The organism is Caecibacteroides pullorum (assembly GCF_019239235.1).
Lineage (GTDB): Bacteria > Bacteroidota > Bacteroidia > Bacteroidales > Bacteroidaceae > Bacteroides > Bacteroides pullorum.
Genome location: NZ_JAAZTS010000015.1, coordinates 1 through 57,671 on the forward strand (window position 1 = coordinate 1; position 57,671 = coordinate 57,671).

Sequence of the window (57,671 nt, forward strand, 5' to 3'; positions counted from 1 at the left end):
ATCTTTAGGCTTAAAGATACAAAATCTTTAGGTAATAACAAAGCCCCAGCTTGTGAAAGTCGGGGCTTTGTGCTAAACAAAGAAGGTGTGCTTTTTGACACACCTTCATCCAACCAATACCTATTGACCTATCTTTTTACCCCTTCTCAGTTTCTCCACTTTTTTACAGACTTCAGGTCATCGCCCGTTGCCTCCATCAGGCTGAGAGCGAAACCACCACTGCGAGCTTCTTTGACAGAAATCTTAGTTTTAGAAGTCACAATACCTTTCTTTATCTGATAAGCAGTAGGATTGTCCTTGTAGTCGGCGTCTTTTCCATCAGCATAGAGAGTAGCGACATATTTCTTGTCTGCATCAAGAAAATCAAGTTTGAATTCAGCCGTACGTGCATTTTCATCGGTGATACCACCAACAAACCAATTACCACTGTTTTTTGCCTTACGGGCTATAGTGATGTAATCACCTGGCTCGGCTTCGATATACTTGCTTTCATCCCAATCGACAGCTACGTCCTTGATAAACTGGAAAGCATCCATATGTTTCTCGTAGTTGTCCACCAAATCAGCAGCCATCTGCAAGGGGCTATAAAGAGTAACGTAGAGAGCAAGCTGTTTGCAAAGGGTCGTCTGTACTTGTCCGTGCGGCAGGTCACCCATAAAATCAAGTTTAGTATCAAAAATACCCGGCGTATAATCCATTGGGCCTCCAATAAGACGATTGAACGGTAAAAGCGTCGTATGGAAAGGCTTGCTTCCGCCAAAGGCTTCGTACTCTGTACCACGAGCTGATTCATTGCCAATCAGATTGGGATACGTACGACACAGACCTGTAGGGCGAACAGCCTCATGGCCATTGACCATAATTTTGTATTCAGCAGCTTTCTTTACTGCATACAAATAGTGATTATTCATCCATTGACCATAATGATGCTCGCCTCGAGGAATAATATTGCCTACATATCCACTTTTCACTGCGTTATATCCATGGTCTACCATAAACAGATAGGCCTTATCCAAATGGCGTTCGTAGTTACGTACCGAAGCAGAAGTTTCGTGATGCATCATCAATTTCACTCCCTTGCTATGAGCATAGTCGTTCAGCATCTTCACATCAAAATCAGGATATGGAGTCACAAAATCAAAGACATAATCCTTAGATTTGCCGAACCAGTCTTCCCAACCTTCATTCCAACCTTCGACAAGTACCTGATCAAGTCCATGCTCAGCTGCGAAATCAATGTATTTCTTCACATTCTCATTGGTAGCACCATGACGTCCGTTAGGCTTCAGCGTCGAATAGTCTGTCTGACCCAGCTTCACAGAAGGCAGATCGTCTGTATAAGCCCAGGTACTCTTACCTGCAATCATCTCCCACCAAACGCCCACATATTTAACAGGTTTAATCCACGATACATCTTCATAAGCACAAGGCTCGTTCAGGTTCAGCGTGATACGTGAGGCTAAAATATCACGTGCATCGTCACTCACGATAACCGTACGCCAAGGTGAAGTACAAGGAGCCTGTAAGTATCCTTTATTGCCTTGCGCATCAGGAGTCAGCCAAGATTCGAACACAAGATTCTTATCATCCAGATTGAGATGCATGCACGAATAATCCACAAGAGCAGCTTCATGCAGATTGATGTAAAGGCCGTCTGCCGTTTTCATCTGCAAAGCCGTCTGCACACCTGTGGGTGAAAATGGAGTCTGCGAAGAATTGGGCGTAATGGCGCCTTCCATCAGGCCACGTATCTCTGTCAGTTTTGATTCAGTATAATCATATTCTTGCGTATCATAGTCGCCAGGAATCCAGAAAGCCGTATGGTCACCAGCCATAGCAAACTGAGTATGCTCCTCTTTGATAACGAAATAATTGAGATTCTTCTGCAAAGGGAATTCATAACGGAAGCCCAAACCGTCATCGAAGAGGCGGAAACGGATAACTATGTTACGCTCTTGCGCTTTCTGGTTCAACGTTACCGCCATTTCATTATAATGGTTACGTATTTCTTTTTCCTCACCCCACACAGGCTGCCAGGTTTCATCAAACGTAGAATTTTTCACCTCACCTAAAGTAAATCCAGCCATCAGGCCTGGATCATCCTTCAGTTCCAATCCTAACTTGGAAGGTTTAATAACCACCTTTTCTTTATAATACAATTCATAGACAGGCTCTCCCTGCCCGTTTACTGTAAATACCAGTCTAAGTAACCCATTAGGAGAAGTAAGTTCCTCGGCAACAGCCATACCAGCTATGCAAAGGAATGATAACAAAAATAAGATTCTAGAAGTGAATGTTTTCATGTTTCTCATGTGTAATATTATTCTTTGCAGACAAAGATAAGCAAAAGTACAATAAGCGGTTATCCAATTCTGACACAAAGAAGAATAAAGGGACAGCAAACGTTTGCATGCCATTAAACTTTACTTAACACTACCAACAGTAAATAAACCAAATCAGCCAGTATATTCTTCCTGCTTTTTTATATACAAGTACTGTTTTTTAGAGTATTTAAGACAAATACCTCCAATGAGTAGTGCATATTTAACAGAAAGTCGCTACTTTTGTAACTGGAAAATAAAATCCAATGAAAACAATTAAGAAACAATAATCTAACCCCTAAATCCTATGCTGACTCAACTCATCAATGCCCGCATCCTTACTCCACAAGGGTGGTTGAAAGATGGTTCCGTTCTGATAAGAGACGGAAAAATATTGGAAGTAACCAACTGTGACTTGGCCGTTATCGGTGCTACACTCATCGATGTCAAAGGCATGTATGTACTGCCCGGTGGTATCGAAATTCATGCCCACGGTGGTGGTGGACGTGATTTTATGGAATGTACCGAAGACGCTTTCCGCCAAGCAGTACAGACGCATATGAAATATGGTACAACCAGCATATTCCCGACAATGTCATCGTCTACAGTTCCCATGATAGAACAGGCAGCCGAAACCTGTACGAAACTGATGGCAGAACCCGACAGCCCTATTTTAGGTCTCCATCTTGAAGGACATTACTTCAATATGGCAATGGCTGGCGGACAAATACCCGAGAATATCAAAAACCCAGATCCCAACGAATATATTCCTCTGGTAGAACGCTGGTCATGTATCAAACGTTGGGATGCAGCTCCTGAACTTCCAGGTGCTATCCAATTCGGCAAATACATCTCCGGCAAAGGTATTTTGGCAGCCGTAGGCCATACACAAGCTGAATTCGAAGATATTCAAGCTGCACATGAGGCAGGATATACCCATGCAACACACTTCTATAATGCCATGCCTGGCTTCCATAAACGCCGCGAATATAAATATGAAGGTACTGTAGAAAGCATCTATCTGCTGGACGACATGACAGTAGAAGTCGTTGCCGATGGTATTCATGTACCGCCAACAATCTTGCGATTGGTATATAGAATAAAAGGTGTAGAACGTACTTGCCTGATCACAGACGCCTTGGCTTGTGCCGCCAGTGACAGCAAAGAAGCTTTCGATCCACGCGTCATCATCGAAGACGGTGTCTGCAAGTTAGCCGACCGTTCAGCTTTGGCAGGAAGTATAGCCACAATGGACCGACTGATCAGAACCGTCGTACAGAAAGCCGATATTCCATTGGCCGATGCTGTCCGTATGGTATCTGAAACTCCTGCAAAAATCATGGGTGTATACGATCGCAAGGGATCATTGCAACGAGGAAAAGACGCAGACATTATCGTCATGGATGACAACCTGAACGTACGCGCCGTATGGGCAATGGGAAAACTTGTACCGGATACATATACCATATAATATCCCCACTGCAATCCAATTACTTTAATACAATCAATTTATGAAGACAAATCTTAGCTCGCAAATCACCTTGAACAGAGTATCGACGAGGTACTACCGTCCGGAAAATGCCTTTGAACGCTCTGTTCTGACTCGGTTGGAAAAGATTCCTACTGACATCTACGAAACAGTGGATGAAGGCGTCGACCAAATAGCCCGCGACATCGCCCAAGTGATACGTGATAAGCAAAAAGCTGGACGTTTCTGTGTACTGGCTTTAGCTGGAGGTAACTCTCCACGCAATGTATACGCAGCTTTAGTGCGTATGCACAAAGAAGAAGGGCTGAGTTTCCGCAACGTTATTGTATTCAACCTCTACGAATACTATCCACTTGCACCCGATGCAATCAACAGCAATCTCAATGCATTAAAAGAAATGCTGCTCGATCATGTAGATATTGACAAACAGAACATTTTCAGCCCTGATGGTTCAATAGCCAAAGATACTATTTTCGAATACTGCCGCCTTTACGAGCAACGTATCGAAAGTTTCGGAGGCTTGGATATTGCCTTACTGGGTATTGGACGTGTAGGTAACATTGGATTCAACGAACCAGGCTCCCGCCTGAACTCTACCACACGATTAATTCTGCTTGACAATGCATCACGTAACGATGCAGCCAAGATGTTTGGCAATATAGACAGTACTCCTGTAAGTTCTATTACAATGGGGGTATCTACTATATTAGCAGCCAAGAAAGTCTACCTCATTGCCTGGGGTGAAGAAAAGGCCAAGATGGTGAAAGAATGCGTAGAAGGCCCTATTACGGATACAATTCCGGCCTCTTACCTGCAAACTCACAACAATGCCCATATTGTAACAGACTTATCAGCTGCTTCGAACCTGACACGTATCCAACGTCCTTGGCTGGTAACCTCCTGCGAATGGAACGACAAGCTCATCCGCAGTGCCATCGTATGGTTGTGCCAGCTGACAGGTAAACCTATCCTGAAACTGACAAACAAGGACTACAATGAAAATGGCTTAAGCGAATTGTTGGCCCTTTATGGTTCAGCCTATAATGTGAATATAAAAATATTCAATGACCTGCAACATACCATCACAGGATGGCCAGGCGGAAAGCCGAACGCAGACGATACCTATCGCCCCGAACGTGCCCTTCCCTACCCCAAGCGTGTCATTATCTTCTCACCCCATCCTGACGACGATGTTATCTCTATGGGTGGCACGTTGCGCCGTCTGGTAGAACAAGGACACGACGTTCATGTAGCCTACGAAACAAGCGGTAATATTGCTGTTGGTGACGAAGAAGTGATCCGTTTCTTGCATTTTATCAATGGTTTCAATCAACTATTTAATGACAGTGCAGATCAGGTCATCAATGAAAAATATGCAGAAATTCGCAAATTCCTTCGCGAAAAGAAAGATGGTGACATGGATACACGCGATATTCTCACCATTAAAGGACTTATCCGCCGCGGCGAAGCACGTACAGCTTGTACGTACAACAATATTCCGTTGGATCACTGTCATTTCCTTGACCTGCCTTTCTATGAAACAGGCAAGATTCAAAAAAATCCAATTAGCGAAGCTGATATTGAAATAGTCCGCAATCTGTTGCGCGAAGTAAAACCTCACCAGGTCTTTGTGGCTGGCGATTTAGCAGACCCCCATGGCACACATCGTGTTTGCACAGACGCTGTATTCGCTGCTATCGACTTGGAAAAGGAAGAAGGTGCTGAATGGTTAAAAGATTGCCGCATATGGATGTATCGTGGTGCTTGGGCAGAATGGGAAATTGAAAACATCGAAATGGCTGTTCCTATCAGTCCAGAAGAACTACGTGCCAAACGCAATTCTATCCTGAAACACCAAAGCCAGATGGAAAGCGCTCCATTCCTCGGCAATGACGAACGCCTCTTCTGGCAACGAAGCGAGGATCGCAATCGCGGTACCGCTAATTTGTATAACAGTCTGGGACTTGCCAGCTATGAAGCTATGGAAGCTTTCGTAGAATACATTCCACTATAAAAACAAGTAGAATAAAAATAAAAACAGGAGAATGAGAAAAGAGATTTATACTCTTGCTTTCATTCTCCTGTTTGCTATTGTCAACCAATATTTCTATACTTATTATCCCTTTTTTGACCTCCTGTATTCTTTGGGAGACATACCCATAATTTTACTGAAAAGACGCGAAAAATAAAACATATCCCCAATGCCAACCTTATAGCAAATCTGATTAATCTTCATATCTGTCGTATCCAACAAAGAACAAGCATACTGTATTTTCAACAGATTGGAATAGGCCGACGGACTATGTCCTGTCTTCTGCCTGAACATAGCTGAAAAATACGAAGGTGAATAACCTGTAAGCGCAGCAAGATCTTGTAAAGACACATGCTTTTCCATATTCTCTTTCATATAATGAATAGCACGCTCTACCGTATCCGATTCAGTTGTTCGATTACTGGCATTCCGATATTGCTGAACACAACGCAACGAACCCAGGAAATAATGGAAAAGAGAAGAAACATATAACAGGTTTTCACTGCTATATCCCGATTTTAATATCATAAACATTTCCTCAAACAATCCGATACGATCACTGATACGCGAGCTGTCACTCGGACAAAGATCCATAGGATAGACAATATCCTTGGCATAATAAGGAGCCATCTCACCTTTAAAATGTATCCAATAAATTGTCCATGGAGTTGTTTCACTGGTTCCGTATGCATGTGGAACTCCAGCAGGAAGAATGAAATATTGATTAGCCGTAACTGTATAAGTATGTTCTCCCACACGGTACCAACCATCACCATCTATACAATATATAAATACAAATTGATTAATAGGAACCTTTCGCTCCCTGCGATGATGCAAAGCCTTCGGAAAATAGCCGATATCCGTTATATGCAACCTAGACAACAAAGGGTCTGCCTCCATCGCATCTACTATCAATTTGGGAAGTACCAATATCTGCTCCCCCTGAAATCCATCTTTCAGCTCTATCATATACCATCTGTTCAAAATCCCAGCAACAAACATACACAATGAAAATGGGAAATTCAAGCAAAAAAGTAAGATTGTCCATATAAAGTATAAAACTTTCTATTTTTCAGTCTGCTGATAGTTACTAATTTTGCAAACGAAAAACATATTTTCCATCTGATCACATGAAAACGTACAACAAAGGATTCATCTACTTTATCTGCCTTGTATCAGCTATGGGCGGATTGCTATTTGGTTACGACTGGGTTGTAATCGGAGGCGCTAAGATTTTTTACGAACAATTCTTCAACATAGTCGACAATCCATCAATGCAGGGACTTGCGATGAGTATAGCCTTGGCAGGATGCCTCATTGGCGCATTAACTTCAGGAATGTTGGCTGACAAACTTGGCCGAAAGCCTCTGTTACTGCTTTCTGCTCTTATTTTTGTATTAACAGCATATGGAACAGGAGCATTCAGCAATTTCCACTATTTTCTGTTGGCACGTTTCTGTGGAGGTATCGCTATCGGTATTGCTTCAGGGCTCTCCCCTATGTATATCGCCGAGGTAGCGCCTACCCACATCCGTGGCAAACTGGTTTCACTCAACCAACTCACCATTGTCATCGGCATCCTGGCAGCACAAATTGTCAACTGGCTACTGGTCAGTGACGACATAGCTTGGAATATTGAAATGGCTTGGCGCTGGATGTTTTGGTCAGCAGCATTCCCTGCACTAGCCTTTTTAGTACTTGCCGCATTCATACCTGAAAGTCCACGCTGGCTAGCCATAACAGGGCAACGGGAACGAGCCGTAGCCACACTGACCCGTATTGGAGGTGCGAACTATGCGCAAAGCGAACTAACAGCCTTACAAACAGATATGCAACATAAGCAAAATCAAGGCGGCCTGTCTCTGCTTTTCAGCAAACCATATCGCCGGGTTCTTTTGTTAGGCATTATCGTAGCCATGTTCCAGCAATGGTGTGGAACCAATGTCATATTCAACTACGCACAAGAAGTTTTCCAGTCGGCTGGCTACGACGTAGACAATACATTTATCAACATCGTTGTTACGGGTATTGCCAACCTGATATTTACCTTTGTAGCCATCTATACCGTTGACCGTCTGGGACGCCGTGCATTGATGTTGCTTGGCGCAGGTGGTTTGGCAGGAATTTACCTCATACTCGGCACTTGCTACTATTTCGAAGTAAGCGGCATTTTCATGGTCATCCTGGTTGTAGCTGCCATTGCCTGCTATGCCATGTCCTTAGGACCTGTCACTTGGGTATTATTATCGGAGATTTTCCCCAATAAAGTAAGAGGAATAGCTGTAGCTACAGGAACGTTCGCCTTGTGGATTGCCAGCTTTATACTGACCTACACATTCCCTTTCTTGAACAAAGCATTGGGAACAGCCGGCACTTTCTGGATATATACAGCCATCTGCGCTGCAGGATTTATATTTTTCTCTTTCCGCTTGCCTGAAACAAAAGGTAAATCGCTGGAGCAACTGGAAAAAGAAATGGTCGGCTAATATACTAAAAACAACATAACGGTCTTTACTAGACCCTATAACAATACAAACTATAACACACTCAAACCACCATGAAAACACACTTTTTTTTATTACAATTACTATGTTTGTCATTCTACTTGTCAGCGCATGCTCAAGTAATGGATCTCTCTGGAACCTGGCGTTTTGCTGTCGATCGTAACAATGAAGGCATCTCTGCCCAATGGTATCTTCAGACACTAAACGACCAGGTTCAACTTCCAGGTTCAATGATCACCAATGGTAAAGGTGATCCTGTCAACCTGGCTACCCCCTGGGTAGGTAGTTTCAATGACCAAACTTTTTTCAAACAGGACCGTTATGCTCGTTATCGCACACCTGACAACTTCAAGATACCCTATTGGCTACAACCCGACAACTATTATGCTGGAGTAGCTTGGTATCAGCGTGACATTGAAATCCCCAAGTCGTGGAAAAAGAAGAGTATCCATCTATTCTTCGAACGCTGCCATTGGGAAAGTCGTATATGGATCGATGGTAAGGAAGTAGGGATGCAGAATGCGTTAAGCGCTCCTCAACAATACGACCTGACCAACTACCTCACTCCTGGTAAACATACCCTCTCCGTACGTGTTGACAACGCCGTACGTGACATCGATCCAGGTGAAAACTCTCACTCCATTTCCGACCATACACAAGGGAACTGGAACGGCATAGCAGGTTCCATGTATCTGGAAGCCAAAGGTAATTCTTATTACAAGCAACTTCACGTTTTCCCACAAGCTGAAAAAGGCGATCTAACGATAAAGGCCAATATCTGTAATACGACTTCCAAACGACAAAAGATCGATTTGATTTTCCGTCTGAAAGATACGGAAACCACCAGAAGTTACACCATTCAACCTGGTGACAATAAGCTGGAAATCAATCTTCCCATGCCAAAAGATATCAAAGTTTGGGATGAATTTAATCCAAATCTGTACACACTAACCTGTACACTCCAAAAAGGGAAAGAACAACTGGACCACCGTGAAATCACTTTTGGCTGTCGTACATGGAGCATTCAAAACGGTCAATTAACCCTCAACGGACACCCTGTTTTCCTTCGTGGTACGCTGCATTGTGCTTCTTTTCCTCTGACTGGCTACCCTGCTACCGACAAGGAAGAATGGTTGCGCGAACTCCGCATTTGCAAACAATATGGTATCAACCACATCCGCTTCCATTCATGGTGCCCACCCGAAGCTGCCTTCCAAGCTGCTGACGAACTAGGAATATATTACATGATTGAATGTTCTTCATGGGCCAACCAGTCATCAGCTATCGGTGACGGGAAACCTATCGATGATTTCATCCGTCAGGAGGCTGAACGCATCGTCAATGCCTATGGCAATCATCCTTCTTTCTGCATGATGGCCTACGGTAACGAACCTACCGGCAAGCATTCCAATGATTACCTGGCCCAATTTGTCAGCTACTGGAAAGAAAACGATTCACGTCGCCTTTATACTTCAGCCGCAGGCTGGCCCAACCTGCCTGTCAATGATTTCCTAAGTGATTCCAATCCACGTATACAGCAATGGGGAGCCGGAGTCACCAGCATCATCAATGCCCAGCCACCTTCCACTACTTATGACTGGAGCGGCTATACAAACAAATTCCATCAACCATTCGTCAGCCACGAAATAGGTCAATGGTGTGCATATCCCAACTTCCACGAAATGCAAAAATACACAGGTGTCTACAAGGCGCGTAACTTCGAAATATTCCAAGAAAGGCTCAAAGAAAACGGCCTCATCCAACTGGCCGACAGCTTCCTCCTGGCATCAGGCAAGCTACAGACACTCTGTTATAAAGCAGACATCGAAGCCGCATTGCGAACTCCAGGCTTTGGAGGTTTTCAGTTACTTGGATTGAACGACTTCCCTGGACAAGGTACAGCACTCGTTGGTAGCCTTGATGTCTTTTGGGAAGAAAAAGGTTATGTCACCGCTAAGGAATACAGCCGTTTCTGCAACAGCCTTGTGCCACTAGCACGCATACCCAAGTTAGTACTCGAAAATGATGAAAACTTCGATGCAACTATTGAAGTAGCCAATTTCTACCGCCCACTACAACACCCGCAAGCAATATGGACCATTCGCAATGTTTCTGGCAAGACACTTGCTCAAGGTTCTTTCAATATTGAACAGTTGGATTTGGGTAATTGCCAACCTTTAGGCCATATCACCTTTGACTTGGCTTCCATTCACAAAGCCTGCCAACTGAAATTGGAGGTCACTGTTGACGGACGCAGTAATGACTGGGATTTTTGGGTCTACCCATCCCAAAAACAAGTATGGGATGATTCCCTGCTCCTAACCGATACTTTGGATCAAAAGACACTGGAATGTCTCCAAAACGGCGGAAAAGTATTGCTTTCACTGAAGAAAGGAAGCCTTAGCAAAGAAATGGGGGGTGATGTAGCTGTCGGATTCTCCAGCATCTTTTGGAATACGGCATGGACCAACGGACAAGCTCCCCATACGTTAGGTATCTTATGCAACCCGTCACATCCTGCTCTCAAATATTTTCCTACCGAATATTATAGCAATTACCAATGGTGGGATGCTATGAGCCATTCGGGCGCCATCTACCTAAGCAAACTGTCGAAAGACATCCATCCGCTGGTACGTGTCATTGACGACTGGGTGACCAACCGTTCGCTAGGTCTGCTTTTCGAAGTAAAAGTGGGCAACGGCAAACTACTCGTATCGGGTATTGATTTCCATCAAAACATGGACAAGCGCCCCGCCGCACGCCAATTGCTCTACAGTCTGAAACAATACATGCTGAGCGAGGATTTCCAACCCTCAGTATCTTTGCAACCAGCATCCATTCATCAACTAACCCAACGATAAAAGACAAAGCTCCATTCATATGAAGAATCACCTTTCAATGGTAGCAGCCTTGTGCCTATTGTGTACAGGTGCTGCTGCCCAGCATATATACAATTTAAATGCCCCTGCGCAAGAGAAAACTATCTATACTGGCCATTTGAAATTGGGTGGAACTTCGCCCGATGGCGGACGTATCGAAGTGAACAGCTATTACATGTCACAAAACGGTATCCCCACTATTCCTGTCATGGGTGAATTCCACTATTGCCGTTATCCACGTGAGCAATGGGAAGAAGCCATACTGAAAATGAAGGCCGGTGGTCTGACCGTCATCCCCACCTACATTTTCTGGAATATCCATGAAGAACGTGAAGGTATCTTCGATTGGAGTGACAACCGTGACGTGCGGGCTTTCGTGCAACTCTGCCAAAAACATGGTATGAAGGTCTTGGTACGCATCGGTCCATTCTGTCATGGCGAGATACGCAACGGCGGATTGCCCGACTGGCTGTTTGCACGCCCCGTCGAAGTGCGCACCGACGATCCCAACTACCTGAAATACGTTACACGTCTCTACAAGGAAATTGCAACCCAACTCAAAGGTTTGTATTATAAAGATGGAGGCCCCATCATCGGTACCCAAATAGAGAACGAACTGCAACATTCGGCCGCACCATGGGCCATCTTCTATCAAGACGAACCTGTCGACCGCACTGCTGCATCTTATGATGCTTCGACGGTCTTGCCTGGTGTAGGTGTACAAACCCAGCAGATCAGCCGTGAAGAGCAAGGCAACCGTCACATGAAAACCCTGAAACGCATAGCCGAAGAATCAGGTATCCTCACACCGCTCTACACTGCTACCGGATGGGGGATGGCAGCCGTCATCGGCAACGAAGCAATCCCTGTAACCGCTGCCTATACTTATCCGACCTGGACGCCTGCCGACCGCAAATCGCCCTTCTGCCTGTTCAAGGATATCCAGCGTAACCCCGACTACTCCCCCGTACGCTACGATGGCGAAAAATATCCGTCGTTCTGCGCCGAAATGGGTGTAGGCATCCAGATGACTTATCCACGCCGTTGCATCGTCAAAGATGCGGCCGCCGAAGCTTTGATGGTACGCACCTTGGGCAGTGGAGCCAATGGCATCGGTTACTACATGTATCACGGCGGAATGACTCCCAAGCAACAAGGAGGTGTAGGCTTCTTCAGCGAAGAGCCCGGCTGTCCCAAGATTTCTTACGATTTCCAAGCACCTGTAGGCGAGTCTGGCCAAGTACGCGATTCCTATCGCTACCTTCGTCTGCTCCATCTCTTTGTCAACGCATTCGGCAGCCGTCTGGCCCCCATGGAAACCGTTCTGCCCGAAGGCTACGAGCGCATCACCCCTGACGACCGCGAGACATTACGATTTGCCGCCCGTATGAAAGAAGGAGCAGGATTTGTCTTCATGACCAATTTCCAGGATCACGACACCGCCCGCATCGACCAGGAAGGTCTGCAACTGCAACTGAACCTGAACGACGAAGTGCTGCGCATTCCCGCCCAAGGTACTTTCACATTAAAGAAAGACGTCAGCGCCATCCTGCCGTTCAACTTTGCCATCGAAGACGCCCTGCTGAAATATGCAACGGCCCAACCACTGACACTGATCGAAGACAAGGGGCACCCACACTATATCTTCTTTGCCCCCGAAGGTATCGCTCCCGAATACTACTTCGACCCGTCTACACTAAAATCAGGACGTAACCGCTATCGCCCCCAGCCAGGCACCCAAAGCACCTTCCACATCACTACCCGTTCGGGCAAGAAAGTCTATATCACCACCCTGACCCGCCAGCAGGCCATGCACACGTCACTTCTCAACGGCCGCATCCTCATCACACAAGCAACAGTTCTACCCCATGCTGACGGCTTTACCCTGTTGAGCCTGGGCAAGAACAAGATGGACTATATACTCTATCCTTCGCACGACGGATGGAAACCACAACATGTCGAAGTGGACAGCGTCAACGTGCCGGCAAAAAGCCGCGCCATAGGCGGACGGAGACTGGCCGTACGTATCCAACAGCCCGAAAAGCCTCAAGTCAATGAATACTTTCTGAAAATCAACTACGTGGCCGACGTAGCCATGGCGTTCATCAATGGCACAATGGTACTCGACCAGTTCTATCATGGAGCACCATGGCTCATCGGGCTAAAGCGGTTCAGTCAACCCTTGCAAGCAACCGGAGAAATAAACTTCTACTTCCGCCCCTTGTCGAAGAACGCATCGTTCCTCAACGACTTGCCGCCATCGGCCCGACCCGATTTCAGCCAGCAAAACAAATTACTCCACATCGACCGAATAGAAATTATACCAGAATATAAAGTCCGTATCAGATACTAAAAACGAGTAATGCTGCTCCCTGTCTCCAACAGTAAGCAGCATTCTTTTTTTGTAAGAAAATCGTCCCCATATAGCAGAATATATCACGAAAACACTATCTTTGCTGCAATCGAAGTATAAATTATCAACCTTTAAACTTAAAAAGACATGTACACCATACAAGCCAATACAAGCGGCACACGCAGCATCGAAGTGTCGGACGAACACCTCGCCACCATCCAGAAATACGGACTGTTCCAGCATCTGATAGACAGCAACGGCATCGTGGACGAAACGGTGCTCGACAAGCTGAAGCTGAACATCCGTTCACTGATTGCCGCACAAGTAGAAGACAGCAAAGACCTGCTGGACCTCTGCATCGACGTCATCTACCACAACAACATGAAGGCTTTCGGACTCCAGCAACTCATCAGGCTCTACCTGCAATGGCTGCCCGAACATTGTCCAGAAGAAGAGGAAGAAGAATGAACATGAAAACCATTAACACGTGCGGCACGTCGCACTACAACCCGCTCATTCCCGCCATCAAGGCTTTGTGTGAAGCCCCCTCTGGCGAGACGCTGGAGATTGTCATGGACAATGCCTCCGCCTTCAACGACCTGAAGGAATACCTGGCCGAACAGCACATCGGTTTCCGCGAAATCTACGACGGCGAGCAGATGACCGTGCAATTTACAAAATAAGGTCGTATCTTTGTGCCCATGAAAGAATACAGACTGACAGATTGGTTGCCCACGACCAAAAAAGAAGTGGAACTCCGCGGGTGGGACGAACTGGACGTGATTATCTTCAGCGGCGATGCCTATGTGGATCATCCCTCGTTCGGCACCGCCGTCATCGGACGCATACTGGAGGCGGAAGGGCTGCGTGTGGCCATCGTCCCCCAACCCAACTGGCGCGACGACCTGCGAGACTTCAAGAAGTTGGGTCGTCCGCGCCTGTTCTTCGGCGTATCGGCCGGTTGCATGGACTCCATGGTGAACAAATACACCGCCAACAAACGCCTGCGCAGCGACGATGCCTATACGCCTGACGCGCGCCCCGACATGCGCCCCGAATACCCCTCCATCGTCTATACGCAAATCCTGAAACGACTCTTCCCCGACGTGCCCGTCTTCTTGGGAGGCATCGAGGCCAGTATGCGACGCCTGACGCACTACGACTATTGGCAAGACCGTGTGCGCCCCAGCATCCTGGTTGATAGCGGAGCCGACCTGCTCATCTATGGCATGGGTGAGAAGCCCATTGTCGAACTGACCCGCCGCTTGATGGAGGGACGCCCGCTGGACGACGTTCCCCAGACCGCCTACCTTGCCCGCGAAGTCAGCCCTGTGGAGGGCGACATCACCCTCTACTCCCACGAGGAATGCCTGAAGGACAAGAAGAAGGAGGCCGCCAATTTCCGCCACATCGAGGAAGAAAGCAACAAGTATGCCGCCGCGCGCATCCTGCAAAAGGTAGGCAAGCAATTGGTGGTAGTCAATCCGCCCTACCCGCCCCTGACAACCGAGGAGCTCGACCATTCGTTCGACCTGCCCTACACGCGCCTGCCCCATCCCAAATACAAGGGCAAGCGCATCCCCGCCTACGACATGATCAAGCACTCTGTCAACATCCACCGCGGATGCTTCGGCGGATGCGCCTTCTGCACCATCTCCGCCCATCAGGGAAAGTTCATCATGAGCCGAAGCAAGGAGAGCATCCTACGTGAGGTGAAGGCCGTCATGGAGCTGCCCGACTTCAAGGGCTACTTGAGCGACCTGGGCGGACCCAGCGCCAACATGTACCGCATGCAGGGCACTAACCAGGAGCTGTGCCGCAAGTGCAAGCGGCCTTCGTGCATCCATCCCAAAGTGTGCCCCAACCTGAACACCGACCACCGCCCTCTGCTCGACATCTACCACGCCGTCGACGCCCTGCCCGGTATCAAGAAGTCGTTCATCGGAAGCGGTGTGCGCTACGACCTCCTGCTTCATGAGAGCAAGGATCCGAAGGTGAACCAAAGCACCCGCGAATACACCCGCGAACTCATCGCCCGCCACGTCAGCGGACGCCTCAAGGTGGCCCCCGAGCACACCAGCGACCGTGTGTTGAACGTCATGCGCAAGCCGCCATTTGCCCAGTTCGAGACGTTCAAAAAGATTTTCGACCGCATCAACCAGGAGGAGGGCCTGCGCCAGCAGCTCATCCCCTACTTCATCTCCAGCCACCCCGGTTGCCATGAGGAAGACATGGCCGAACTGGCCGTCATCACCAAGCGGCTCGATTTCCACCTGGAGCAGGTTCAGGACTTCACGCCCACACCCATGACCGTCAGCACGGAGGCGTGGTACACAGGTTACCATCCCTACACCCTCGAACCCGTGTTCAGCGCCAAGACGCAACGCGAGAAGCTGGCTCAGCGCCAGTTCTTCTTTTGGTACAAGCCCGAGGAGCGTCGCAACATCGTCAACGAGCTGCGCCGCATCGGTCGCTCCGACCTGATAGACAAGCTGTACGGCGGCAACAGAGGAGGCAGAAAATAAATTCAGGATACTCTTCCACGGCCTCGGGCACGGCATCGAGCCGCCACAGGGGCACGTAGGCCATCCCCTTCGTTGCCCTGCCCGGATAGCGTATCTCCACATCCTCTATCACCACATTCTCCACCTGCGAGCCAGGGATGCCCGTGACGGACGAAGGTATCGGATTGTGGAAGAAAGTCACCGCCGGCCCCCGAAGGTCATAATCCTCATCCGGCCGTCCGAAAGGTACCTCCACCTTCATTTGGCCGATGTAAATGTTGCGCAGGTAACCGGGTTTCTCGCCCGCCCTATGCCCAAGGCGGATGAAGAGCGGATTGCCCGTATTTCTTGCCTGTACACGTGTCACCCGCACGTTTTCCAACCCGCCGCCATCCACCGTCTCGATGGCAATGGCCGAGCGGAAGGTGTCATACACCTCGATGTTGTCGATGGTCACGTTGCGGAAACCTCCGTGCGAAGCCGACAATGCCACGACACACGACACAAGCATCAAGCAAACCGTCGTCCGCCAACCTTTCCACTCATTCCTTTCCATACGCAAAACCTAAAAAACTAATGCTTAATTCTTCATCTCCCAGCTCTCGCCCGCCTTCAAACTGATGCGCTTCTTCTGTCCGTTGAAACAAAGTTGTGTCTTGCCGTCGGCGCGGGCGGTAATGCGCAGGTCGGTCACGCGACCGTCCTTCCACGTCATGTCCACCACGAAGCCGCCACGGGCGCAGATGCCCTCCACACGGCCGTCCTTCCACTCTTCGGGCAGGGCGGGCAGCAAGCTGATGGAGCTCTCGGTAGATTGCATCAGCATCTCGATGACGCCGGCACAACCGCCAAAGTTTCCGTCGATCTGGAAAGGCGAATGAGCGTCCAGCAGATTGGGATACGTACCGCCTCCGCGTCGGGCGTCCTCCCCTTTGTAGCCGTCGGGGCTCACCAGGCGGAGCAGGCGGCGATAGATGTGGTAGGCGTTCTTGCCGTCGTGCAGGCGGGCATAGAGGTTGACGCGCCAACCCGTGCTCCATCCCGTCGTGTTGTCACCCTTGATTTCCAGCGTGCGGGCGCATGCCTTGGCCAGGTCGGGCGTGGCCGCTACAGAGAGGTGATGACCCGGATAGAGGCCGAACAGATGCGACTGATGGCGGTGTTGCGGATCCTGATCCTTCCAGTCGTGATACCACTCCTGCAGGTTGCCGTCGGCTCCCACGCTGTAGGGCAAAAGGCGGGTCAGCGTCCGCTCCACCTGCTTCTGGAAGTCCTTGTCGGTCTTCAGCGTGGCGGCGGCCTTGGCGGCGTCCATCAGACATTCGCGCGTCATGGCCAGGTCGGATGTACAGCCGTAGGAGGTGGCGCCCACATAGCCGTCGGGCGTCACGAACTTGTTCTCGGGCGAGGTGCCGGGCGAGGTCATCAGCTTGCCGTCCTTCTCCACGAGCCAGTCGAGGCAGAACTCTGCCGCCCCCTTCAGGACAGGGTAATATTGCTTGAGGAACTCCTTGTCGCGCGTGAACTGGTAGCGCTCCCAGATGTGGGTAGAGAGCCATGCGCCGCCCATCGCCCAGCAGGCCCACGAGGGGTCGCCCACGTTCAGGCCCACGGGGCAGGTCATGGCCCAGATGTCCGAATTATGCCCCAGACACCAGCCCTTGTCCACGCCATAGTATGCCTTGGCCGTCTCTGCGCCCGTGCGGCTCAGGTTGGCGATGAAGTCCATCAGCGGGCGGTGCATTTCGCTCAGGTTGGCCGTCTCCGCCGCCCAATAGTTTTCCTCCAGGTTGATGTTCGTGGTGTAGTTGCAGCTCCAGGGCGGCAGGATGCGTTCGTTCCACAGGCCCTGCAAGTTGGCGGGTACGCCCGGCGTGCGCGAGCTCGAGATGAGCAGGTAGCGTCCGAACTGGAAGTAGAGCGCTTCGAGCGCGGGGTTTGCCTGCTGCTTGTCCGTGTAGAGCTTCAGCTGCTCGTCGGTGGGCAGGGCCGCTATTTCGGGTGCCGTCTGTCCCAGGTCCAGCTTCACGCGGTCGAAGTAGTGCTTGTAGTCGGCCACGTGCGCCGCCCTCAGCTCGTCGTAGGTCTTGGCCGCCGCGCGCTCCATGCGCCGCTCCACCAATCCGCGGTAGTCGCGTCCCTCGCGGGCAGGGTCCTTGTCGAAGCCGTTGAAACTCGTCACGTTGGCCACCAGCACCAGCGCCTCGCGTGCGCCCTCAATCTTCAGTTCACCCGAGGGGAAACTCTTCACGCTACCGCCCTGCGTCAGCACCCTGACCAGCGTGCGGAAACGTGTTCCCCGTTCGGGGTCGTACAGGTGCTTTTCCTTGACGCCTTTGTAATAAGACGGATAGGAATGATAAGCCGCATAACCTTCGACGGCCATCTCGTTGCCGGCGGCCGACGTGGCATGAGGCAGTTGCGAGCTGAACGAGAGCAGAGCCCTGATGCCCTTCTCACCTGCCGACGTCAGACGCAGCACAATCACCGAGTCGGGCGCCGAAGCAAAGTAGTCGCACGCCTGCGCCTTGCCTCCACGGAGGTACTGCGTCCGTGCGGTGGCGTTGCCGATGTCCAGCGAGCGGCGGTAGGCGGTTATCTCGGCCGGCTCGTCCAGGTAGGTAACGGTCAGCTGCCCCAAGGGCTGGTAGTTCTCGCTATAGTGTCCCTGCACCTTGCGCTGTTCGCGGTCGGCTCCGCGGTAGTCCTCGTTGTCCAGCAACTCGCGGATGACGGGAATGGACCGATGGGCGTCGGGCGTGGTCACCTTGCGGTCGGGTTCGCCCGTCCAGAGGGTCAGGTCGTTCAGCGAGAGCACGTCGCGTTGTGCGCCGCCATAGACGATGGCCCCCATCGTGCCGTTGCCTATCACCAGCGCCTCCTCGAAGTATTCCGCCGGTCGGTTGTAGTGTAAGACCAGATTGTCGTTTTGCGCCGATGCCGCGCCTGCATACAGACATCCGCACGCCAGCGCCAACGCCTGTACGGACTTTCTCAAAAGTGTATTTTTCATCGTTTCTGATAAGATAAAAATTTTTCTGTTTATGTTGTCTCACACCGCACTTGTCCAACCCTAGGAAAGTTTGTCCGAAGTCGGCTTACAAATGTAGTGAAAATCTGCCGATGCGCCCAACAATCGGGCCGATAAATCTCCCCGCCAGAGAAGAGCTCCGCCTTTGCCATCCGTTCAGTAGAAGAACAACGCCCCTTCCACCCTGTCCCAGCAGCGCGCTCGGAGGTTCTCTTTGGAGAGGAGGAAGTAATACATGCCGCAATCGTAGAAGCGCAGCCCCCAGCGGTCGTCCTCGTCTATCTGGAGCAGCGACAGGCAGCCCGGATGCTCTCCTTCCACCTCCTCCTGATAGGGCAGGCCCAGCAGGCGGTGTCCGTCGCCCCTGGCCTCGCCCGCCACGCCGAAGTCCATCGCCTCGGCAGGGCGGAACACGCTCTCGTCCGTGTCCTCCCAGCGCAGGTCGTAGGGCTCCAACCCCTCCTCCCGCTCGTCGTAAATCACCACAGGCCTTGTGTGATAGTCGAGCGGCGACTCGTGTTCCCCCAGGAAATAATCCAGCGGCGCAAAGAAGTAGAGCATCCCCCTGTGGGGCAGCAGGTTCTCGCCGTCCAGCGGCGCCAGGTCGGCGCAACGTATCTGGCAGACGAAGGTCAGCGGCTCGTCGTAGTGCCTGCCCTCGCCGTCGTCCACGGCCACGCAGGGATATGCCACGTCCTTCAGCAGGTCGGGTGCGCCCCACCAGTGGCTCCTGCCCGTCAGGTCGCCCTGCGTTTCAACGGTCGTAATCAGAAAAGCCATATCCTTTCTATCTCGTTTTGGTCATTGTTTTCCCTAATCGAACATCACCCTCGGGTTCATCGCCTGCGGGCTTCTCCATTGCATCCACCCCAGCAAGGCCGCCAGCCGTTTGATTACACGTTTTCTGTCCATTTGTCTTTTCGATTTGCGGGGTTCTGTGGCAAATTTAAGAAAAAGGGGAAATATGTGCCACCCTTCCACCCTAAAAATCAACTTTTTTATATATGACAATAACGTCCCTAACTGTTAAGTTAATTCACATTAACAGTCACTCTCCCCCGCGCGCGCGTAAGGAAGTTGTATAGATAGGTGGCAGGGTGGCACATCCCCATTCCAAACTGCCTACATTAGCGGCGTAACTATGGACTTTGGCAGGCTAACTATGGACTCTGGCGAGCTAACTATGGACTTTGGCAACGCAAACAGCCTGTCTGCACGATGCGGACAATCTGTCCGGAGGATATATACAAGCTGCAGGCAGGATGCAGATGTTCTGTCCGAACACCTCATTTTTCATCAGCCGGAGCTGAAAGATGAAGAATTTTCGTTAAGTTTGCATGCTGTTGAGAACCTTGTTATCGCATGGCAGACAAACTTACACCCGAACAGCGGCACAAGTGCATGTCCAGCATCCGCAGCCGCAACACCAAGCCCGAAGTTTTGGTGCGTAGGTTCCTGTTTGCCAATGGGCTGCGTTTTCGCATCAACGTCCGCCGCCTGCCCGGCACGCCCGACATCGTGCTGCGCAAGTATCGCACCGTCATCTTCGTAAACGGCTGCTTCTGGCACGGCCATGAAGGCTGCCGCTACTTCGTCCTTCCCAAAACCCGTACCGACTTCTGGCAAGCCAAGATCGAGCGCAACCGCGAGCGCGACCTTGCCGAACGCCTCCAGCTCCGCCGTATGGGTTGGCACGTCATCCAGGTGTGGGAGTGCCAGCTCAAGCCCAAGAACCGCGAACTGACCTTAAAAAGTATCGTCCACACCCTGAACCAAATTTTCCTACAGGATTATTCCATCCGTCAAGCCAAGCCTTATACAGAGCAGGAAGAAGGCAGCGGCATGGGGATGGCTGCGGAAGCGGAAAGTGAATACTGCTACCAAACAACCACACCCAATAAAACAAATACAAAAAAGGATATTACTGACAAATATGAAACCTTATAAATGGTCAGAATGAAATATCGAGATATTTATAATTTCGCCATTCGATATTCTCAATAAAAAAATGTATTTTTGCAAGCATTAATTGACTAATAAATTGAATGATAGAAACAAAGACAAATATACAAAATATCAAACTCGTTGATTTCCCGGAGGAAATTGATGAGCAAAACGGTATAAAATTGTACGGAGAAATCAGTTGGGAGAATCAGCTTGCCGTGCTTAGCCATTATTTGCATAACAACGGTAATATCGAAGATAATGATTATAGAAAGGAAGTGATAAATGCAATTCGTGAGTTCTTGGAGCGAAAAAAAGAGATCAAGAACGAGGAAATAACAGAAGAATATGCAACAAAGGTGGCAGAAGATCCTATTGCTTATGATTTGTTTGCTGATTTTTTCAATGTGCCGTTTCCCGACCCGGGAGAACCTAAATTTACTTTTATAGATTTATTTGCCGGCATGGGTGGCTTCCGTTTAGCCATGCAAGCTCAGGGTGGCAAGTGCGTTTTTTCCTCAGAATGGAACAAATACGCCCAAAAAACCTACATGGCAAACTTTGGAGAAATGCCTTTTGGGGATATTACAAAAGATGTAACCAAAAGTTTTATTCCCCAAGAATTCGATGTGCTCTGTGCAGGTTTTCCTTGTCAACCATTTTCCATTGCAGGCGTTTCAAAGAAAAAAAGCCTCGGACGCGAAACTGGGTTCAAGGACAAAACGCAAGGCACTTTGTTTTTCGATGTAGCTGATATTATCAGTCGCCATCGTCCTAAAGCGTTTTTTTTGGAAAACGTGAAAAATCTAATGTCACATGACAAAGGCAATACGTTTAAAGTCATAAAAGGTACATTGGAAGAATTACGCTATTCGATTCATTATCTCGTGATGGATGGGCAAACTTACGTGCCCCAGCATAGGGAACGTATCATGATAGTAGGCTTTAATCGTGATATTTTTCATGGAGAAGAACAATTTACTTTTCCTAAACAAGAACAGGCTACTCGAAGTATTAAAGATATACTTGACCCAAACATTGATGAAAAATATACGTTGAGTGACAAATTATGGAACTACTTACAAAACTATGCCGAAAAGCACCGTGCGAAAGGCAACGGCTTTGGTTATGGATTGACGGATCTCAATGGTATTTCAAGAACACTTAGCGCACGGTATTACAAAGATGGTTCAGAAATTCTGATACCACAAGGTGAAGGTAAGAACCCTCGCAAACTTTCACCCCGTGAATGTGCTCGATTGATGGGATATCCTGATAAATATCGCCTCAACCAAGTTTCTGACGTGCAAGCTTACAGACAATGTGGAAATTCTGTTGTCGTGCCTCTTATCACTGCTGTTTCTGAACAATTAGTAAAAACTATGTTAACCGACAATAATATATGAGCGAAATATTAAATAGTGCAATAAATAAAGTACAAAACGCCCAATACGCATTTTGTCGCTTTATTACTGCTAACGATACCGGTAAAAACGGTTCGCATCAAGCAGGTTTTTACATACCAAAATGCGCAGCCGCACTTTTATTTGACACTCCGGGAGTGAAGGGTGAAAATAAAGATAAAATGGTAAAAGTAAAATGGCAAGACAAATTCACCACAGACAGCCGTTTTATTTATTACGGGCAGGGAACACGTAATGAATACCGAATTACCCGATTCGGGAAATGCTTTCCTTTCTTTGAAGAAGATAATGTGGGGGATTTACTCATCATTGCCAAACAAAGTGAAGATTATTATGATGGTTTTGTATTACAATCCGACCAAGACATAGATGATTTCTTCGCTTTCTTTAATTTATCACCGGAAATGACCAATCAATTGATTGACATTTCTCAAGCAATAACTCCTGAAAAGCAACTGGAAACGAGCATTCAAAAACTCATTTCTCTAAACACTGATTTTCCTGAAACAAATCAAATGGCAAAGTTTGCCAGAGAAATTTACAATGAAGCCCATCAAATTACAGATAATGACATTTGTAAATCTCCTGACAAGCAATTGTTGAAGTGGATTGATACGGAATATACTCTATTTCGCAATTTTGAGGAAAAAATATATGCTCCTATTTATAGCACACCATTTCCAAGCTGTCAAGAATTAGTTAAATTTTCCAACATCATCCTCAACCGTCGTAAATCCCGTGCAGGGAAGTCCTTGGAACATCATCTTGCCACCATTTTTACAGCTGCAAAATTAAAATACGAAGAACAAGCTGTAACAGAAGACAATAAGAAACCTGATTTCTTGTTTCCTGGCGGAGAAGCGTACCACAATCTCTTATTTCCGGCAGACAAACTGGTTTTCTTAGGGGCCAAGACAACTTGTAAAGATCGTTGGCGTCAAGTTTTGAATGAGGCAGACCGTATTGAAACTAAATATCTGTTCACTTTGCAACAAGGTATTTCCAAAAATCAATTGAGAGAGATGAAACATAATCACTTGAAATTGGTTGTACCGGCTCCTTATCTAAGTTCGTTTGATAAGGAGTTCCAAGCTGAAATAGAAACATTGTCATCATTTATAAACATAGTAAAGATAAAACAGCAAAGTTAAAACTTTTCTTTATCATTGAACCACTTGGCGAAATTATACTCGCAAAAAGTTCTGTAACAAGAGTAATCAAGTGTCCATTTTTTCTTTTCATTCGTAGCCGCTTATATTCATACTTTTCAACAATCCAGCTTAAGAGTTTTACAACCACAGAAAAACACAACTAACATTATGAAGCAACCTATAAAATATCAATATGCTTTGGATGAAGAGAATCATATTATTGATATCTCTATGATAAATAAGGAACATCGAATTCACTCAAACTACCATTGCCCCTCATGCGGAAGAGAACTTATTGCCAAATTAGGAGAGAAAAAACAAAAACATTTCGCCCATAAATTCGACACAGAGGGATTTCCCTGTAATAATGAGACGTATCTACACCAATTAGCAAAAATCAAAATCAAGGAGAAATTCGACAAGAGCGAATCATTCTTCATAAAACTTCGTGAAAAAGTAATATGCTCATCTGTCGAAAATTGCGAATTTGCAACAAACAAACATCTCTGCATCAAAGAGAGAGACAAACTTGTCAATCTAAAGAAATACTACAATCTGTGTAGTATAGAGAAGTCAATAAAAGACTTTCGAGCTGATTTATTATTAGAAAACACTATAACAGGAATAAAACCTATACTCATAGAAATTTTCGTTACACACCCTTGTACCCAAGACAAAATCAATTCTAAACTTCCTATCATTGAAATACCCATCCAATCAGAAGAAGATATCCAGATAATAGAAAACAAAACAGAGCTTTGTGGGCAAACATATAATTTCCCTATTAAAAATATATATGAGCCTATGGAAATAAATTATATCATACAAAAATATGTATTATTTAGTTCTGGCAAATATTCATATATACCGACACATCAAATAAGCTGTAAAAACATTGAAACTCCTCAATTTGAACACACTCTTCTGGATATCTCCGTTTACGACGGGAAACTTGAAAAAACCGAATTCTTTTACTACGCTATTTCGTTAGGGTATAATCTAAAGAATTGTTCCATTTGCCAACACTATAACTTCAAAGGTATATGTAAGAAAAGTAGAGAGATCAATACACCCATACAGCCGAATCCTTCGTATGCGTACTTTTGTAATTACTACAAAACCAATGAATTATTCCATAGAATATATAAACATGCAACTTCCAAAATCAGAATCAAAATAATTAAAAATGACACGAAATCATTCAACAATATTGACTTTAATTTTTTATACAGTCAAAAGATAGGCAATATATTGAACACCTGTATCTCTCAGTTAGAGCAATGTTACTACAAGAAAAGTCTGCGCCTACAAGTTGGAAGCATAAGCCACAATCTGAGTTGTTATTACAATTCGTGTGAGCGTTTCAAGATAAACAAATTTGCGTATGGTTTGAAATTCTATCATTCAATGCAACCTAAGAAAACACCTTTATTTCTCTATTGCATAAAAGAAGGTTTCTTCAATATAAAGAAAAAAAGCAACACAAAAAACATATATCTAAAAATAGAGGACGAACAAAGCTTAAAAGAATTCACCAGTTACACAGGAATAACCATCTATCCATGTGGACAATCCATCTTCCACAACATCGAAGAAAGGAAACATGAAAGACCCTCAAAGGAACAAACGAATCAAAAAAAGGAAAAAGAAGAACCATGTTGTATAAAAGAATTACCAAGCAAGAATACTCTTTATTTAGAAGATTTATTTAAAAATGAATCCAAAACATCTCTGACAAATAAAAATAAAGAAGAAGTTTTAGATTATATCGAAAAAGAATTCAAAGCCAGAAATATTTTCATAGAAAAACACCAAGAAAGCCCTGTAAGCTTAAGACCTTTATACAACGAATGTAAAAGAGAAGATATAAAAAGAGGGAATATATCACTAAAAATATTCAACACATCAAACGAACTTACCCCAATATTCATTCAGCCCTGTTTAAACAATGAGTCGCCTCTCAAAAATATACCTACTATTGTACTTAGGATTGATTCACAAGGAATGTGGAAAGAATGGAGTCACAAAAATTGCCTTTTAATAAAAGAAGGGAAGAATGGTGAATTTTACAACATAATTAATCTAAATGAAATAGTCCCCGACGAAACATTGAATTCGTTTTAACAGTATATTTGCATAACAATCATAAAACATTATCTACCCTATGAATACCTCCGAACAACCCTCATCCCCCACCCGCCACTCGTGCGTGGATTGCGGCACACAGAACTGTAAGTACCAGAACCGCACGTATCCCGAATTCTGCCCCACCACCCATCTGAAGGAGGAAGACCAGCAATGGGCACTGGAGCGCTACGACGAACCGCGCAACCACGACATCATGGTGGCCAGCGCCGAAGTGGAATACGAAGGCTACTGCCAATGGACACGCGTACAGGAAATCATGGAGTTTGCCCGAAAGATAGGGGCACGTAAGATAGGCATCGCCCACTGCATCGGTCTCATCCGCGAAGCACGCATCTTCACCCGCATCCTGCAAGCCAACGGCTTCGAACCGCTGGCGGTGATCTGCAAGGTGGCGGGTAAGGCGAAATCGTCCATCGGCATCCCGCAGGCGTGCGAAACCATCGGAGCGGCCATGTGCAACCCCATCCTGCAGGCGCGCCTGCTGAACGAGGCGCGGACGGACCTGAACGTGGTCATCGGCCTCTGCGTGGGGCACGACAGCCTGTTCTACAAGTACTCCGAGGCCTACGCCACCACCCTTGTCACCAAGGACCGCGTGACGGGCAACAACCCCGCCGCCGCGCTCTACACGGCGGAGTCGTACTATCGGAAGAAGTTCGGCTTGGAGCGGTAGTACCACACACCCACAACATCGGCCAGCGCCCAACCGATGGGGACGGACCACCAGATGCCCGTATAGCCCACCTGGGGCAGCGAAGCCAGCAGATAGGCCAGCAACACACGCGTGCCCAGCGACACCACCGTGAGCACCACCGACATGGAGGGAAGAGCCACGGCGCGATAGAAGCCGTAGAGCAGGAAGAGGTAGCCGATGCCCACGTAGAAGCTGCCTTCGATGCGCAGATACTCCACGCCGATGGCGATAATCTCTGCCTCGGACGGAGAGACGAAGAGCGACATCAGCCAGGGAGCGCCCACAAAGACGAGGGCGGAAACGAGCAGGGCGAAGGCGGTGGTGAGCCACACGGCACTGCGGATGCCGCGACGGATGCGGTCGGTGCGGCCGGCTCCGAAGTTCTGGGCGATGAAGGTGGAGAAGGCGTTGCCGAAGTCCTGCACGGGCATGTAGGCAAAGGAGTCGATCTTCACCGCCGCGGCAAAGGCGGCCATGACGGCCGTACCGAAGCTGTTGACCAAGCCCTGCACCAAGAGGATGCCGAAGTTCATGACCGACTGCTGGACGCACGTTAGCAACGAATAGGAGGACAGGCGGCGGATGGACGGAAAGTCGACCACACAGTCGGCCTTGCGCAAGCGCAGAGCGGGAAAACGGCGGCGGGTATAAAGATAAAGCCCCAGGGCGGCCACCGTCTGAGCCACTACCGTGGCAAAGGCCGCTCCCTCGACACCCATGTGCAAACCCAGCATAAAGAGGAGGTCGAGCCCGATGTTGAGCACCACAGACACGAGCAGGAAGCAGAGGGGCACCACGGAATTGCCCACCGCACGGAGCAGGAAGGCGTAGAAATTGTAGACGCACACAGGCACCATGCCCAGGAAGACAATGAAGAGGTAGCTGCGCGCCAGTGGCTCTACCTCGGGCGGCGTGTGGAGCAGGCGGATGACGGGCGTCAGCCAGAGGAGCGAAGCCACGTTGAGCACCAGCGTGACGCCGCCCACGATGAGCATGGACGAGAAGATGCTGCGCCGCAAGCCGTCGAACTCGCGCGCGCCATACTGCATGGAGAACACGGCACTGCACCCCATGCAGAGGCCGATGAAGATGGACGTGACAAACACGATGAGGGCATACGACGAACCCACGGCGGCCAGGGCATCGGCGCCAAGGACACGCCCCACGATGAGCGTATCGGCCACGTTGTAGCACTGCTGCAACAGGTTGCCCAGCATCAGCGGAAAGGCAAAGCGGAGCATCGTGCCCGTAATGCTGCCCTCCGTCAGATTTCCCTTGTACAAGTCGGCCATGGTTTCGCTTCTTGAAATGACGCCCAAAATTAAGGCACGCACGTCAGATATACAACGGTTGGACGAAGAGTTTTAGGGATACAAAGGGGTGAAAAGATAGATTTCTGCATATTTATTTGGAATATATTCATAAAAGTAATACCTTTGCGGCCGCAAAACAAAGAAAAAGACTCATGAACCAGACGTTACACATATCGAACAGGACCTGTCGGAAAGTCCGCCTGCACAAAGGTACGGACAGCCAGCAGACGGTACACGTCCACTGGTTCAGCGGGTTTATCTAAGCACCCTCCTCCCCTTCTTTTTGACATCCCCTTATCAAACTGGCAGGCACGCATGACGTCTGCCCGCCCCGTTCATTGTGTCCAACCTCAAAAGAAAGAGAAAGAGAGAATCGTTATGTTCAGCATTATATGTACCATGCTGGCCGGCATCGTCATCGGCCGCTTCCTGCACGACGGGAAGTTTCTGAAAAATATCGAGAAGAGCACTTCGCTCACCATCGCTGCCCTACTGTTTGTGCTGGGGCTGTCCATCGGCTCCAACCGCCTCATCGTGGAAAACCTGGGGCGCGTGGGATGGCAGGCGGCCATACTGGCCGTACTGAGCCTGGCAGGCAGCATCGTAGCCGCACGCATCGTTTTCCAACTGTTTTTTGAGAAAGGAGAAGAGAAATGAAGAACAATCTGATTGTACTCGCCATCTTCGGCATCGGCTGCCTGGCCGGCGCCGGCTTCCAACTGGAAGCAAACATGCACAACTGGTCGCTCTGCATCCTCTATGCCCTGATGCTGCAGGTGGGCATCGGCATCGGAAGCAACCGAAGCCTGCAACAGGAACTGAAGAAACTAAGCCCCAAGATGCTGTTGGTGCCGGCAGCCACCATCACAGGCACCCTGGCCTTCTCGGCCGCGGCAAGCCTGCTGCTGAGCCAGTGGAGCGTGTTCGACTGCATGGCCGTGGGCAGCGGATTTGCCTACTACTCGCTGTCGTCCATCCTCATCACGCAGTTCAAGGAGCCTTCCATCGGCCTCCAGCTGGCCACGGAGCTGGGCACCATCGCCCTGCTGAGCAACATCATCCGCGAAATGATGTCGCTGGTGGGTGCGCCCCTCATCCGCAAATACTTCGGACAGCTGGCTCCCATCTCGGCTGCGGGCGTCAACTCGATGGATGTGCTGCTGCCCTCCATCACGCGCTGCTCGGGCAAGGAGGTGATGCCCATCGCCATCTTCCACGGCATCCTCATCGACCTGAGCGTGCCCTTCTTCGTGAACCTGTTCTGCAACCTGTAGGAGACGAGAACAGAAATAGGCTGCACCTCCGAAGCAAAAGCTGAAAACGTTGTTTTCGCTTTGTGCTTCCCTCGGTTTGCTCTATCTTTTCATAAAATAGGCTGCACCTCCGAAGCAAAAGCTGAAAACGTTGTTTTCGCTTTGTGCTTCCCTCGGTTTGCTCTATCTTTGCACGCATTTCTCACGAAAAAAAACGTATCGCAAGCATGAACAGATTGAAAGGTTTTATCTACGGATTGGCCACGTCGGTGACGTTCGGCCTCATTCCGCTCTTCACCCTGCCGCTGATGCAGGGAGGCATGTCACTCGACTCCATCCTCTTCTACCGCTTCCTCTTCGCCACACTGGCGCTGGCGGGGATGATGAAGCTGCACAAGGAGCCCTTCGGCATTGAGGGACGAGACATTCCCTTCCTCCTGCTGCTGGCGGGTTTCTACACGGCTTCGGCCCTGTTTCTGTTTTGGGGATACGACTTCATGGGAGCAGGTGTGGCCACGACGCTGCACTTCACCTACCCCGTATTCGTCACGCTACTGATGCTGGTACTCTTCAGGGAACGGGCGTCGTGGGTGACGTGGGCGGCCATTGTGCTGGCCATCTATGGCGTGGCCAAGCTGTCACTGAAGGGCGGCGAGCTGGTACTCGACCCGATGGGGATGGTCATCGTGCTGCTCTCGGCCGTGGGTTACGCAAGCTACATTACGACGGTGAACAAGTCGCGCGTACGGACGATGAACAGCCGCAAGCTGGCTTTCTACGTGTTCGTCTTCACCACCCTGATGTTTGCCGTCAAGGCAGGGCTCAACGAAGGCATCCAGCCGATACCCGACGCCCTGTCAGCCACCAATCTGATACTACTGGCCGTAGTGCCGACGGTCATCTCGAACATCACCCTGCTGCTGGCCGTGAAGTACATCGGCGGTACGCTGACGTCCATCCTGGGCGCCATGGAGCCTGTGACGGCGGTGTGCATCGGCGCACTGGTCTTCGGCGAGGCGTTCACCTTGCAGGAGGCTTTCGGCATCGTCCTGATTCTGGTGGCCGTGACGCTCATCATCCTAAGCAAACCCATCCAACACACGCTGTCGTCCGTCTACAGGATGATACGGCCGAGGCATGCGTAAGGCTTATCCCACCACTTATTCTTCCACCGCCATCGCCACCATTTCCTGCAGGGTGGCAACGGCTTCTTCGACCGTAGGCACGTCCTTGACCAGCATGCTGCGTTTGCCGTTCTGCTCGCGCAGGTCGCAACGGCGGGTGTACTTCATCATATAGGCGATGACCTTGCCGAAGGCCTGGCTCTGATAGTAAGGGCTGTCGGGGTTGGACACAAAGAAGAGGGTCATGCGGCCACCTTTGAGGAACACCTTCTCGGCTCCCAGACGGGCGGCCAGACGACGCAGAGGAACGATGCGCAGCAGCTCTTCCGTCTCGGGCGGCACAGGGCCGAAACGGTCTTCGAGGCGGGCGCGGAAGGCGTCGACGTCCTTGTCGAGCACCAGCGAATCGAGCTCGCGATAGAGGAGCATGCGCTCGCTGCTGCCCGTAACGTAGGTGGCAGGCAAGAGGAGTTCGAGGTCGCTCTCCACCTGACATTCGTCCACAAACTGCTCGCCGCTGATCTGCCCGCTGCCGTCGGCCGCCTGCTGCTCTTCGGCCACCAGGTCGGCAAACTCGTCGTTCTTCAACTCGCGTACGGCTTCGGTCAGAATCTTTTGGTAGGTTTCGTAACCCAGGTCGGCGATGAAGCCGCTCTGCTCGGCGCCCAGCATGTTACCCGCCCCGCGGATGTCGAGGTCCTGCATGGCGATGTGGATGCCGCTGCCCAGGTCGGAGAAGTTTTCGATGGCTTGCAGGCGTCGCTTGGCTTCGGGCGTCAGGCTGGACAACGGAGGGGCCAACAGGTAACAGAAGGCTTTCTTGTTGCTGCGTCCCACACGCCCGCGCATCTGGTGCAGGTCGCTCAAGCCGAAGTTCTGCGCCTGGTTGATGATGATGGTGTTGGCGTTGGGGATGTCGATGCCGCTCTCGATGATGGTGGTGGCGATGAGCACGTCGTAGTCGTAGTTCACGAAGTCGAAGATGATCTTCTCCAGCTCGGCCGGCTCCATCTGGCCGTGACCGATGCACACGCGGCAGTCGGGTATGTTGCGCTCGATGAGGGCCTTCAGCTCGGGCAGGTTGGAGATGCGGTTGTTCACGAAGAACACCTGTCCGTTGCGGCTCATCTCGAAGTTGATGGCGTCGATGATGACTTCCTCGTTGAAGGTGTGTACCTCTGTCTGAACAGGGTAGCGGTTGGGTGGCGGCGTCTGGATAACGCTGAGGTCACGCGCACCCATCAGTGAGAATTGCAGGGTGCGGGGGATGGGCGTGGCGGTCATGGTGAGCGTATCGACATTCACCTTGAGCTGGCGAAGCTTCTCCTTGACGCTGACGCCGAACTTCTGTTCCTCGTCGATGATGAGCAGGCCCAGGTCCTTGAACTTGACATCCTTGCCCAGGATGCGGTGGGTGCCGATGAGGATGTTCACCTCGCCTGCAGCCAATCCCTTGATGACGGCCTTCGTCTGGGCAGCAGTGCGGGCGCGGCTCAGGTACTCCACGCGGCAGGGCAGGTCTTTCAGGCGCTCCTTGAACGTCTGGAAGTGCTGGTAGGCCAATACGGTGGTGGGCACCAGGACGGCCACCTGCTTATTGTCGCACGCGGCCTTGAAGGCGGCGCGGATGGCCACTTCGGTCTTTCCGAAGCCCACGTCGCCGCACACCAGCCGATCCATCGGCCGGGCGCTCTCCATGTCGGCCTTCACGTCGGCCGTGGCCTTGCTCTGGTCGGGCGTGTCTTCGTAGAGGAACGAGGCTTCGAGCTCGCGTTGCAGGAAGCTGTCGGGGCTGAACTGGAAACCTTTCTCCTCGCGGCGCTGCGAGTAGAGCTTGATGAGGTCGCGGGCAATATCCTTGATTTTCTTCTTCGTGCGGTCCTTCAACTTCTCCCACGCACCCGTGCCCAGCTTGTTGAGGCGGGGCGCTTCACCCTCCTTGCCCTTGTACTTGGACACCTTGTGGAGGGAGTGGATGGAGACGAACACCACGTCGTCGTTCTGATAGACAAGCTTGATAACCTCCTGCGTGGTGTTGCCGTTGGGGATGCGTACCAAGCCGGCAAAGCGACCTACACCGTGGTCGGTGTGCACCACGTAGTCGCCCGGCTGGAACTGGTTGAGCTCCTTCAACGAAAGGGCTACCTTGCCGCTGCGGGCCTTGTCGCTCTTGAGGTTGTACTTGTGGAAGCGGTCGAACAGCTGGTGGTCGGTGAAGACGCACAGGCGCAGCTGGTTGTCGGCAAAGCCTTCGTGCAGGGTCTTCTCGACCGCCGTGAAGGTAATCTTCTCGCCTCCGCGCTCCTCGAAGATGGCACGGATGCGGTCGGTTTGCTTGGTGCTGTCGCTACAGATATAGATGGTATAGCCGTCGGCCAGATAGCGGGCAAAGCTGTCGGCCACGAGGTCGAAGTTCTTGTGGAAGATGGGTTGCGCCGACGTGTCGAACTGAAGCGAAGCGTCGGGCGTGCCTGTGGGCTTGGTGCCGAACTCCAGGCGGCGGAAGTCGAGGGCACGGACGGTGAACTCGCCGCCGTCGATGAGCTTGCCCTCCAGACGGATGTCACCGTTCTCCTCCGCCTCGCGGGCGGCGATGGCTTGGGGAGTGAGAGCTTCGTCGTGCACCTGCTGGATGCGTTCGCGCAGCCACAGGAAGTCGCGCATGGACAGGATGGTGTCGGCGGGCAGGAAGTCGAGGAACGACACCATGCCGCCCGTGCCGCCTGCCGAGAGGTCATTGCTGAGGTCGGGCACGATGACCACGCTCTCCCGCTTCTCCTTGGACAGCTGCGTCTCCACCTCGAAGGTGCGCAGGCTCTCCACCTCGTCGCCGAAGAAGTCGATGCGGAAGGGATATTCGCTGGAGAAGGAGAAGACGTCAATGATGCTGCCTCGCACGGCATACTGGCCGGGTTCATAGACATAGTCGGTACGCTCGAAGCCATAGCTGTGGAGCACCTCGGTGACGAACGTCATGTCCACCTGCTCGCCGGCATGGAGGGTAAGTGTCTTCTCCTGAAGTTCACCCTGCGACACCACCTTCTCGGCCAGTGCGTCGGGAAAGGTGACGATGCACAAGCCGCGGCTGTCCTTCTGCAGGCGGCTGAGCACCTCGGTGCGGAGGATTTCGTTGGCGGCATCCTTCTGGCCGTACTTGATGGCGCGGCGGAAGGATGAAGGGAAGAAGAGTACCTGCCCGTCGCCCAGCACTTGCACCAGGTCGTGGTAGAAGTAACCCGCCTCCTCGCCGTCGCCCAGCACAAAGACGAACGGGCGACCTGCCCGCCCCACCAGCACCGAGGCCAGCAGGGAAGCCGACGAGCCGTGAAGCCCGCCCACGAAGAGGTGTTTCAGCTGGTCGTCGGCCAGCAGGCGCAAGGCCGCCTCGATCTGCGGATGGGCGGCGTATCGTTGTTGCAGTTCGGTAATCGTAAAGCTCATGTGCGTGAAAATTATCCGTGCAAAATTACGAAGAAAATGGATAAGAATATATCCGCCGCAAAGAAAAGCACTGTTTTCCTACTGAAAAAACAATGGAAAACACTACATTTGTGGCACATTTACAATCCATAGAAGATATGCATACATCAGACAGCATCGTCATCATCCCGACCTATAATGAACGGGAGAATATCGAGAACATCATACGGGCCGTCTTTGCCCTGGAGCATGGTTTCCACATCCTGGTCATCGAAGACGGGTCGCCCGACGGTACGGCCGAGATTGTCCGCCGCCTGCAACGCGAAGAGTTCGCCGACCGCCTGTTCATGGTGGAGCGTCGCGGTAAGCTGGGCTTGGGCACCGCCTACATCGCTGGTTTCCGCTGGGCGCTGGAGCACGACTACGAATACATCTTCGAGATGGACGCCGACTTCAGCCACAACCCCAAGGACCTGCCCCGCCTCTACAAGGCCTGTGCCGAAGAGGGGGCCGACGTGTCCATCGGCTCGCGCTACGTGAGCGGCGTCAACGTGGTGAACTGGCCCATGGGGCGCGTGCTGATGTCCTACTTCGCCTCGAAATACGTGCGCATCATTACGGGCCTGCCTATCCACGACACCACAGCGGGCTTCGTGTGCTACCGCCGCCGCGTGCTGCAAACCATCAACCTCGACTCCATCCGTTTCAAGGGCTATGCCTTCCAAATCGAGATGAAGTTCACCGCCTACAAGTGCGGCGCACAGGTGAAGGAAGTGCCCGTCATCTTTATCAACCGCGAGCTGGGCACCTCGAAAATGAACTCCAGCATCTTCGGCGAAGCCGTCTTCGGCGTCATCCGCCTGAAGTGGGACAGCTGGTTCAAGAAGTATCCTAAAATTAACGGCTAACAGACATGAAACGTACCCTCATCCACAACGCCCTCATCGTCAACGAGGGACAAACCATACAAGGCTCCGTGGTCATCACCGACCAGGGCCGCATCGCCGAGGTACTGACCCACGGCAAACCCCTCTCCGCCCCCTGCGACGAAACCATCGACGCCACTGGCTGCTACCTGCTGCCGGGTGCCATCGACGACCACGTGCACTTCCGCGACCCGGGCCTGACGCACAAGGCCGATATCCTCAGCGAAAGCCGGGCGGCGGCCGCAGGAGGCGTGACCAGCATCATGGACATGCCCAACACCCTGCCGCAAACCACCACCCTCGAAGCCCTCGACGCCAAGTTCAACCTGCTGGACGAACGCTGCATCGTGAATCACTCCGCCTACTTCGGCGCCACGAACAACAACTACGGCGACTTTGCCCGCCTAGACCGTTCGCGCGTGTGCGGCATCAAGCTCTTCATGGGTTCGAGTACGGGCAACATGCTGGTAGACCGCATGGAAAGCCTGCGCGCCATCTTCGGCAGCACCGACCTGCTCATCGCCGTCCATTGCGAGGACCCCGCCACCATCCGACGGAACATGGAGAAATACAAGGCGCAATATGCCGACGAAGACGACGTGCCCGTCAGCAAGCACCCCAACATCCGCTCTTCGGCCGCCTGCTACGCCTCGTCGAGCCTGGCCGTGAAGCTGGCGCGCGAAACGGGTGCCCGCCTGCATGTGCTCCACCTCTCCACCGCCCGCGAACTGAACCTGCTCGAGGCAGGCCCCGTCAGCGGCAAGAAGATTACAGGCGAGGCTTGTGTGGCCCATCTGCTGTTCAGCCAAACTGACTACCGCACGCTGGGCACCCTCATCAAATGCAACCCCGCGGTGAAGACCAAGGCCGACCGCGACGCCCTGCGCCGTGCCGTCAACGACGACGTGATAGACGTCATCGCCACCGACCATGCTCCCCACCTCATTACTGAGAAGAAGGGCGGCGCGCTGAAAGCCGTATCAGGCATGCCGATGGTGCAGTTCTCGCTCGTGAGCATGCTCCAGCTGGTAAATGAAGGCATCTTTACGATAGAGAAGGTTGTGGAGAAGATGTGCCACGCCCCCGCCCTGCTCTATGGCATCTGCGAACGCGGCTTCATCCGCGAAGGCTGGAAGGCCGACCTCGTGCTGGTGCGCCCCGACACCCCCTGGACGCTGGAGAAGAGCCTCATCCAAAGCAAGTGCGGCTGGAGTCCACTGGAAGGACACACCTTCGACTGGCACGTGGAGCGCACCTTCGTCAACGGACATACCGTTTACGACGGCCGCGAAGTCGACGAAAGCTATCGGGGCGAGGCACTGCGCTTCGACCGCTAAGTTCCTATTCACACCCTGCGGATGCAACCTTATTGACAAGACTGCATTCGCAGGCTAAAAAACAATCCGAAGGCTCTCAGGAGGCTGATACCTCTTTATCTGCCTTGACATTGCTCCGAAATTCGGAAGGTGTTACCCCCAAATGCTTCTTGACATATTGGGCAAAAAACGAAACGTTGGAAAATTCGAAATCGGCCGCAATCTCCTTGATGCTTTTGCTGGAATGCTTCAATTCACGAATAATATGCTCTATGGCATTCTCGTGAATCAACGTCAAGGCATTCTTTCCGCTGATGCGTTTAATGATACGCGACAAGTATTTGGGCGAATAACAAAACAAATCGGCATAATATTCTAAGGTCCGATGTCTGCCACTATCCGCCGCCATTGTTTCCATAAAACGCTTGAAAATAAAGTCCGGACGATTGACCAAAGTACGCATATCTTCATTGGAAACAACTGTCTGCTGACTGATAGCCGCAACTAATTCCACAAAAAAGGCGGAGGACAAATACAACAATATTTCTTTCTGATAAGGGTCTTCACACAATGTCAGTTTGCGTTCAATCAATCCCAAATATTGATTGAACAGCTCTTTGTTTTCTTCATCAAAGTGCTTGACAGGATTTCGATGTAGATAGTGGAATGATTTCCAAGTATATTTTTCAGTCTGCGTCAGCCGTTGTATAAACCGATTCGACAAGCCAATGATTTTCACCTTATAAGAAGGAGAAGCCAGCACCTCACCAATCAGCATATTCGGCAGACTCACCAACAGATCATCAGCCTTCAAATGACAAGTCTGATTGTTCAATTCCAACTTTACCTCGCCTTCCATGCAATAAATCATCAGAAGGACTTCCATCTTGATTGTTTTACCTCCAGCCAGAATGTTCTCCAAGCGGTCGGTCACGAACAGATAGTCATCCAAACAACAGTTCTGTCCGCCGTATCGCTTCAGCGTTTCGATACCAATATGTTCAATAATCTTTTCCATTTTTATTTTTTCTGCAAAGATGGAGATTTATGCGACATTATCAATATTCAATTTTCCCCTTAACACATTCAATTTACCACGTTTAATAATTATTTTATCAAGCAAGGAGAAAATACAACATTTCTCCAAGAAAATTCATAGCAACCATTCTGGAACAAGGCACTACTTTTGCGCAAATTTTTAAAACGAACTAATATGACAATAAAAAACATTCAAAACCACATGCGATGGTTTGCTTTTACTGGATGCTTGGTCGGACTCACAGCCTGCCAGTCGGAAAAGCAAGAACAAGCCCAACAAAACTATGCCATCGCTACCATTCATGCCGATGCCAACAAAGAGATAACCACTTCCTATTCTGCCTCCATCGAAGGAATGCAGGACATCAATATCTACCCGCAAGTCTCCGGCTATCTCGAGAAACTCAACGTATCCGAAGGAGAGATTGTACGCAAAGGGCAAATTTTGTTCGTCATCGACCAAGTGCCCTATAAGGTAGCTTTGCAAACAGCCATTGCCAACGTAGAAGTAGCCAAAGCCAGTCTTGCCACTGCAGAACTCACCTACAAAAGCACTCAGAAACTACACGAACAGAAAGTAGTATCCGACTTCAACCTGCAAACCACTAAAAACGAATATCTGACAGCCAAAGCACAACTAGCCCAAGCCGAAGCTCAGGAAGTAAATGCCCGCAACGACCTATCATATACCGAAGTAAAGAGTCCAAGTGACGGTGTGATAGGCATGTTGCCCTATCGTGTCGGAACACTCGTCAGCCCCAGCATGCCCCAACCGTTGACCACCGTTTCCGATAACTCGAACATGTACGTCTACTTCTCCATGACCGAAAACCAGCTACTCTCCCTAGCCCGCCAATATGGTACCATCGAAAAGGCACTGCAAGGAATGCCTGATATCCAGCTACAACTGAACGATGGCTCCACCTATGAAGAAAGCGGTAAAATAGAATCCATCAGCGGAGTCATCGACAAAGCGACAGGCACTGTAGGCGTACGCGCCGTCTTCCCCAACCCAGACCGACTACTACACAGCAGTGCATCGGGCAACGTATTAATCCCCAGTACCTATACCAACTGTATCGTTATTCCCCAAGGAGCTACTGTGCAGCTACAAGACCAAATATTAGTCTACAAGGTTGTAGACGGAAAAGCCGTATCTACTCTGATCAAAGTAGCTCCAGTAAATGATGGAAAAGAATACATTGTTACAGACGGCCTGAAACCTGGTGATGAAATTATCTCCAACGGAGCAGGAATGATCCGCGAAGGAACTCAAGTAAAATAACAGACGCTTTATGAAAGGAAACATATTCATTAAAAGGCCGGTTATGGCCATATCCATATCCATCCTAATTCTTATAGTAGGTTTTATTTCACTCTACACCCTGCCCGTAGAGCAATATCCCGACATCGCTCCACCTACAGTCCGCGTAGAAGCTACTTATACAGGAGCCAACGCAGAAGCTGTAATGAACAGTGTCATCATGCCACTAGAAGAAAGCATCAACGGCGTAGAAGATATGATTTACATCACTTCTACCGCCACAAATGCCGGCACTGCTGAAATTCTCGTATATTTTAAGCAAGGAACCGATCCTGATATGGCAGCGGTCAATGTACAGAACCGTGTATCCGAAGCACAAGGTCTGTTACCATCCGAAGTTACGGCCATAGGTGTTAGCACCATGAAACGCCAGAACAGCTTCCTACAAATCAATAGCCTCATCAGCCCGAACGCACGTTACAATGAAACATTTTTGGCCAACTATCTCGACATCAATGTCATTCCCCAAATCAAACGTATTCAAGGAGTAGGAGACGTACAGCTGATGGGTGATACTTACAGTATGCGTATTTGGATGAAACCTGAAAAGATGGCCCAATACGGCCTGGTTCCTTCAGACATTACATCGGTACTGGGGGAACAAAATATTGAAGCTCCTACCGGCTCATTGGGAGAAAGCTCAGATAATGTATTCCAATATACCATGAAATACAAAGGACGACTAAAGGAAGTTGAAGAATTTGAAAATATGGTCATACGGTCACAATCGGATGGTTCTGTACTTCGCGTAAAAGATGTAGCCGATGTAGAATTAGGCCGTCAATCCTATAGTTTTCATGGTGAAGCAGACGGTGTGCCTAGTGTTACGTTTATGGTATTCCAAGTGGCTGGAGCAAACGCCACTGCCGTAAATCAAGAAATTACCAATTTGCTGGACGATTTAGCCAAAGATCTGCCCGAAGGAACGGAATTTATCCAAATGATGAGTGTCAACGATTTCCTTTTCGCTTCCATCGACAACGTGGTAGAGACACTGATTATCGCCATCCTGCTGGTTATTCTTGTAGTGTACTTTTTCCTGCATGACTTCAAAAGTACACTTATTCCTTCTATCTCCATCATCGTCTCACTAATAGGTACATTCGCTTTCCTATCCATAGCAGGGTTCAGCATCAACATCCTGACACTGTTCGCTTTAGTGCTGGCTATCGGTACAGTAGTTGATGATGCTATCGTAGTCGTAGAGGCCGTACAAGCCAAATTCGATGTAGGCTATCGCTCTCCATATTTAGCCACTAAAGATGCCATGAGCGACGTAACGATGGCTGTCATCTCATGTACCTGTGTATTCATGGCTGTATTCATCCCAGCCACTTTTATGGGAGGAACTTCTGGTGTATTCTACACTCAATTCGGTGTGACCATGGCAGTAGCTGTAGGTATCTCCTGTTTGAATGCTCTGACTCTCTGTCCAGCTCTGTGCGCCATGATGATGAAACCCTCTGAAGAACAGAAAAACGCACGAAGCATCAACGGACGAGTACGCGCCGCCTATAACGCATCCTACAATGCCTTATTAAGAAAATACAAGAAAGGACTGATGTTCTTCTTCCATCACCGTTGGATGGTATGGACTTCACTTGGAATAGCCTGTATACTATTGGTTTATTTCATGGCTACAACCAAAACAGGACTGGTTCCTCAAGAAGACCAAGGAACTATCATGATCAACATCAGTACCTCACCTGGAAACTCGTTGGCCGAAACCAATAAAGTAATGGACAAAGTACAAGATATCCTTAAAAATACTCCTGAGATAGAGCATTATTCACGCATCACCGGTTACGGATTGCTTTCAGGACAAGGGACATCGTATGGTACAGTTATTATTCGTCTGTATCACTGGGATCAGAGAAAAGGTAAGGAACATACCGCAGAAGCAGTAATGAAACGCCTGAATATTCAATTCAGTAATATTAAAGAAGCTCAGGTTTTCTGCTTCCAGCCAGCCATGATTCCCGGCTATGGTACAGGTAACTCTATCGAACTTTACATGGAAGACAAAACTGGAGGCGATATGGCATCTTTCTTCAAATCAATAACTGAATTTATTGGTACCCTGAATCAACGACCCGAGGTAGCCATGGCCTATAGTTCCTATGCCATGAATTTCCCGCAGATAGCCGTCGACGTAGATGCCACCAAATGCAAGCGTGCCGGCATCAGCCCCAACGATGTACTTGATGCAGTAGGTTCCTATTGCGGCGGTTCCTACGTATCCAACTATAACAAGTTTGGAAAAGTATACCGTGTTATGATTCAAGCTTCTCCCCAAAAACGTTTGGACCAACATGCACTGGACAACATGTTCGTACGCAATGGTGAAGAAATGGCTCCAGTCAGCCAATTTGTCACACTTCGTTCTGTGCTTGGTGCCGAGATAGCCAAACGATTCAACCTTTATAACACGATCAACGTAAACGTGAATGTAGCCGAAGGCTATTCGACCGGTGAAGCCCAGCAAGCCATCCATGAAGTAGCCGAGCAAATGCTGCCTTCAGGTTACGGCTACGAATATGGTGGTATGGCTCGTGAAGAGGCCAGTAGCGGAGGCGCACAGACTGTCTTTGTCTATACTCTCTGTACTGTACTCATCTACCTTATTCTATCGTGCCTTTACGAAAGTTTTCTTGTCCCGCTGGCAGTCATTCTTTCTGTTCCTTTCGGACTGATGGGCAGCTTCCTCTTTGCCCGCGTCTTCGGACTGGAAAACAACATCTACCTGCAAACTGGTGCCATCATGTTGATTGGTTTGCTGGCAAAAACAGCCATTCTAATTACAGAATATGCCATCGAACGCCGCCGTACGGGCATGGGAATCATCTCATCCGCCTACTCGGCTGCACAAGCCCGTTTCCGCCCCATCCTGATGACCGTACTTACCATGATTTTCGGTATGCTTCCACTGATGTTCTCCACCGGCGCAGGAGCTAACGGTAACAGCTCATTGGGTACTGGCGTCGTAGGTGGTATGCTTATCGGAACTTTGGCCCTCATTTTCGTCGTGCCTATATTCTTCATCGTTTTCGAGTACCTGCAAGAGAAACTACGAGGCCCCATGCATAAAGAACCCGACGCACAAATCATCTACGAAAAAGAACAGACACTGATCGAAAAAAGTGCCTTTAACACAGAAAAGTAAACCGAGAACATTATGAACGCAAAACAAAAATTCATTATACTAGGTACAACCCTCCTGTTGAGTGGTTGCGGGATTTATACCAAATATGAACCTCAGGACACCGTTCCCGACAACCTGTACGGCGAAGAAGCAGCCTCCCTGTCGGCCGATACGACCAGTATCGCCGACATCGACTGGCGCGACTTCTTTAATGATCCCTATCTACAAGCATTGATAGAAAAGGGATTGGCACAGAACACTGATGTGCAAACGGCCAATCTACGCATCGAAGAAGCCAAAGCTTCTCTACTTTCGGCGAAGTTAGCCTTTCTGCCCTCTTTCGCCCTGTCTCCACAAGGTTCAATAAACACGGTGGAGAGTCAAGTGTCGCGCACCTACACATTGCCGATTACAGCCAGTTGGGAATTGGACATCTTCGGAAAACTTCGCAATGCCAAACGACAAGCCAAGGCAGCCTATGCCCAAAGCGAAGATTACCGCCAAGCTGTCTATTCCAGCTTGACTGCCAATATTGCCAATACCTATTATACCCTGCTGATGCTTGACGAACAGTTGGATATTTCTCGACAAACAGCAAATAGCTGGAAAGAAACCGTATCGTCTACTCAGGCATTGATGGATGCCGGACTGGCTGACGAAGCAGCCGTTTCGCAAATGCAAGCCACCTATTACGAAGTACAAAATTCGGTAATCGACCTCGAGGAACAAATCAACCAGGTAGAGAACAGCCTTTCACTACTCCTGGCCGAAACACCACGACACTACCCACGAGGCAAACTTTCTGATCAAGAATTTACCTCTGACCTTAGTACCGGTATCCCTCTACAAATGTTGTCACGCCGACCCGATGTACGAATGACAGAACGCCAACTGGAACAAGCCTTTTATACGACCAACCAAGCCACTGCCGCTTTCTATCCCTCCATCACGCTAAGCGGCAGTGCAGGATGGACCAACTCCATAGGTAGTCTCATTTCCAATCCAGCACAGTTTATCACATCAGCTTTGGCCTCCCTCACCGAACCGCTCTTCAACCGTGGTACACTCATCGCCCGCCGACGTATCGCCAAGGCTCAACAGGAAGAAGCCCTGCTAGCCTTCAGACAACAACTGCTGGACGCTGGCACGGAAGTGAACGATGCTCTTGTATCCTATCAGACCAGTAAACGAAAAAAAGAGAACTACCGGCAGCAAATAGAAGCATTGGAACGAGCCTACACCAGTACCTCACTATTGATGGAAAATGGTAATACAACCTATCTGGAAGTACTTACCGCCCGCCAAAGTCTGCTTGCAGCCCAACTGTCCCAGACAGCCAATCAGTTTAAGGAAATCCAAAGCCTCATCAACCTATATCAGGCATTAGGAGGCGGACAAGAACTCTGACAACGCGACAAAACTACAGTCCCTGACCACGTTTCCTAACATCTCTCTTCATTCTTAATATCTGTGTCTACAAAAACAAGCAAGGAAACAACGTCGGGGACTATTTGCCTCCCAGCTGACTGTTTCTGTTGTAAAACACACTCTTTCCGTCAACAAGATGTCAACAAAATCACTATCTTGCAACATGTTTAACCCCTAATACATAACATTATGATTATTGGTGTACCGAAAGAGATCAAAAACAATGAGAATCGTGTCGGCATGACGCCGGCCGGAGTGGCCGAACTCGTCAAGCGGGGACATACTGTGTATGTACAGCAAACAGCTGGCGCCAACAGCGGATTTACCGATGAAGACTATACAAGCGTAGGCGCAAAGATGCTTCCCACCATCGAAGACGTCTATGCCACCGCCGACATGATTGTCAAAGTCAAAGAGCCCATCGCTCCCGAATACAAGCTCATTCGCCGCGGACAAGTGGTATTTACCTATTTCCACTTTGCCGCTGACCGCGCCCTGACCGAAGCCATGATAGCCAGTGGAGGTATCTGCATCGCCTACGAAACAGTAGAATTGCCCGACCATTCATTACCGCTGCTTGTCCCCATGAGCGAAGTAGCTGGCCGCATGTCTGTACAAGAAGGTGCACGCTTCCTCGAAAAGCCCCAGGGAGGTAAAGGAAAACTGCTGGGAGGAGTACCAGGCGTACGCCCTGCCCGCGTACTGATATTGGGCGGAGGTATCGTAGGATGCAACGCTGCACAGATGGCAGCCGGCATGGGTGCTGAAGTGATGATCACGGACATCAACCTGGCCCGCCTGCGCTATTTGAGTGAAGTACTGCCCAAGAATGTGAAGACTCTCTACTCCTCGGCCCATAACATTCGCATGGAATTACCCACCATCGATCTGGTTATCGGCTCCGTGCTCATCCCAGGCGACAAGACGCCTCACCTCATCACCCGCGACATGCTTTCACTAATGAAGCCTGGCACTGTACTTGTCGATGTAGCCATCGACCAAGGCGGCTGCTTTGAAACGTCGCACCCCACCACGCACAGCGATCCGACGTATATTGTAGACGGAATCGTACATTATGCCGTAGCCAACATCCCCGGCGCCGTACCTTTCACTTCAACCATGGCTCTGACCAATGCTACTCTGCCTTACACCGTAGCCCTGGCCGACAAGGGTTGGCAACGCGCCTGCAAAGATAATCCTGCCCTCGCACTAGGTGTCAATGTTGCTGATGGAAAAGTTGTCTACAAAGCCGTAGCCGACGTCTTTGGATTACCATACGAACAACTAGCACTATAAAGATAGAAATCTAAAAAAACAAAGGCACGGATTTCACGGACGAAAGCGAAAGCCACAATCAGCTTGTCACGCGTATCCGTAAAATCCGTGCCTGCTTATTATTTCTATGGTCAATTCAATATTTCGGCATCTTCTGCACTGTCTTTCATCGTTTCCAGATCCTTAGGCAACGGACGACGACTGGAAAATTTAATCCAGTTCACCAATTCGGACAAAGCGTAAACCAAACACGTCACACCGATGATAATGAAAGCAGTAGAGCGAACACCCGTAGGATTGAATAGCGTAACTACACCCGCAATCAGAATTAGCAGCGGAACAACATAAAACCCACCGGGCACTTTCATCCAACTACGAGCCGCCATGAGCGATGCTATCTGCTGTACACCTCCCATCATCAGGATAAAGCCCAATACAAAGGTCAGCAAATCTGCAAAAAAATCGGGCATAATGACCAGCCACAAACCGAAAAGCAGACTGCCCACAGCCTCGATAGGGAAGCGAAGGCGGTTCTCAGGTTTCTGCACCAGATAGCCAATCAGACCAATGAGCGAAGGAACCAGAAAAACAACGCCAATAGTAATCACCAAATACTCACCGGCCTGTGCCGGAAACAGGACCAATAGCAGTCCGATAATCAAAGCGCAGATGATGCGCATCAATGAATAATTCATTCCTTTCATATCTTTATAAATATAGTATACAACATTCAGAACGAACGATTGGTTCGCCTACCGCAAATATACACCTTTTTCCAACAAGCCAAAAAGAAATTCCACTGAATTCCGACCTGCCTCACCCTACCATTTACTTTGAAAACATAAACAGGAACTTTAGCGTCGTAAAGTGCCACTTTAGCGAGCTAAACATGGACTTTACGATGCTAAAGTTGATAGTTGGAAAAACACATTTCCAGTGCATGAAGATTTTACATTCGGACAAATTGCGTACTTTTGCACAAATAAATTTCGAACATCTGTTTCTAACCACCAACAATATCTACATGAAACTTCTCTGGATTGACCTCAACAGTTCTTATGCCCATTCTTCGCTGGCATTGCCCGCACTCCATGCACAAATGACGGATGAAAACGACATACAATGGGAAGTTGTGTCGGCTACCATTAACGAGAACATTGGAATGGTGGTAGAAGAAATCTGCCGGCATACACCCGACATTCTGGCAGGAACCGCCTGGCTATTCAATCACGAACAACTGATGCATATCGCAGCGCGTGTAAAAGCTTTATTGCCTAAATGCTGCATCGCATTGGGTGGTCCAGAATTTCTAGGAGACAACGAACACTACCTGCGTTGCCATCCATTCGTCAGTTGCGTCTTTCGAGGAGAAGGTGAAGAGACAGTACCTCAATGGCTGGCTTGCTGGAATCGCCCTGAAGCGTGGAACAACATCGACGGCCTGTGCTATCTCGATACAGAAGGCCGATATCACGACCAAGGCATTGCCCGTGTACTCAACTTCGCTGAACTTGTACCGCCTGAAACGAGCCGATTCTTCAACTGGGACAAACCTTTCGTACAACTGGAAACCACCCGTGGATGCTTCAATACTTGTGCTTTCTGTGTAAGCGGAGGCGAAAAGCCGGTACGTACCCTCAGCATCGATGCCATTCGCCAACGACTGGACATCATCTATCGGCACGGCATTCGCAATGTAAGGGTACTGGACCGTACGTTCAACTACAACAACCGACGAGCCCAAGAGATGCTCGAACTGTTCCGTGAATACCATCCACACATCCGCTTCCACCTAGAAATACACCCAGCCCTGCTCACCGATGAGCTTCGTAGGGAATTAGCATGTCTTCCACAGGGATTGCTACACCTGGAAGCGGGTATCCAAAGCCTGCATGAAGAAGTGCTGGAAACAAGTATGCGAAAAGGGAAATTGGCCGATGCACTGGACGGCCTGAAATATCTCTGTTCCATCTCCAACATGGAAACACATGCCGACCTGATTGCCGGACTTCCCCGCTACCATCTGGAACAAATCTTCGAAGATATTCGTACGCTGGCCGACTATAAGGCTGGCGAAATCCAACTGGAGTCACTCAAACTCTTACCAGGTACCTACATGCGCCAGCATGCGGCCGAACTAGGCATCTGTTACTCTACCTATCCACCCTATGAAGTGCTTCGGACAAACGAAATCACAACAGCCGAACTACAAACTGCCCGCCGACTGTCTCGTCTGCTCGATGCCTTCTACAACACACCGGCCTGGCAAGAAGTGACCTGCCGACTGATATTGGACAAGGCGGAATTCTTACACCATTTTCTGAAATACCTGACCGAGGCCAACCTGATAGACCAACCGATGAGTCTGGAAAAGCGAGGACTGGTGCTATACAAATACGTCAAGCGCTTTGTACCCGAATATACTACCGCTGTAAGTATCGCCTGGATAGAAGCAGGCATGTCGTTGAAGAAGCTACCGGCCGAAAAGGTACGCACCAAACGTCAAATACCTCCTGCAACGTGGCAAATCATACAAGGTACCTACCACGAAAAGCTCCGTCTGTGCTTCCTCCCGACAGCAGAAGACGAAGGACACGGCTATTGGTTTGGATTTGAGTCGGAAATTCAGAAAGCAGCTCCCGTGTTCAAGGCACGTACCTGAGGAGCATAGGCAGCTTCCAGTTCCAATAGAAAATGCTTGGCTTCGAGCCCTCCAGCATAACCTGTAAGCCGGCCATTCCTGCCGATTACCCGATGACATGGAATGAAGATAGAAAGAGCGTTCTGCCCGTTGGCAGTCGCAACGGCTCGTACGGCACGAGGCATCGCCAACCGTTCTGCTTGAACGGTATAGGTACAGATTCCACCATATGGAATATTCAAAAGCTCCCGCCACACAGATAATTGAAACTCTGTACCTACGGGTAACAATGGCAGATCGAACACCTGCCGCCTTCCAGCGAAATATTCATCGAGCTGACGAACAGCCATAGTGAGAGTATCGTCCGACCCTAACCGATATTCCGCCTGAAGCAAACGGGCTACACGGTCTTCCACTTTTATCCTACAACGACTCTCCGTCCAATTGCACAAACAGAGTTTACCTCCCATAGTCCCTAAAAGCAAAACGCCACACGGAGACTCATATTCCTGAACAGTTATCCAATTTTTCATCGCTGACTGGGAAAAAATTTTTTTCTGACTGGGGAAAAATAAAAAAGGATGCATCGTCTTTTGACACATCCTTTTTTCTGAGCCTCTTGTCGGATTCGAACCAACGACCCCGAGATTACAAATCACGTGCTCTGGCCAACTGAGCTAAAGAGGCGGGTGGGTAAGCTTACTATATCGCGCCGCTACAACCAACTACCTTTGCTGCGGTCAAGCCCTGGAGGATTCGAAGGGAGCTGGCCGTATAGGACTTACCCGTTTTTGCGGTTGCAAAGGTAGGCATTTATTTTGATTCTGCAATACTTTTCCTTCTTTTTTTTGAATGAACGTTCAAATTTTACAGAAAGACAAAGGGTTACATACAAATATTATTTATACCTTTGCGCATAATTTCTAAAAGACCAAGATGACAGAAAACAAAAGCAGCATGCAACAATATGCAATGATTTTCGGCACCTATATGGGCCTGTTTTGGATACTGAAGTTTATACTCGTACCGTTGGGACTGACGTCCCCCTTCCTCCTCTTGCTTTTTATCTGCCTGACTATCTGTGTTCCCTTTATGGGATATTACTATACCAAGCTGTACCGTAACCGAGTTTGCGACGGAAGTATCACTTTCTTCCATGCTTGGCTGTTCAACGTATTCATGTATGTATGTGCTTCCCTGCTCACTTCGGCAGCCCATTACGTTTACTTCGCTTTCATCGACCAGGGCTATATCCTCAACACCTGCCGCGAAATGCTTGCCACGTTGAACCGTGAAGAGCTGCCCGGCATGGAAGAATATCTACGGCAGATGAAAGAAAACCTGGACATGGTGAGTTCATTAACCCCGACAGACATCGTACTGAAGATGCTAGGTAGCAACATCTACTATTGCACCCTACTAAGCATCCCGACAGCTCTGGTTGCTATGCGACGCAAGAAAGAAACACCTTATAATCCCCAATAACGAACTAATCGGATACATTAATTATGGATATATCAGTAGTCATCCCCTTATACAACGAAGAAGAATCGTTGCCCGAGCTCTACCAATGGATCGTTCGGGTGATGGACGCCAATCATTTTTCCTACGAAGTCATCTTCGTCAACGACGGTAGTACAGACCGTTCATGGCAGGTTATCGAAGATTTGAAGAAACAAAATCCTGACCACGTACACGGCATTAAGTTCCGTCGTAACTACGGGAAGTCACCCGCTCTGTTCTGTGGATTTCAAAAAGCCGAAGGCGATGTGGTCATCACCATGGATGCAGATCTGCAGGACAGCCCCGACGAAATACCCGAACTGTATCGCATGATTACGGCCGAAGGCTACGACCTTGTGTCTGGCTGGAAAAAGAAACGCTACGATCCCCTGTCGAAAACGATTCCCACAAAGCTCTTCAACGCTACCGCACGTAAGGTATCGGGCATCAAGAATCTGCACGACTTTAATTGCGGCCTGAAGGCCTACCGCCGCGACGTGGTGAAGAATATCGAAGTTTATGGTGAAATGCACCGCTATATTCCCTACCTGGCCAAGAATGCAGGCTTCAAGAAAATCGGCGAAAAGGTAGTCCACCATCAGGCACGCAAGTTCGGCAAGACCAAGTTTGGTGGGCTGAACCGTTTCTTCAACGGCTATCTGGACCTGATTTCTCTATGGTTTCTCTCGACCTTCGGCATCAAGCCCATGCACTTCTTCGGCTTCCTGGGATCACTGATGTTCATTTTCGGCTTCATTGCCGTCATCATCGTGGGCATCAGCAAGCTCTACTACATGCACAACGGCATGCCCTACCGGCTGGTAACCGACTCGCCCTACTTCTACCTGTCGCTTACGGCCATGATTATCGGCACGCAACTCTTTGTAGCAGGCTTCTTGGGCGAACTCATCTCGCGCAACGCCCCTGAACGAAACAAGTATCACATAGAGAAAACAATCTGACCCTATTATGAGAAAACTATTCCATTTCTTTCTGGCAGGCGTTGTGGCTTATGCCCTGGCCAGCCTGCTTTTTAGTTGTTCGGAAGAAGCTGACTGCTCCATGACCGACAACCGTGGTATGATCGTATGCAACGTCAGCCAGATAAATCCAGAAAATAACACGGCCATGAAGGATACGCTTGACTCGCTGACCGTCACGGCCGCAGGTACCGACTCTATCGTAGCCAACCGCCTGGCACAAGTTACGGTCTTTTCCCTTCCCTTGAGATATGCCGTAGACTCCACCGAACTTGTCTTCCACTATGTCAAGAAGGTGACCGATACCGTTGTCATCCGCCACACGAACAAACCTTATTTCATATCGATGGATTGCGGATACCAGATGCAACAAAGCATCACAAGCATCCGTTACACGCGTCACAACATCGACTCTATCTATATCGCAAACCCTGAAGCCAATATCAATGGAACGAAGAACCTTGAGATATTCTATTAGTCTGATAGTCTGCCTCTGCGTCGCCTTGACCCTGAACGCCCAAGTGAGCAGTACCAGCGGCACCGACAAACGGCCTGTGGCCCACAAGCAGGAGAAGAAGAAAGACAAGGACGTCCCTGTCTATCCACTCTTCAACGGCGTGGACCTGAGTGTAGACCTCTGGGGGCCAGGAAGCTACTTATTGGGAAGCGACAATCTGAGCATGGAAGTGGCCGCCGACGTCAACCTGAAGAACCGCTTCTTCCCCACCCTCGAAGTGGGCTATGGAAAGTCCGACACCTGGAGCGAGGATGGTATCCACTACAAGACTGGCGCTCCTTACTTGCGTGTCGGAATGGACTACAACACCTTCTATAAAAAGAAATTCCAGCACAAGCTACTTGTAGGTCTGCGCTACGCCGTGAGTAGCTTTTCGTACGATGTGCAAAGCCTTTCTGTAGACGATCCCATCTATGGTGGAGGACTGGGCAACCCCAACATCACCGACGGCATCTGGGGCGGTAACCTGCCTCCCTTCGACCATACCGGCATGAAGGGTACCATGCATTGGATTGAAGTATGCGCCGGCATTCGAGCTCATGTTTGGAAAGGTCTGTACATGGGCTGGGCTCTGCGCTACAAGTTCCGCCTCTCAGCCACGACAGGCGAATATGGCGATCCTTCGTATGTACCCGGTTATGGGACCTACGGATCGAATACGCTAGGCGTATCCTATACGATCACGTACAAACTACCTTTATAACGAAAAAACGTAAATTATGACTACGATTGAAATCTGGCTTCTGGCCGTCGGCCTGGCAATGGATTGTTTTGCCATCTCCATCGCAAGCGGCATCCTGCTAAAGCGTACCCTTTGGCGTCCGATGCTGATAATGGCCTTCTTCTTCGGGCTTTTTCAGGCATTGATGCCCCTCATCGGATGGGCCTGCGCTAGCACATTCAGCCACCTCATCGAAGACGTAGACCACTGGATTGCCTTTGCCATCCTCGCCTTTCTGGGGGGACGCATGGTGCGCGAATCGTTCAAGGAAGAAGATTGCCGACAAGACTTCGACCCTACCCGCCTGAAGGTGGTGCTCATGCTGGCCGTGGCCACAAGCATCGACGCCCTGGCCGTAGGCGTATCGTTCGCCTTCCTGGGCATGAAAAGCGTAACGACCATCCTGTCGCCTGTGGGCATTATCGGTTTCGTTTCGTTCGCCCTGTCTTTGATAGGGCTCACGTTCGGCATCCGCTTCGGATGTGGTTTTGCCCGACGCCTGAAGGCCGAGCGCTGGGGAGGCGTCATTCTCATCCTTATCGGCCTGAAGATACTCATCGAACATTTGATACAACATTATGGATAAGAAAACAAGAAGAAACTTCCTCTGGGTGGCCCTGCTCGTGCTGGGTACCATCTGGATACTGGCGCGCCACAACCAGCCCGTGCCCTACCAGAAAGACAACGGCCTGATATTCGGCACCATCTACAACATCACCTACCAGCATGCCTCCAACCTGAAGGCCGATATCGAAGCCGAACTCCACCGCTTCGACGGTTCCCTATCGCCCTTCAACGACACGGCCGTCATTACCCGCATCAACCGCGGCGAGGATATCGCAGGTGACACCCTGTTCTGCAACGTCTTCCGCCGAAGCATGGAGATTTCACACGAGACGGAAGGTGCGTTCGACATCACCGTCGCTCCCCTGGCCAACGCTTGGGGCTTCGGCTTCAAGAAGGGAGAATTCCCCGACTCGGCTACGGTAGACAGCCTGCGACAATTGGTGGGTTACGAGAAGGTGGAACTCACGGCCGACGGACACGTACGCCGTCAGGACGACCGAATGCAACTCTCGTGTAGCGCCGTAGCCAAAGGATATGCCGTAGACGTCATCGCCCAGCTACTTCGACGGAAGGGCGTGAAGAACTTCATGGTGGACATTGGCGGCGAAGTGGTGGTGAGCGGACAGAACCCGCAGGGCAGCCTGTGGCGCATAGGCATCAACAAGCCTGTAGACGACTCGCTCTCACTGAACCAAGAACTCCAGACGGTACTGACGCTGACCGACGTGGGCATCGCCACCTCGGGCAACTACCGCAACTATTATTATCACGAAGGCAAGAAATATGCCCACACCATCAATCCGCACACAGGCTACCCCGCCCTGCACAATCTGCTTTCGGCCACGGTCATCGCCCGCGATTGTATGAGCGCCGACGCCTATGCCACGGCCTTCATGGTGATGGGCTTGGAGCGGGCCAAAGCCTTCGTCGAGGCGCGTCCCGATCTGGATGCCTACTTCATCTATGCCGACTCTACAGGAAGCTACCAGACGTACATGACGGAGGGAATGAAACGCTACGCAGCAGAGGAATAGACATTACACGTATTTTTGCATAAAAAGAAAGCGATGCTTTTTGCTCGACAAAACTATGACTTGCCGAACAGAAAGCATCGCTTTCTTGTAGACACGGAACTGAAATGATTATCCTCCAAGTCTCCTTCGTCACTTGTAGAACACGAAGTACACCGCCAGCACCAGGCAGACAAAAGCGGCAAAATGATTCCAGTGCAACGCCTCACCCTTGAAGAAGACGGTGGTGAAGAGGGTGAAAATCATCAGCGTGATGACCTCCTGAATGACCTTGAGCTGCATCAGCGAGAAGGGACCGCCGTTCTCAACGAAGCCGATGCGGTTGGCGGGCACCTGAAAGGAATACTCGGCCAGGGCAATGGCCCACGAGAAAAGGATGACGGCGTAAAGCGGCCAGTTGGAAATGACCTTCATCTCCTGCAACTTCAGGTGGCCGTACCAGGCGAACGTCATGAAGATGTTCGACACGATGAGCAGGAGGATGGTGTAGAATGCTTTCATATCTATCAATATTAATTGTTACTATCAAATCTTGGGCGGGAGAAGCTCCTCCTGCACGTTCGTCATGCTGGCCCAAAGACTATAGCGCGCCTCAGGGTTCATCTCCTCTAGGCGGCGGAGGACGTCGCGCATGTCCGAACGGTGAGAATCGTGCTCGTAAGGGCAGTTCTTCACCTGCTTGCGGTAGGCGTGGGCGGCGGCCAGTGCCTCGAGGTCGGCCTCGTGTACCAGGCAGAGGGGACGGATGATGGTCATGTCGAACTTCTTCATCACCAGCCGCGGCGGCATGGTGGAGAAGGCGCCCTGGAAGGTCTGGTTCATGAGGAGCGTCACGAGGATGTCGTCCATGTGGTGCCCCAAGGCGATCTTGTTACAACCCAGTTCGTGGGCGGCGGTAAAGAGCTCCTTGCGACGGTTCCACGAGCAGAGAAAGCAGGGCGACTTGCGCGTGTCGGTCGAAGCGTCGAACTCCGCCTCACGCAGGACAAAGGGCACTCCCCTCTCCTCGCAGAAGGAGCGCAGGTAATCGGCATCGATACTATAAGGAATATTACGCATGGCCACGTGGACGGCGGTCAGCGTGAAGCGCGGACGGTAGATACGCGCACGACGAGCCAAAAGCTCCGTCAGGGCAAGCGAGTCCTTGCCGCCCGAAAGGCCTACGAGAAGGTGGTCGCCATCCTCAATGAGGCCATAGTCCACGATACCCTTCATCAGACGCCGCTCGATGCGGAGCATCAGTTGTTGTTCTTCCGTCCTTTTTGCCATAACCTTCGATTTGCGGGCGCAAAAGTAGTGCAAAAGAATGAATTGAGGAAGAAAAGGAGACGCGAAGGGATATTATTTGGGATAAATTCGTATCTTTGGACGCAAATGACCTATGACTTCCACATATGAAAAAGATATTCAAGAATTCGATATGCCTGTTCGGCCTGGCACTGATGCTGGGCGGCGCAGGCGCCTCGGCGCAAAGCCTGAACGAAGCCAAAGCCTGGTATGAGGCTGGGCAATATGCCGAGGCCAAGCCCGTGATGGAACGCTACTACAAATCGCAACCCTCGAACGGCAACTACAGCCTCTGGTACGGCGTATGCTGCCTGGAAACGAACGATCCCGAATCGGCCGTGAAACCCTTGGAGACAGCCGTCCGCCGCCGTGTGGCCAGCGGCCAGTATCACCTGGCACGCGCTTACGACCGCACCTACCGTTACGACAAGGCCGAAGAAGTGTGTACCGACTACCTGGACGAGTTGAAACGCCGCCGTCGCGACACGGCCGAAGCCGAACTCCTCCTCTCCGCCATCCACACCCACTCGCGCATGCTGAAGGGCGTGGAACGCGTGTGCGTGGTCGATAGCTTCGTATGCGACAAGCAAGACTTTCTCGAAGCCTACAAGATAGGGCCCGAAGCTGGTACCCTGAGCCGCTATGCCGACCACTTTGCAGACAACGGACGCACGGGCGGTACCGTCTACGAGAACGAGCTGGGCAACAAGCGCTACTATAGCGAGCTCCAGCCGGACAGCACCTTCGGCATTCTGAGTAGCGCCCGCCTCTCCGACGGATGGAGCAAACCCGTCCTCCTGCCGGGCAGCATCAACGAGGGCGTCAATGCAGGCTATCCCTTTGTCATGGGCGACGGTACTACCCTCTACTACGCCGCCGACGGCCCCGAATCGATGGGCGGAACCGACATCTTCGTCACTCGCTACAACACCAATACGGACACTTACCTCGTGCCCGAGAACGTGGGCATGCCTTTCAACTCGCCTTACAACGACTACATGTACGTCGTCGACGAATACAACAACCTGGGCTGGTTTGCCTCCGACCGCTACCAACCCGAAGGCAAGGTCTGTGTCTACGTCTTCATCCCCAATCCCTCGAAGCAAGTCTACGACTACGAGAACATGGACGAAGAAGCGTTGCGCCACCTGGCCGCCCTGAAGGACATCCGCCTGACGTGGACAGACACCACACTGGTGGACGAGGCACGCCAACGACTGGCCGCCGTGGCCGAAAATGACAAGCAGGTGAAAAAGCCCGTCCGCGACTTCGAATTCATCGTCAACGACGACCACACCTATTACCAGACCACAGACTTCCGCTCGCCTCAGGCCAAAGCCCTGTTCGACCAATACCGCCAGCTGGAGCAGAGTTTCCGCCAGCAACGGGAGCAGCTGGACAAGGCACGCCAAGCCTATGCCGACGCCGACCGCACGGAGCAGGCACGCATGGCACCCGCCATCCTCGACCTGGAGAAGCATGTACAGAAACTGGCCAGAGAAGCAGAGCAGGCCGCCAAAGCCGTCCGCAAAGCCGAACTGGAAGCTATCGGAATCCACTAACCCTTTATACGCTAAGCATATGGACATTGCCATCATCGCCGTGCTGCTCATAGCGGCCGTCATCCTGTTTCTGGTAGAACTCTTTGTCATCCCCGGCATCAGCATTGCGGGCATTCTGGCAGGAGGTTGCTACCTCTTTGCCAACTACTACGCCTTCACCCGACTGGGCATGACGGGCGGCTTCGTCACGCTGGGCATCTCGGCCGTAGCGTGCGTGGGTTCGCTCATATGGTTCATGCGCTCCAAGACGCTGGACCGCATCTCGCTCAAGACCGACATCCCTGGCTCGGTAGATCGCTCGGCCGAACAGAGTGTGCAGGTGGGTGATACTGGCATCACACAGACCCGCCTGGCCCTCGTAGGTCAAGCCAACATCGCCGGCCATCTGGTAGAAGTGACATCGGCCGACGGCTTTCTGGACGAAAAGACACCTGTCGTAGTAGTACGCATCACAGGCGGCACCATCTTTGTCAGCCGAAACGCGTAATTGTGATTTGTGATTTGTGATATTCGAAACTCAATTTGTCAACCTCTAAATAAGACTGAAAATGGACACAAGCTCTTTGTACCTGACCGCCTTCCTCGTCGTGGGAGGCATCATCTTTCTGATTCTGTTTTTCCATTATGTGCCCTTCTTCCTCTGGCTCTCGGCCAAGGTGTCGGGTGTCAACATCTCGCTGGTGCAACTCTTCCTGATGCGCATCCGTAACGTGCCTCCCTACGTCATCGTGCCAGGGCTCATCGAAGCCCATAAGGCAGGCCTGAGCAACATCACGCGCGACGGCCTCGAAGCCCACTACCTGGCAGGCGGACACGTCGAAAAGGTGGTACACGCCCTCGTGTCGGCCGCCAAGGCAAACATCGACCTGCCCTTCCAGATGGCCACCGCCATCGACCTGGCAGGGCGCGACGTCTTCGAAGCCGTTCAGATGTCGGTCAACCCCAAGGTCATCGACACTCCGCCCGTGACCGCCGTAGCCAAGGACGGCATCCAGCTCATCGCCAAGGCGCGCGTGACGGTTCGTGCCAACATCCGCCAGCTGGTGGGTGGTGCAGGCGAAGACACGGTGCTGGCTCGTGTAGGCGAAGGCATCGTTTCGTCCATCGGCTCGAGCGAAAGCCACAAGTCCGTGCTCGAAAACCCCGACTCCATCTCGAAGCTCGTGCTCCGCAAGGGGCTTGACGCAGGTACGGCCTTCGAAATTCTCTCCATCGACATCGCCGACATCGACATAGGCAAGAACATCGGTGCTGCCCTCCAGATGGACCAGGCCAATGCCGACAAGAACATCGCCCAAGCCAAGGCCGAAGAGCGTCGTGCCATGGCCGTGGCCAGCGAGCAGGAAATGAAGGCCAAAGCACAAGAAGCCCGCGCCAAGGTTATCGAAGCCGAAGCCGAAGTACCCAAAGCCATGGCCGAAGCCTTCCGCAACGGTAACCTGGGCATCATGGATTACTATCGCATGAAGAACATCCAAGCCGATACGGACATGCGCGAGACCATTGCCCGCCCCACTACGGGTGGAAGCAATACGCCGCTAAACAAATGAGATAAAAATAACAAGTAACCCATTTTTAAACCCATTCCGAATATGAAAAAATACTTTCCTTCTTCCGAACTGATCATCAACGAAGACGGCTCCGTCTTCCACCTGCATGTGAAACCCGAATGGCTGGCCGACAAAGTGATCCTCGTGGGCGACCCCGGTCGTGTGGCCCTCGTGGCATCCCACTTCGAGAGCCGCGAGTGCGAGGTAGAGAGCCGTGAGTTCCGCACCATTACAGGTACCTACCAGGGCAAGCGCATCACGGTGGTGTCAACAGGCATCGGATGCGACAACATCGACATCGTGATGAACGAGCTCGACGCCCTGGCCAACATAGACTTCCAGACGCGCGAAGTGAAGCCCCAGCTCCGCCAGCTCCAGGTGGTGCGCATCGGCACGTGCGGCGGCCTCCAGCCCAACACACCCGTAGGCACCTTCATCTGCTCGGCCAAGTCCATCGGCTTCGACGGCCTGCTCAACTTCTACGCAGGGCGAAACGCCGTGTGCGACCTCGCCATGGAACGCGCCTTCCTGAACCACATGGGATGGACGGGCAACCTCTGCGCCCCCGCCCCCTACGTCATCGATGCCGATGCCGAACTCGTCGAGCGCATCGCCCGCCAGGACATGGTGCGTGGCGTCACCATCGCCGCAGGAGGTTTCTTCGGTCCTCAAGGACGCGAACTCCGCATCCCCCTGGCCGACCCGCGACAGAACGAGAAGATTGAGCAATTCGAATACCAGGGCATGCACATCACCAACTTCGAGATGGAGAGCTCGGCCCTCGCCGGTCTGTCACGATTGCTGGGACACAAGGCCACAACCGTCTGCATGGTCATCGCCAACCGCCTCATCAAAGAGGCCAACACGGGTTACAAAAACACCATCGACACGCTCATCCAGACGGTGCTCGACCGCGTCTGAGAACAGAATACATCGTCAACAAAGAGAAAATGAACCAAGATACCATCTGCGCCATCGCCACCGCCCCAGGCGGAGCCATCGGCATCATCCGCGTGTCGGGCCCCGACGCCATAGCCATCACCGACCGCCTCTTCACACCTGCCTCGGGCAAACCCCTGGCAGAACGGGCCGCCTACACCCTGACCTTCGGCCAAATCCTCTCGCCCGCAGGCGAAGTGGTGGACGAAGTACTGGTCAGCCTCTTCCGCGCGCCCCATTCGTACACGGGCGAGGACTCGGTGGAAATTTCCTGCCACGGCTCGGCCTACATCCTCCAGCAGGTGATGCAACTGCTCATCGGCCAGGGGTGCCGTGCCGC

Annotated in this window: 46 protein-coding genes and 1 tRNA gene (1 of these 47 running past the window's edge); 34 read left to right on the top strand and 13 right to left on the bottom strand. The window is 50.6% G+C overall.

Translation table 11 applies throughout. From position 1 onward, the window contains the following. Positions 1-146 precede the first annotated feature (146 nt). The gene (locus HF894_RS10315; protein ID WP_204972178.1) at positions 147-2,312 is read right to left on the bottom strand and encodes a glycoside hydrolase family 97 protein; all 2,166 of its coding nucleotides are present in this window, start codon (positions 2,310-2,312) and stop codon (positions 147-149) included. Positions 2,313-2,628: 316 nt separating this feature from the next. Between HF894_RS10315 and nagA the strand changes: the two genes are divergently transcribed. After that, positions 2,629-3,792 (top strand): N-acetylglucosamine-6-phosphate deacetylase, encoded by a 1,164-nt coding sequence (gene nagA, locus HF894_RS10320; protein ID WP_021848713.1) that lies wholly within the window; start codon positions 2,629-2,631, stop codon positions 3,790-3,792. Positions 3,793-3,832: 40 nt separating this feature from the next. Continuing rightward, entirely contained in the window at positions 3,833-5,824 is a 1,992-nt protein-coding gene (locus HF894_RS10325) for a glucosamine-6-phosphate deaminase (RefSeq protein ID WP_075317762.1), read from the top strand. A 102-nt stretch (positions 5,825-5,926) separates the two neighbouring features. Here the strand turns inward: HF894_RS10325 and HF894_RS10330 are convergent, their stop codons facing one another. Then, positions 5,927-6,811 carry an AraC family transcriptional regulator gene (locus HF894_RS10330; protein ID WP_204972180.1) on the bottom strand — a complete coding sequence of 295 codons (885 nt, stop codon included), beginning with the start codon at positions 6,809-6,811 and terminating at the stop codon, positions 5,927-5,929. A 161-nt stretch (positions 6,812-6,972) separates the two neighbouring features. On the opposite strand from HF894_RS10330, the gene HF894_RS10335 reads away from it, so the two are divergent. The 6 genes from HF894_RS10335 to HF894_RS10360 all read left to right on the top strand — a co-directional run bounded on the left by HF894_RS10335 (position 6,973) and on the right by HF894_RS10360 (position 16,103). Next, positions 6,973-8,328, top strand: a complete 1,356-nt coding sequence (locus tag HF894_RS10335; protein WP_204972182.1) for a sugar porter family MFS transporter — start codon at positions 6,973-6,975, stop codon at positions 8,326-8,328. Between the two features lie 140 nt (positions 8,329-8,468). Beyond that, positions 8,469-11,207 carry a sugar-binding domain-containing protein gene (locus tag HF894_RS10340; RefSeq protein ID WP_246593213.1) on the top strand — a complete coding sequence of 913 codons (2,739 nt, stop codon included), beginning with the start codon at positions 8,469-8,471 and terminating at the stop codon, positions 11,205-11,207. Between the two features lie 19 nt (positions 11,208-11,226). Beyond that, positions 11,227-13,578 (top strand): beta-galactosidase, encoded by a 2,352-nt coding sequence (locus HF894_RS10345; protein WP_204972187.1) that lies wholly within the window; start codon positions 11,227-11,229, stop codon positions 13,576-13,578. Positions 13,579-13,725: 147 nt separating this feature from the next. Beyond that, the gene (locus tag HF894_RS10350; protein ID WP_075317765.1) at positions 13,726-14,046 is read left to right on the top strand and encodes a hypothetical protein; all 321 of its coding nucleotides are present in this window, start codon (positions 13,726-13,728) and stop codon (positions 14,044-14,046) included. A 2-nt stretch (positions 14,047-14,048) separates the two neighbouring features. Next, positions 14,049-14,261, top strand: a complete 213-nt coding sequence (locus tag HF894_RS10355) for a sulfurtransferase TusA family protein (RefSeq protein WP_204972189.1) — start codon at positions 14,049-14,051, stop codon at positions 14,259-14,261. Between the two features lie 18 nt (positions 14,262-14,279). Next, positions 14,280-16,103, top strand: coding sequence for a YgiQ family radical SAM protein (locus tag HF894_RS10360; RefSeq protein ID WP_204972191.1), 1,824 nt, complete (start codon positions 14,280-14,282; stop codon positions 16,101-16,103). On the opposite strand, the gene HF894_RS10365 is transcribed toward HF894_RS10360, so the two are convergent. The 3 genes from HF894_RS10365 to HF894_RS10375 form a co-directional block, all read right to left on the bottom strand. Next, positions 16,027-16,638 (bottom strand): glycoside hydrolase family protein, encoded by a 612-nt coding sequence (locus tag HF894_RS10365; protein WP_204972193.1) that lies wholly within the window; start codon positions 16,636-16,638, stop codon positions 16,027-16,029. The two genes, HF894_RS10360 and HF894_RS10365, sit on opposite strands and share 77 nt — an antisense overlap. A gap of 24 nt (positions 16,639-16,662) precedes the next feature. Further along, on the bottom strand, positions 16,663-19,095 hold the full coding sequence (locus HF894_RS10370; RefSeq protein ID WP_204972196.1) for a glycoside hydrolase family 95 protein: 2,433 nt from the start codon (positions 19,093-19,095) through the stop codon (positions 16,663-16,665). A 174-nt stretch (positions 19,096-19,269) separates the two neighbouring features. Then, on the bottom strand, positions 19,270-19,893 hold the full coding sequence (locus HF894_RS10375) for a DUF1963 domain-containing protein (protein ID WP_204972198.1): 624 nt from the start codon (positions 19,891-19,893) through the stop codon (positions 19,270-19,272). A 582-nt stretch (positions 19,894-20,475) separates the two neighbouring features. On the opposite strand from HF894_RS10375, the gene HF894_RS10380 reads away from it, so the two are divergent. From HF894_RS10380 to HF894_RS10400, 5 genes are all read left to right on the top strand, one after another. After that, positions 20,476-21,060, top strand: coding sequence for a very short patch repair endonuclease (locus HF894_RS10380; protein WP_083610532.1), 585 nt, complete (start codon positions 20,476-20,478; stop codon positions 21,058-21,060). A 98-nt stretch (positions 21,061-21,158) separates the two neighbouring features. Then, positions 21,159-22,463, top strand: a complete 1,305-nt coding sequence (gene dcm / locus HF894_RS10385) for a DNA (cytosine-5-)-methyltransferase (protein WP_075317769.1) — start codon at positions 21,159-21,161, stop codon at positions 22,461-22,463. Further along, complete coding sequence (locus tag HF894_RS10390) at positions 22,460-23,632, top strand: type II restriction endonuclease (protein ID WP_075317770.1); 1,173 nt, start codon at positions 22,460-22,462, stop codon at positions 23,630-23,632. Before dcm ends, HF894_RS10390 begins: the two co-directional genes overlap by 4 nt. Positions 23,633-23,800: 168 nt before the next feature. Beyond that, positions 23,801-25,756 (top strand): competence protein CoiA family protein, encoded by a 1,956-nt coding sequence (locus HF894_RS10395; RefSeq protein WP_075317771.1) that lies wholly within the window; start codon positions 23,801-23,803, stop codon positions 25,754-25,756. A 40-nt stretch (positions 25,757-25,796) separates the two neighbouring features. After that, positions 25,797-26,453: a DUF1847 domain-containing protein gene (locus tag HF894_RS10400; protein ID WP_204972200.1), complete on the top strand. Its 657-nt coding sequence runs from the start codon at positions 25,797-25,799 to the stop codon at positions 26,451-26,453. Here HF894_RS10400 and HF894_RS10405 read toward each other — a convergent pair. Next, entirely contained in the window at positions 26,423-27,766 is a 1,344-nt protein-coding gene (locus HF894_RS10405) for an MATE family efflux transporter (RefSeq protein ID WP_246593214.1), read from the bottom strand. The two genes, HF894_RS10400 and HF894_RS10405, sit on opposite strands and share 31 nt — an antisense overlap. A gap of 399 nt (positions 27,767-28,165) precedes the next feature. On the opposite strand from HF894_RS10405, the gene HF894_RS10410 reads away from it, so the two are divergent. From HF894_RS10410 to HF894_RS10420, 3 genes are all read left to right on the top strand, one after another. Beyond that, a complete protein-coding gene (locus HF894_RS10410; RefSeq protein ID WP_022019748.1) occupies positions 28,166-28,444 on the top strand; it encodes a LysO family transporter in 279 nt (92 codons plus the stop codon). Next, on the top strand, positions 28,441-29,061 hold the full coding sequence (locus HF894_RS10415) for a lysine exporter LysO family protein (RefSeq protein ID WP_204972202.1): 621 nt from the start codon (positions 28,441-28,443) through the stop codon (positions 29,059-29,061). Before HF894_RS10410 ends, HF894_RS10415 begins: the two co-directional genes overlap by 4 nt. 206 nt (positions 29,062-29,267) lie before the next feature. Beyond that, entirely contained in the window at positions 29,268-30,185 is a 918-nt protein-coding gene (locus HF894_RS10420; RefSeq protein ID WP_204972204.1) for a DMT family transporter, read from the top strand. A gap of 15 nt (positions 30,186-30,200) precedes the next feature. Here HF894_RS10420 and mfd read toward each other — a convergent pair whose 3' ends face one another. After that, positions 30,201-33,605, bottom strand: a complete 3,405-nt coding sequence (gene mfd, locus HF894_RS10425; RefSeq protein ID WP_204972206.1) for a transcription-repair coupling factor — start codon at positions 33,603-33,605, stop codon at positions 30,201-30,203. A gap of 137 nt (positions 33,606-33,742) precedes the next feature. On the opposite strand from mfd, the gene HF894_RS10430 reads away from it, so the two are divergent. Further along, the gene (locus tag HF894_RS10430) at positions 33,743-34,492 is read left to right on the top strand and encodes a polyprenol monophosphomannose synthase (RefSeq protein ID WP_022019751.1); all 750 of its coding nucleotides are present in this window, start codon (positions 33,743-33,745) and stop codon (positions 34,490-34,492) included. Between the two features lie 5 nt (positions 34,493-34,497). Further along, entirely contained in the window at positions 34,498-35,847 is a 1,350-nt protein-coding gene (locus tag HF894_RS10435; protein WP_204972208.1) for a dihydroorotase, read from the top strand. A 76-nt stretch (positions 35,848-35,923) separates the two neighbouring features. Here the strand turns inward: HF894_RS10435 and HF894_RS10440 are convergent, their stop codons facing one another. Next, on the bottom strand, positions 35,924-36,844 hold the full coding sequence (locus HF894_RS10440; protein WP_204972210.1) for a helix-turn-helix domain-containing protein: 921 nt from the start codon (positions 36,842-36,844) through the stop codon (positions 35,924-35,926). Between the two features lie 195 nt (positions 36,845-37,039). Here HF894_RS10440 and HF894_RS10445 point away from each other — a divergent pair, with 195 nt between their 5' ends. The 4 genes from HF894_RS10445 to ald all read left to right on the top strand — a co-directional run bounded on the left by HF894_RS10445 (position 37,040) and on the right by ald (position 44,054). After that, the gene (locus tag HF894_RS10445) at positions 37,040-38,149 is read left to right on the top strand and encodes an efflux RND transporter periplasmic adaptor subunit (protein ID WP_246593215.1); all 1,110 of its coding nucleotides are present in this window, start codon (positions 37,040-37,042) and stop codon (positions 38,147-38,149) included. A 10-nt stretch (positions 38,150-38,159) separates the two neighbouring features. After that, positions 38,160-41,351, top strand: a complete 3,192-nt coding sequence (locus HF894_RS10450; RefSeq protein ID WP_204972212.1) for an efflux RND transporter permease subunit — start codon at positions 38,160-38,162, stop codon at positions 41,349-41,351. A gap of 12 nt (positions 41,352-41,363) precedes the next feature. Next, the gene (locus HF894_RS10455) at positions 41,364-42,737 is read left to right on the top strand and encodes an efflux transporter outer membrane subunit (protein ID WP_204972213.1); all 1,374 of its coding nucleotides are present in this window, start codon (positions 41,364-41,366) and stop codon (positions 42,735-42,737) included. A 210-nt stretch (positions 42,738-42,947) separates the two neighbouring features. Continuing rightward, on the top strand, positions 42,948-44,054 hold the full coding sequence (gene ald, locus HF894_RS10460; protein WP_021848657.1) for an alanine dehydrogenase: 1,107 nt from the start codon (positions 42,948-42,950) through the stop codon (positions 44,052-44,054). A 110-nt stretch (positions 44,055-44,164) separates the two neighbouring features. Here the strand turns inward: ald and HF894_RS10465 are convergent, their stop codons facing one another. Then, entirely contained in the window at positions 44,165-44,737 is a 573-nt protein-coding gene (locus HF894_RS10465) for an HdeD family acid-resistance protein (protein ID WP_075317783.1), read from the bottom strand. Positions 44,738-45,057: 320 nt separating this feature from the next. Between HF894_RS10465 and HF894_RS10470 the strand changes: the two genes are divergently transcribed. Next, a complete protein-coding gene (locus tag HF894_RS10470) occupies positions 45,058-46,695 on the top strand; it encodes a B12-binding domain-containing radical SAM protein (RefSeq protein ID WP_204972249.1) in 1,638 nt (545 codons plus the stop codon). Here the strand turns inward: HF894_RS10470 and HF894_RS10475 are convergent. Continuing rightward, positions 46,659-47,207, bottom strand: coding sequence for a methylated-DNA--[protein]-cysteine S-methyltransferase (locus HF894_RS10475; RefSeq protein ID WP_204970131.1), 549 nt, complete (start codon positions 47,205-47,207; stop codon positions 46,659-46,661). The genes HF894_RS10470 and HF894_RS10475 overlap by 37 nt on opposite strands. 80 nt (positions 47,208-47,287) lie before the next feature. Further along, a tRNA-Thr gene (locus HF894_RS10480) sits at positions 47,288-47,361 on the bottom strand. A gap of 249 nt (positions 47,362-47,610) precedes the next feature. On the opposite strand from HF894_RS10480, the gene HF894_RS10485 reads away from it, so the two are divergent. The 6 genes from HF894_RS10485 to HF894_RS10510 are packed head-to-tail and all read left to right on the top strand — an operon-like array spanning position 47,611 to position 51,996. Beyond that, a complete protein-coding gene (locus tag HF894_RS10485; protein ID WP_204970130.1) occupies positions 47,611-48,159 on the top strand; it encodes a DUF4199 domain-containing protein in 549 nt (182 codons plus the stop codon). Positions 48,160-48,182: 23 nt separating this feature from the next. Next, positions 48,183-49,139 (top strand): glycosyltransferase family 2 protein, encoded by a 957-nt coding sequence (locus HF894_RS10490; protein ID WP_021848662.1) that lies wholly within the window; start codon positions 48,183-48,185, stop codon positions 49,137-49,139. 7 nt (positions 49,140-49,146) lie between these two features. Then, entirely contained in the window at positions 49,147-49,635 is a 489-nt protein-coding gene (locus HF894_RS10495) for a DUF6452 family protein (RefSeq protein WP_075317785.1), read from the top strand. Then, positions 49,604-50,377, top strand: coding sequence for a DUF6048 family protein (locus tag HF894_RS10500; protein ID WP_204972215.1), 774 nt, complete (start codon positions 49,604-49,606; stop codon positions 50,375-50,377). The genes HF894_RS10495 and HF894_RS10500 overlap by 32 nt, the downstream gene beginning before the upstream one ends. Before the next feature lie 16 nt (positions 50,378-50,393). Continuing rightward, positions 50,394-50,981 (top strand): manganese efflux pump MntP, encoded by a 588-nt coding sequence (locus HF894_RS10505; RefSeq protein WP_204972217.1) that lies wholly within the window; start codon positions 50,394-50,396, stop codon positions 50,979-50,981. Continuing rightward, positions 50,974-51,996: an FAD:protein FMN transferase gene (locus HF894_RS10510; protein WP_021847274.1), complete on the top strand. Its 1,023-nt coding sequence runs from the start codon at positions 50,974-50,976 to the stop codon at positions 51,994-51,996. Before HF894_RS10505 ends, HF894_RS10510 begins: the two co-directional genes overlap by 8 nt. A 129-nt stretch (positions 51,997-52,125) precedes the next feature. On the opposite strand, the gene HF894_RS10515 is transcribed toward HF894_RS10510, so the two are convergent. Together HF894_RS10515 and HF894_RS10520 are read right to left on the bottom strand one after the other, a co-directional pair. After that, a complete protein-coding gene (locus HF894_RS10515; RefSeq protein WP_021847275.1) occupies positions 52,126-52,494 on the bottom strand; it encodes a DMT family protein in 369 nt (122 codons plus the stop codon). 24 nt (positions 52,495-52,518) lie between these two features. Beyond that, complete coding sequence (locus HF894_RS10520; protein WP_204972219.1) at positions 52,519-53,262, bottom strand: ATP-binding protein; 744 nt, start codon at positions 53,260-53,262, stop codon at positions 52,519-52,521. Between the two features lie 125 nt (positions 53,263-53,387). On the opposite strand from HF894_RS10520, the gene HF894_RS10525 reads away from it, so the two are divergent. From HF894_RS10525 to mnmE, 5 genes are all read left to right on the top strand, one after another. Continuing rightward, the gene (locus HF894_RS10525) at positions 53,388-54,842 is read left to right on the top strand and encodes a tetratricopeptide repeat protein (RefSeq protein WP_204972221.1); all 1,455 of its coding nucleotides are present in this window, start codon (positions 53,388-53,390) and stop codon (positions 54,840-54,842) included. Positions 54,843-54,861: 19 nt separating this feature from the next. Then, complete coding sequence (locus tag HF894_RS10530; protein WP_204972223.1) at positions 54,862-55,329, top strand: NfeD family protein; 468 nt, start codon at positions 54,862-54,864, stop codon at positions 55,327-55,329. Between the two features lie 61 nt (positions 55,330-55,390). Beyond that, positions 55,391-56,392, top strand: coding sequence for a flotillin-like protein FloA (gene floA, locus HF894_RS10535; RefSeq protein WP_075317789.1), 1,002 nt, complete (start codon positions 55,391-55,393; stop codon positions 56,390-56,392). Between the two features lie 42 nt (positions 56,393-56,434). Then, entirely contained in the window at positions 56,435-57,313 is an 879-nt protein-coding gene (locus HF894_RS10540; protein WP_204972225.1) for a nucleoside phosphorylase, read from the top strand. A gap of 29 nt (positions 57,314-57,342) precedes the next feature. Next, a protein-coding gene (gene mnmE / locus HF894_RS10545) for a tRNA uridine-5-carboxymethylaminomethyl(34) synthesis GTPase MnmE (RefSeq protein ID WP_204972227.1) crosses the window boundary here: on the top strand, positions 57,343-57,671 show its 5' portion. It continues 1,066 nt past the right edge of the window; only the first 329 of its 1,395 coding nucleotides appear in the window; its start codon is at positions 57,343-57,345; the stop codon falls past the right edge of the window.

Bases quoted from the DNA above. Each gene is read 5' to 3' on its own strand.
- HF894_RS10315 (WP_204972178.1), bottom strand. From the start codon at position 2,312: ATGAGAAACATGAAAACATTCACTTCTAGAATCTTATTTTTGTTATCA.
- nagA (WP_021848713.1), top strand. From the start codon at position 2,629: ATGCTGACTCAACTCATCAATGCCCGCATCCTTACTCCACAAGGGTGG.
- HF894_RS10325 (WP_075317762.1), top strand. From the start codon at position 3,833: ATGAAGACAAATCTTAGCTCGCAAATCACCTTGAACAGAGTATCGACG.
- HF894_RS10330 (WP_204972180.1), bottom strand. From the start codon at position 6,811: ATGATAGAGCTGAAAGATGGATTTCAGGGGGAGCAGATATTGGTACTT.
- HF894_RS10335 (WP_204972182.1), top strand. From the start codon at position 6,973: ATGAAAACGTACAACAAAGGATTCATCTACTTTATCTGCCTTGTATCA.
- HF894_RS10340 (WP_246593213.1), top strand. From the start codon at position 8,469: ATGGATCTCTCTGGAACCTGGCGTTTTGCTGTCGATCGTAACAATGAA.
- HF894_RS10345 (WP_204972187.1), top strand. From the start codon at position 11,227: ATGAAGAATCACCTTTCAATGGTAGCAGCCTTGTGCCTATTGTGTACA.
- HF894_RS10350 (WP_075317765.1), top strand. From the start codon at position 13,726: ATGTACACCATACAAGCCAATACAAGCGGCACACGCAGCATCGAAGTG.
- HF894_RS10355 (WP_204972189.1), top strand. From the start codon at position 14,049: ATGAAAACCATTAACACGTGCGGCACGTCGCACTACAACCCGCTCATT.
- HF894_RS10360 (WP_204972191.1), top strand. From the start codon at position 14,280: ATGAAAGAATACAGACTGACAGATTGGTTGCCCACGACCAAAAAAGAA.
- HF894_RS10365 (WP_204972193.1), bottom strand. From the start codon at position 16,638: ATGGAAAGGAATGAGTGGAAAGGTTGGCGGACGACGGTTTGCTTGATG.
- HF894_RS10370 (WP_204972196.1), bottom strand. From the start codon at position 19,095: ATGAAAAATACACTTTTGAGAAAGTCCGTACAGGCGTTGGCGCTGGCG.
- HF894_RS10375 (WP_204972198.1), bottom strand. From the start codon at position 19,893: ATGGCTTTTCTGATTACGACCGTTGAAACGCAGGGCGACCTGACGGGC.
- HF894_RS10380 (WP_083610532.1), top strand. From the start codon at position 20,476: ATGGCAGACAAACTTACACCCGAACAGCGGCACAAGTGCATGTCCAGC.
- dcm (WP_075317769.1), top strand. From the start codon at position 21,159: ATGATAGAAACAAAGACAAATATACAAAATATCAAACTCGTTGATTTC.
- HF894_RS10390 (WP_075317770.1), top strand. From the start codon at position 22,460: ATGAGCGAAATATTAAATAGTGCAATAAATAAAGTACAAAACGCCCAA.
- HF894_RS10395 (WP_075317771.1), top strand. From the start codon at position 23,801: ATGAAGCAACCTATAAAATATCAATATGCTTTGGATGAAGAGAATCAT.
- HF894_RS10400 (WP_204972200.1), top strand. From the start codon at position 25,797: ATGAATACCTCCGAACAACCCTCATCCCCCACCCGCCACTCGTGCGTG.
- HF894_RS10405 (WP_246593214.1), bottom strand. From the start codon at position 27,766: ATGGCCGACTTGTACAAGGGAAATCTGACGGAGGGCAGCATTACGGGC.
- HF894_RS10410 (WP_022019748.1), top strand. From the start codon at position 28,166: ATGTTCAGCATTATATGTACCATGCTGGCCGGCATCGTCATCGGCCGC.
- HF894_RS10415 (WP_204972202.1), top strand. From the start codon at position 28,441: ATGAAGAACAATCTGATTGTACTCGCCATCTTCGGCATCGGCTGCCTG.
- HF894_RS10420 (WP_204972204.1), top strand. From the start codon at position 29,268: ATGAACAGATTGAAAGGTTTTATCTACGGATTGGCCACGTCGGTGACG.
- mfd (WP_204972206.1), bottom strand. From the start codon at position 33,605: ATGAGCTTTACGATTACCGAACTGCAACAACGATACGCCGCCCATCCG.
- HF894_RS10430 (WP_022019751.1), top strand. From the start codon at position 33,743: ATGCATACATCAGACAGCATCGTCATCATCCCGACCTATAATGAACGG.
- HF894_RS10435 (WP_204972208.1), top strand. From the start codon at position 34,498: ATGAAACGTACCCTCATCCACAACGCCCTCATCGTCAACGAGGGACAA.
- HF894_RS10440 (WP_204972210.1), bottom strand. From the start codon at position 36,844: ATGGAAAAGATTATTGAACATATTGGTATCGAAACGCTGAAGCGATAC.
- HF894_RS10445 (WP_246593215.1), top strand. From the start codon at position 37,040: ATGACAATAAAAAACATTCAAAACCACATGCGATGGTTTGCTTTTACT.
- HF894_RS10450 (WP_204972212.1), top strand. From the start codon at position 38,160: ATGAAAGGAAACATATTCATTAAAAGGCCGGTTATGGCCATATCCATA.
- HF894_RS10455 (WP_204972213.1), top strand. From the start codon at position 41,364: ATGAACGCAAAACAAAAATTCATTATACTAGGTACAACCCTCCTGTTG.
- ald (WP_021848657.1), top strand. From the start codon at position 42,948: ATGATTATTGGTGTACCGAAAGAGATCAAAAACAATGAGAATCGTGTC.
- HF894_RS10465 (WP_075317783.1), bottom strand. From the start codon at position 44,737: ATGAAAGGAATGAATTATTCATTGATGCGCATCATCTGCGCTTTGATT.
- HF894_RS10470 (WP_204972249.1), top strand. From the start codon at position 45,058: ATGAAACTTCTCTGGATTGACCTCAACAGTTCTTATGCCCATTCTTCG.
- HF894_RS10475 (WP_204970131.1), bottom strand. From the start codon at position 47,207: ATGAAAAATTGGATAACTGTTCAGGAATATGAGTCTCCGTGTGGCGTT.
- HF894_RS10485 (WP_204970130.1), top strand. From the start codon at position 47,611: ATGACAGAAAACAAAAGCAGCATGCAACAATATGCAATGATTTTCGGC.
- HF894_RS10490 (WP_021848662.1), top strand. From the start codon at position 48,183: ATGGATATATCAGTAGTCATCCCCTTATACAACGAAGAAGAATCGTTG.
- HF894_RS10495 (WP_075317785.1), top strand. From the start codon at position 49,147: ATGAGAAAACTATTCCATTTCTTTCTGGCAGGCGTTGTGGCTTATGCC.
- HF894_RS10500 (WP_204972215.1), top strand. From the start codon at position 49,604: ATGGAACGAAGAACCTTGAGATATTCTATTAGTCTGATAGTCTGCCTC.
- HF894_RS10505 (WP_204972217.1), top strand. From the start codon at position 50,394: ATGACTACGATTGAAATCTGGCTTCTGGCCGTCGGCCTGGCAATGGAT.
- HF894_RS10510 (WP_021847274.1), top strand. From the start codon at position 50,974: ATGGATAAGAAAACAAGAAGAAACTTCCTCTGGGTGGCCCTGCTCGTG.
- HF894_RS10515 (WP_021847275.1), bottom strand. From the start codon at position 52,494: ATGAAAGCATTCTACACCATCCTCCTGCTCATCGTGTCGAACATCTTC.
- HF894_RS10520 (WP_204972219.1), bottom strand. From the start codon at position 53,262: ATGGCAAAAAGGACGGAAGAACAACAACTGATGCTCCGCATCGAGCGG.
- HF894_RS10525 (WP_204972221.1), top strand. From the start codon at position 53,388: ATGAAAAAGATATTCAAGAATTCGATATGCCTGTTCGGCCTGGCACTG.
- HF894_RS10530 (WP_204972223.1), top strand. From the start codon at position 54,862: ATGGACATTGCCATCATCGCCGTGCTGCTCATAGCGGCCGTCATCCTG.
- floA (WP_075317789.1), top strand. From the start codon at position 55,391: ATGGACACAAGCTCTTTGTACCTGACCGCCTTCCTCGTCGTGGGAGGC.
- HF894_RS10540 (WP_204972225.1), top strand. From the start codon at position 56,435: ATGAAAAAATACTTTCCTTCTTCCGAACTGATCATCAACGAAGACGGC.